This is a genomic window from Paenibacillus agricola (assembly GCF_011440305.1).
Classification (GTDB): Bacteria; Bacillota; Bacilli; order Paenibacillales; family NBRC-103111; genus Paenibacillus_S; species Paenibacillus_S agricola.
Genome location: NZ_JAAOIW010000018.1, coordinates 1 through 57,671, shown reverse-complemented (window position 1 = coordinate 57,671; position 57,671 = coordinate 1). Strand labels below are relative to the sequence as shown.

General features: G+C 40.1%; 56 protein-coding genes, 8 pseudogenes and 1 riboswitch (1 of these 65 running past the window's edge). Of the genes and pseudogenes, 5 read left to right on the top strand and 59 right to left on the bottom strand.

Features of this window, described 5'->3' with window-relative positions; translation table 11 throughout:
- The 11 genes and pseudogenes from G9U52_RS31715 to G9U52_RS31670 all read right to left on the bottom strand — a co-directional run.
- A protein-coding gene (locus tag G9U52_RS31715) for a hypothetical protein (RefSeq protein WP_166155224.1) crosses the window boundary here: on the bottom strand, positions 1-608 show its 5' portion. It extends 577 nt beyond the left edge of the window; the window shows 608 of its 1,185 coding nt (coding positions 1-608); its start codon is at positions 606-608; its stop codon lies beyond the left edge, outside the window.
- Between the two features lie 6 nt (positions 609-614).
- Positions 615-1,076: an SMI1/KNR4 family protein gene (locus G9U52_RS31710; RefSeq protein WP_207953340.1), complete on the bottom strand. Its 462-nt coding sequence runs from the start codon at positions 1,074-1,076 to the stop codon at positions 615-617.
- 35 nt (positions 1,077-1,111) lie between these two features.
- Positions 1,112-1,684 (bottom strand): HNH endonuclease, encoded by a 573-nt coding sequence (locus G9U52_RS31705; protein ID WP_166155220.1) that lies wholly within the window; start codon positions 1,682-1,684, stop codon positions 1,112-1,114.
- Positions 1,668-4,922 (bottom strand): ATP-binding protein, encoded by a 3,255-nt coding sequence (locus tag G9U52_RS31700; RefSeq protein ID WP_166155218.1) that lies wholly within the window; start codon positions 4,920-4,922, stop codon positions 1,668-1,670. The genes G9U52_RS31705 and G9U52_RS31700 overlap by 17 nt, the downstream gene beginning before the upstream one ends.
- Positions 4,923-5,011: 89 nt before the next feature.
- Entirely contained in the window at positions 5,012-5,188 is a 177-nt protein-coding gene (locus G9U52_RS31695) for a hypothetical protein (RefSeq protein WP_166155216.1), read from the bottom strand.
- 197 nt (positions 5,189-5,385) lie between these two features.
- The gene (locus G9U52_RS31690; protein WP_166155214.1) at positions 5,386-5,574 is read right to left on the bottom strand and encodes a hypothetical protein; all 189 of its coding nucleotides are present in this window, start codon (positions 5,572-5,574) and stop codon (positions 5,386-5,388) included.
- 17 nt (positions 5,575-5,591) lie between these two features.
- The gene (locus G9U52_RS41920) at positions 5,592-5,717 is read right to left on the bottom strand and encodes a hypothetical protein (protein ID WP_375790302.1); all 126 of its coding nucleotides are present in this window, start codon (positions 5,715-5,717) and stop codon (positions 5,592-5,594) included.
- A gap of 73 nt (positions 5,718-5,790) precedes the next feature.
- Entirely contained in the window at positions 5,791-6,099 is a 309-nt protein-coding gene (locus tag G9U52_RS41915) for a transposase (protein ID WP_166155212.1), read from the bottom strand.
- Between the two features lie 889 nt (positions 6,100-6,988).
- Positions 6,989-7,317: pseudogene (locus G9U52_RS41910) on the bottom strand (DUF6884 domain-containing protein).
- 75 nt (positions 7,318-7,392) lie between these two features.
- On the bottom strand, positions 7,393-8,010 hold the full coding sequence (locus G9U52_RS31675) for a hypothetical protein (RefSeq protein WP_166155210.1): 618 nt from the start codon (positions 8,008-8,010) through the stop codon (positions 7,393-7,395).
- The gene (locus tag G9U52_RS31670) at positions 8,007-8,453 is read right to left on the bottom strand and encodes a GIY-YIG nuclease family protein (protein ID WP_207953338.1); all 447 of its coding nucleotides are present in this window, start codon (positions 8,451-8,453) and stop codon (positions 8,007-8,009) included. The genes G9U52_RS31675 and G9U52_RS31670 overlap by 4 nt, the downstream gene beginning before the upstream one ends.
- A 327-nt stretch (positions 8,454-8,780) precedes the next feature.
- Between G9U52_RS31670 and G9U52_RS31665 the strand changes: the two are divergent.
- Positions 8,781-9,002 (top strand): annotated as a pseudogene (locus tag G9U52_RS31665) (transposase); the annotation flags it as partial.
- A 403-nt stretch (positions 9,003-9,405) separates the two neighbouring features.
- Here G9U52_RS31665 and G9U52_RS31660 read toward each other — a convergent pair.
- The 22 genes and pseudogenes from G9U52_RS31660 to G9U52_RS31555 all read right to left on the bottom strand — a co-directional run bounded on the left by G9U52_RS31660 (position 9,406) and on the right by G9U52_RS31555 (position 28,893).
- Positions 9,406-9,636 carry a hypothetical protein gene (locus G9U52_RS31660; protein WP_166155204.1) on the bottom strand — a complete coding sequence of 77 codons (231 nt, stop codon included), beginning with the start codon at positions 9,634-9,636 and terminating at the stop codon, positions 9,406-9,408.
- 701 nt (positions 9,637-10,337) lie between these two features.
- Positions 10,338-11,377, bottom strand: a pseudogene (locus G9U52_RS31655) (IS630 family transposase).
- A 163-nt stretch (positions 11,378-11,540) separates the two neighbouring features.
- On the bottom strand, positions 11,541-12,146 hold the full coding sequence (locus tag G9U52_RS31650) for a hypothetical protein (RefSeq protein WP_207953337.1): 606 nt from the start codon (positions 12,144-12,146) through the stop codon (positions 11,541-11,543).
- A gap of 24 nt (positions 12,147-12,170) precedes the next feature.
- On the bottom strand, positions 12,171-12,857 hold the full coding sequence (locus G9U52_RS40385) for a recombinase family protein (protein ID WP_311764950.1): 687 nt from the start codon (positions 12,855-12,857) through the stop codon (positions 12,171-12,173).
- A gap of 549 nt (positions 12,858-13,406) precedes the next feature.
- Entirely contained in the window at positions 13,407-15,812 is a 2,406-nt protein-coding gene (locus G9U52_RS31640; protein ID WP_207953336.1) for a choice-of-anchor L domain-containing protein, read from the bottom strand.
- Positions 15,813-16,133: 321 nt separating this feature from the next.
- Complete coding sequence (locus G9U52_RS31635) at positions 16,134-18,512, bottom strand: S-layer homology domain-containing protein (protein ID WP_166155198.1); 2,379 nt, start codon at positions 18,510-18,512, stop codon at positions 16,134-16,136.
- A gap of 226 nt (positions 18,513-18,738) precedes the next feature.
- On the bottom strand, positions 18,739-18,921 hold the full coding sequence (locus G9U52_RS31630; RefSeq protein ID WP_166155196.1) for a hypothetical protein: 183 nt from the start codon (positions 18,919-18,921) through the stop codon (positions 18,739-18,741).
- Positions 18,922-18,923: 2 nt separating this feature from the next.
- Positions 18,924-19,727 carry a hypothetical protein gene (locus G9U52_RS31625; RefSeq protein WP_166155194.1) on the bottom strand — a complete coding sequence of 268 codons (804 nt, stop codon included), beginning with the start codon at positions 19,725-19,727 and terminating at the stop codon, positions 18,924-18,926.
- Positions 19,728-19,840: 113 nt separating this feature from the next.
- Positions 19,841-20,545, bottom strand: a complete 705-nt coding sequence (locus G9U52_RS31620; RefSeq protein ID WP_166155192.1) for a hypothetical protein — start codon at positions 20,543-20,545, stop codon at positions 19,841-19,843.
- Between the two features lie 15 nt (positions 20,546-20,560).
- A complete protein-coding gene (locus G9U52_RS31615; protein WP_166155190.1) occupies positions 20,561-21,088 on the bottom strand; it encodes an ABC transporter permease in 528 nt (175 codons plus the stop codon).
- Positions 21,089-21,096: 8 nt separating this feature from the next.
- A complete protein-coding gene (locus tag G9U52_RS31610) occupies positions 21,097-21,732 on the bottom strand; it encodes an ABC transporter permease (RefSeq protein WP_166155188.1) in 636 nt (211 codons plus the stop codon).
- 50 nt (positions 21,733-21,782) lie between these two features.
- Positions 21,783-22,481, bottom strand: coding sequence for an ABC transporter ATP-binding protein (locus G9U52_RS31605; RefSeq protein WP_166155186.1), 699 nt, complete (start codon positions 22,479-22,481; stop codon positions 21,783-21,785).
- Between the two features lie 178 nt (positions 22,482-22,659).
- A complete protein-coding gene (locus G9U52_RS31600; RefSeq protein ID WP_207953335.1) occupies positions 22,660-23,082 on the bottom strand; it encodes an EAL domain-containing protein in 423 nt (140 codons plus the stop codon).
- Positions 23,083-23,208: 126 nt separating this feature from the next.
- Positions 23,209-23,523 (bottom strand): hypothetical protein, encoded by a 315-nt coding sequence (locus tag G9U52_RS31595; protein WP_166155182.1) that lies wholly within the window; start codon positions 23,521-23,523, stop codon positions 23,209-23,211.
- A 4-nt stretch (positions 23,524-23,527) separates the two neighbouring features.
- A pseudogene (locus G9U52_RS31590) lies at positions 23,528-24,190 on the bottom strand (dTDP-glucose 4,6-dehydratase); the annotation flags it as partial.
- A 13-nt stretch (positions 24,191-24,203) separates the two neighbouring features.
- A pseudogene (locus tag G9U52_RS31585) lies at positions 24,204-24,335 on the bottom strand (dTDP-4-dehydrorhamnose 3,5-epimerase family protein); the annotation flags it as partial.
- 3 nt (positions 24,336-24,338) lie between these two features.
- Positions 24,339-24,785: a hypothetical protein gene (locus G9U52_RS31580; RefSeq protein WP_166155178.1), complete on the bottom strand. Its 447-nt coding sequence runs from the start codon at positions 24,783-24,785 to the stop codon at positions 24,339-24,341.
- Positions 24,786-25,106: 321 nt separating this feature from the next.
- Positions 25,107-25,577 carry an O-antigen ligase family protein gene (locus tag G9U52_RS31575; RefSeq protein WP_311764952.1) on the bottom strand — a complete coding sequence of 157 codons (471 nt, stop codon included), beginning with the start codon at positions 25,575-25,577 and terminating at the stop codon, positions 25,107-25,109.
- Between the two features lie 460 nt (positions 25,578-26,037).
- Positions 26,038-26,352 carry a hypothetical protein gene (locus tag G9U52_RS31570; RefSeq protein ID WP_166155174.1) on the bottom strand — a complete coding sequence of 105 codons (315 nt, stop codon included), beginning with the start codon at positions 26,350-26,352 and terminating at the stop codon, positions 26,038-26,040.
- Positions 26,353-26,622: 270 nt separating this feature from the next.
- On the bottom strand, positions 26,623-26,796 hold the full coding sequence (locus G9U52_RS31565; RefSeq protein ID WP_166155172.1) for a hypothetical protein: 174 nt from the start codon (positions 26,794-26,796) through the stop codon (positions 26,623-26,625).
- A gap of 342 nt (positions 26,797-27,138) precedes the next feature.
- Positions 27,139-27,315, bottom strand: a complete 177-nt coding sequence (locus G9U52_RS41905) for a VanZ family protein (protein ID WP_166155326.1) — start codon at positions 27,313-27,315, stop codon at positions 27,139-27,141.
- A gap of 434 nt (positions 27,316-27,749) precedes the next feature.
- Positions 27,750-28,893, bottom strand: a protein-coding gene (locus G9U52_RS31555) for an IS3 family transposase (protein WP_166155170.1) whose coding sequence is annotated in 2 segments (ribosomal slippage) — positions 27,750-28,619 and positions 28,621-28,893 — 1,143 coding nt in all. Because the reading frame shifts where the segments join, the coding sequence is not laid out codon by codon here.
- Between the two features lie 514 nt (positions 28,894-29,407).
- Between G9U52_RS31555 and G9U52_RS31550 the strand changes: the two genes are divergently transcribed.
- Positions 29,408-29,596 (top strand): hypothetical protein, encoded by a 189-nt coding sequence (locus G9U52_RS31550; RefSeq protein ID WP_166155168.1) that lies wholly within the window; start codon positions 29,408-29,410, stop codon positions 29,594-29,596.
- 239 nt (positions 29,597-29,835) lie between these two features.
- Here the strand turns inward: G9U52_RS31550 and G9U52_RS31545 are convergent, their stop codons facing one another.
- The 18 genes and pseudogenes from G9U52_RS31545 to G9U52_RS31460 form a co-directional block, all read right to left on the bottom strand.
- Entirely contained in the window at positions 29,836-30,462 is a 627-nt protein-coding gene (locus G9U52_RS31545; RefSeq protein WP_166155167.1) for a glycosyltransferase family 2 protein, read from the bottom strand.
- Positions 30,463-30,716: 254 nt separating this feature from the next.
- A pseudogene (galE, locus tag G9U52_RS31540) lies at positions 30,717-31,490 on the bottom strand (UDP-glucose 4-epimerase GalE); the annotation flags it as partial.
- Positions 31,491-31,660: 170 nt separating this feature from the next.
- Positions 31,661-32,929, bottom strand: coding sequence for a lipopolysaccharide biosynthesis protein (locus G9U52_RS31535; RefSeq protein ID WP_166155164.1), 1,269 nt, complete (start codon positions 32,927-32,929; stop codon positions 31,661-31,663).
- A 47-nt stretch (positions 32,930-32,976) separates the two neighbouring features.
- The gene (locus tag G9U52_RS31530) at positions 32,977-34,146 is read right to left on the bottom strand and encodes an O-antigen ligase family protein (RefSeq protein ID WP_166155163.1); all 1,170 of its coding nucleotides are present in this window, start codon (positions 34,144-34,146) and stop codon (positions 32,977-32,979) included.
- 1 nt (position 34,147) lies between these two features.
- Complete coding sequence (locus G9U52_RS31525) at positions 34,148-35,062, bottom strand: glycosyltransferase family 2 protein (protein ID WP_166155161.1); 915 nt, start codon at positions 35,060-35,062, stop codon at positions 34,148-34,150.
- Positions 35,063-35,380: 318 nt separating this feature from the next.
- Entirely contained in the window at positions 35,381-36,478 is a 1,098-nt protein-coding gene (locus G9U52_RS31520; RefSeq protein ID WP_166155324.1) for a glycosyltransferase family 1 protein, read from the bottom strand.
- A gap of 73 nt (positions 36,479-36,551) precedes the next feature.
- Positions 36,552-37,544 carry an SDR family oxidoreductase gene (locus tag G9U52_RS31515; protein WP_166155159.1) on the bottom strand — a complete coding sequence of 331 codons (993 nt, stop codon included), beginning with the start codon at positions 37,542-37,544 and terminating at the stop codon, positions 36,552-36,554.
- Positions 37,545-37,667: 123 nt separating this feature from the next.
- A complete protein-coding gene (locus G9U52_RS31510; protein WP_166155157.1) occupies positions 37,668-39,050 on the bottom strand; it encodes a nucleotide sugar dehydrogenase in 1,383 nt (460 codons plus the stop codon).
- Positions 39,051-39,064: 14 nt separating this feature from the next.
- Positions 39,065-40,174 (bottom strand): glycosyltransferase family 4 protein, encoded by a 1,110-nt coding sequence (locus G9U52_RS31505; RefSeq protein ID WP_166155155.1) that lies wholly within the window; start codon positions 40,172-40,174, stop codon positions 39,065-39,067.
- Between the two features lie 23 nt (positions 40,175-40,197).
- Positions 40,198-41,097, bottom strand: a complete 900-nt coding sequence (locus G9U52_RS31500) for an SDR family oxidoreductase (RefSeq protein WP_166155153.1) — start codon at positions 41,095-41,097, stop codon at positions 40,198-40,200.
- 41 nt (positions 41,098-41,138) lie between these two features.
- Positions 41,139-41,738 carry a sugar transferase gene (locus tag G9U52_RS31495; RefSeq protein ID WP_166155151.1) on the bottom strand — a complete coding sequence of 200 codons (600 nt, stop codon included), beginning with the start codon at positions 41,736-41,738 and terminating at the stop codon, positions 41,139-41,141.
- 342 nt (positions 41,739-42,080) lie between these two features.
- Positions 42,081-42,251 carry a hypothetical protein gene (locus G9U52_RS31490; RefSeq protein ID WP_166155149.1) on the bottom strand — a complete coding sequence of 57 codons (171 nt, stop codon included), beginning with the start codon at positions 42,249-42,251 and terminating at the stop codon, positions 42,081-42,083.
- 755 nt (positions 42,252-43,006) lie between these two features.
- Positions 43,007-44,839: a polysaccharide biosynthesis protein gene (locus tag G9U52_RS31485; RefSeq protein WP_166155147.1), complete on the bottom strand. Its 1,833-nt coding sequence runs from the start codon at positions 44,837-44,839 to the stop codon at positions 43,007-43,009.
- A gap of 263 nt (positions 44,840-45,102) precedes the next feature.
- Positions 45,103-45,789: a CpsD/CapB family tyrosine-protein kinase gene (locus G9U52_RS31480; RefSeq protein WP_166155145.1), complete on the bottom strand. Its 687-nt coding sequence runs from the start codon at positions 45,787-45,789 to the stop codon at positions 45,103-45,105.
- Positions 45,782-46,531, bottom strand: coding sequence for a YveK family protein (locus tag G9U52_RS31475; protein WP_166155143.1), 750 nt, complete (start codon positions 46,529-46,531; stop codon positions 45,782-45,784). The genes G9U52_RS31480 and G9U52_RS31475 overlap by 8 nt, the downstream gene beginning before the upstream one ends.
- Before the next feature lie 180 nt (positions 46,532-46,711).
- Positions 46,712-47,473 (bottom strand): tyrosine-protein phosphatase, encoded by a 762-nt coding sequence (locus G9U52_RS31470; protein ID WP_166155141.1) that lies wholly within the window; start codon positions 47,471-47,473, stop codon positions 46,712-46,714.
- Positions 47,474-47,684: 211 nt separating this feature from the next.
- The gene (locus tag G9U52_RS31465) at positions 47,685-48,452 is read right to left on the bottom strand and encodes a LytR/AlgR family response regulator transcription factor (RefSeq protein WP_166155139.1); all 768 of its coding nucleotides are present in this window, start codon (positions 48,450-48,452) and stop codon (positions 47,685-47,687) included.
- 23 nt (positions 48,453-48,475) lie between these two features.
- On the bottom strand, positions 48,476-48,709 hold the full coding sequence (locus G9U52_RS31460; protein ID WP_166155137.1) for a hypothetical protein: 234 nt from the start codon (positions 48,707-48,709) through the stop codon (positions 48,476-48,478).
- A gap of 382 nt (positions 48,710-49,091) precedes the next feature.
- A riboswitch (cyclic di-GMP riboswitch) is annotated at positions 49,092-49,177 on the top strand.
- Positions 49,178-49,221: 44 nt separating this feature from the next.
- Here G9U52_RS31460 and G9U52_RS31455 point away from each other — a divergent pair.
- Positions 49,222-49,602, top strand: coding sequence for a hypothetical protein (locus tag G9U52_RS31455; RefSeq protein ID WP_166155135.1), 381 nt, complete (start codon positions 49,222-49,224; stop codon positions 49,600-49,602).
- A gap of 89 nt (positions 49,603-49,691) precedes the next feature.
- Here G9U52_RS31455 and G9U52_RS31450 read toward each other — a convergent pair whose 3' ends face one another.
- The 7 genes from G9U52_RS31450 to G9U52_RS31420 form a co-directional block, all read right to left on the bottom strand.
- The gene (locus G9U52_RS31450; protein WP_166155133.1) at positions 49,692-50,429 is read right to left on the bottom strand and encodes a vWA domain-containing protein; all 738 of its coding nucleotides are present in this window, start codon (positions 50,427-50,429) and stop codon (positions 49,692-49,694) included.
- A 100-nt stretch (positions 50,430-50,529) separates the two neighbouring features.
- Positions 50,530-50,940: a hypothetical protein gene (locus G9U52_RS31445; protein WP_166155131.1), complete on the bottom strand. Its 411-nt coding sequence runs from the start codon at positions 50,938-50,940 to the stop codon at positions 50,530-50,532.
- On the bottom strand, positions 50,924-51,676 hold the full coding sequence (locus G9U52_RS31440) for a M20/M25/M40 family metallo-hydrolase (RefSeq protein WP_166155129.1): 753 nt from the start codon (positions 51,674-51,676) through the stop codon (positions 50,924-50,926). Before G9U52_RS31440 ends, G9U52_RS31445 begins: the two co-directional genes overlap by 17 nt.
- A gap of 104 nt (positions 51,677-51,780) precedes the next feature.
- On the bottom strand, positions 51,781-52,791 hold the full coding sequence (locus G9U52_RS31435; protein WP_166155127.1) for a tetratricopeptide repeat protein: 1,011 nt from the start codon (positions 52,789-52,791) through the stop codon (positions 51,781-51,783).
- A 345-nt stretch (positions 52,792-53,136) separates the two neighbouring features.
- On the bottom strand, positions 53,137-53,472 hold the full coding sequence (locus tag G9U52_RS31430) for a DUF6884 domain-containing protein (protein WP_243767675.1): 336 nt from the start codon (positions 53,470-53,472) through the stop codon (positions 53,137-53,139).
- 94 nt (positions 53,473-53,566) lie between these two features.
- Complete coding sequence (locus G9U52_RS31425; RefSeq protein ID WP_166155125.1) at positions 53,567-54,184, bottom strand: hypothetical protein; 618 nt, start codon at positions 54,182-54,184, stop codon at positions 53,567-53,569.
- Positions 54,181-54,660: a GIY-YIG nuclease family protein gene (locus G9U52_RS31420; RefSeq protein ID WP_166155123.1), complete on the bottom strand. Its 480-nt coding sequence runs from the start codon at positions 54,658-54,660 to the stop codon at positions 54,181-54,183. The genes G9U52_RS31425 and G9U52_RS31420 overlap by 4 nt, the downstream gene beginning before the upstream one ends.
- Positions 54,661-56,100: 1,440 nt before the next feature.
- On the opposite strand from G9U52_RS31420, the pseudogene G9U52_RS31415 reads away from it, so the two are divergent.
- Positions 56,101-56,322 (top strand): annotated as a pseudogene (locus tag G9U52_RS31415) (transposase); the annotation flags it as partial.
- Between the two features lie 11 nt (positions 56,323-56,333).
- Positions 56,334-56,888 (top strand): IS3 family transposase, encoded by a 555-nt coding sequence (locus G9U52_RS31410; RefSeq protein WP_311764951.1) that lies wholly within the window; start codon positions 56,334-56,336, stop codon positions 56,886-56,888.
- On the opposite strand, the pseudogene G9U52_RS31405 reads toward G9U52_RS31410, so the two are convergent.
- Positions 56,864-57,407 (bottom strand): annotated as a pseudogene (locus tag G9U52_RS31405) (transposase); the annotation flags it as partial. The gene G9U52_RS31410 and the pseudogene G9U52_RS31405 sit on opposite strands and share 25 nt — an antisense overlap.
- Positions 57,408-57,671 lie beyond the last annotated feature (264 nt).

Below are 57,671 nucleotides of genomic sequence, written 5' to 3'. Positions count from 1 at the left end.
AACCGTTCCAACTTTTCCTGAATATCCGCTTGATTAGCCTTCAGTTCAACTGTCAGCCCGGGCGGTTCGTGCCGACTTAATAGGTCGGCACGTTTTTTTATTACGGCTTCCAATTCTTCATCCATGGCTGCCATAGCTTGCCGGCATCCGGAATCCCATGGCTTCAGGAGGCTCTCTGGCGTCTTCGACTTGGCAACCGCCTTAAGTATGTCAGTAAGCTCCGTCCCGATGCCTTCTTCCCGCACAAATTCCTCTTGCTGAAGCAAATGGAACATCGCCGAGGCCGCATTTGCAAGTTCATCCCGTCGCTCCAGCATCGGATCAAAGGGGCCGTGGATCAGCTTGATTATGATCTCGGGGTAATGATTACCCGTTTCGTTTACCGCATCCGCAAGCATTCGATAGTGCGTAGGCGAACCAAAAAACGCGATATCTATGACATGTTCATTCCACTCCCGAATAAGCAATGGAACCAACTCACCGACCCAGCGATCCATTGGCTCCTTATTGTATTTCGCCAATTTGTTGTTAGCCTTCAAACATTCACCATTTACTTTGAAATAGGTATGCTGTCCAATAGGATGATAATTAATAATAACATTCAACAAGGGTGGTCATCCTTCCTTTCCAGCTATGCGGTTCATCAACTCAGAGAATGTGCTGGCTACCAGAATGACGGCGTGATCTGGGGCCATAGCCGCCTTGTCATGGTCCCAAAACAACACCTTCGGTTCTTCACTAGCGCCATCCCGAAAATCGAAACAAAGATAATTGCCGAAAGCGTCATCTGCAAAAGGTACAAGTCCGGGAGCCAGCCGATCACTGATCCATCCCCATACCTCTATTACATTCCCTTTCACATAGGGTTCCAGCGGAAGCAAGCTGCGAACAGCTTTTTCCTCACCATTTTCTGTCCTAAATTCATTAGGTTCAGGACGAGCCCCATGAAATAGAAGGACACAATCTTTGTAAGATTGCGGAAATGAAACACCCAGTTGCATTTCAACCCGCTGGATTACCGTCTCATTTATCGCTTGCTTAATATATTTCCACTTCAGCCCGTCGTCCATAGCCATCACCTTTGCCTTATTATTTATTGTTCGGTGCGTTTTCAGCGGTTGTCCGATCCACCGCCCCATAGAAAACGTCCGCCGGTATGACGGGTTTTCGCATGAGTTTCGGTATCTACCAACTGCATCAAGCCGGGTGTTTCGTTATGGTGCCAAGTATATCCGTCTGGTGTGTCGCCGTTACGTATTTGCTCCAACTGCTCCGTCGTAAATTGCTCAGCAAACTTCGGATCTCCATCAATCCGCTCACACAGGATCTTATTGCATATGCCCTCCTGCGCGCTATCCGAAATCAAGTATTCACGTTCGTCGAGCTGAATGTCTGCGGTACTGTCAAACTCCGGAAAAACGCCGATCACTTTCTCGCCGTCCGGCAGTTCCACAACATGTTCCTTATAAGGAACGCCGGTTTCATCATGAATGGTGCCCGCCAGTTGCTCATTAATCGTTTTAACACGGCGGATTGGCTCTAGCGGTTCATCGGCTTGTTCCAATGATGTGACATATTTGGCTTCATATTGTTTGGCAAACTCCGGGATTTCGGAATGCTCATTGTGATTACCCTCGATATTTTCCATTAAATTTGATTGCAGAAATTTATTGATTGCTTCCATATTCTTCTCTCCCCAATGCCAAACGTGTTTGCTCCGTCCATGCCTGGTACAGCTTTTCATAGATCGGATTTTCAGTGCATCGGCTACGAATTAGACACTGAATCGTTGCCAGTTCATAGTGTATACTGCCCAGCTGGTCAGCCGTCAGCCGCAACTCGCGCAAGGCCTTATCCGTCCATGAAGCATAATCCTCATACTCTCCCAGAAACGACAATAACCGCCCTCCGTTCAGTAATTCATCGACGAGTGATGACAGCTCTGGATAACGACCTGGTTCCCACAAGGATAAACGGCTGGTACTAGCGTAATCCACAAGTGCATCCCTGACCGCCTTTTGCAAATCCTCACTCAAATCGATTCGACTTAGAAGCCACTTATCCAATTGCTCCGTCCCATTAATCGAAAGTTTCTCTCCATGAACTCGACCATGTATAAGTAGGCGTATGAGTAAGGACAACATTTTTCGGTCTTCATCCAATGGTTGCATTACTGACAATTCCTGTCGGTACTCAGTTCCAGAATCGCTACTGTACTCATGCACCCTGCATAGAACGGGCTCAAGCCAATCGTTTTGGAAAACGACGGCGATGCCAGTGGGCAACTTGGCTATTTCAGCAGTCTGCTCCGGTGACAGGCTCGCTGCGCCTCCTAATTCTTCCCGGTCTCCGCTGGCCGGTAAACGCATAATGATCTTTGTGTTCGTGTTCCTGATGACGGACTCGTCTAGCAGAAGCGGTGCCTGGTCAACAATGATGAAGCCTTCACCATAGGTTCGCATTTCAGCAATGGCATTGGATAGCATCTCCACTGCCTTTCCCTGAATACCAACGCCTTCCTGTTGGGAAGCTGTCCTTCTTAGCAGGTGATGCGCTTCCTCCAGAACGGTAACGTGAATAAGCTCGCGGTTTGCTGTATTTCCCGAGCACATCCGGTATTCATGAAGCCGCAAAAATAAGATTCCAGATACCAGCGCCCTCGTTTCTGATGAACCGATCCGGCTGAGATCTACAATGCAGTTCTGTTCGAACAGTTCCGTATCCGGTGTTTCCGCGCCCGAGAAAATCATTCCAGTCAATCCGGTGGCTAGCGAGCGAACTCGCGTAAGGAGAGCACCCGCATAATTGCTTTTGACTTCCTCCGAATAAGCGGATCTTCCAATGACCTCCGGCAACACTTGGAGAATATCCTTGAAGGCTGGAAATACTGGAATGTCCAAGCGACTTCTGGATTGCTGAAGATCCCAGCCAGCCCGCTCATACGCGTATTCTATTGCTTCTCGCAATACCGCCGGCATAGCTGCATACATGGGCCAGCAAGCGTTGAAGACCTCGATGAGGCGATCAATGTGTTCCAATACATGGATTGCCTCATGGAACGAAAAGGGGTTCAACTTCAATAACGGCGTATGACGGACGTTAGTGCCGAATACGTTAGCGTCATTTCCAAAAACTTGCTTGTATTCCCCTTTGGCTGGTTCGATGACCAGGAACGGAATTCCCATCTTTTGTAGCCCGGAAATCATCGTATATACTGTATTCGATTTACCTGACCCGGTAGCACCTGTTACAAAAGTATGCATTCGCAAGCTAGGTAGATCCAACTTCACCTCTGTCTCATCCGTCCGATCCATGTGGACGATCCGCCCGAGGCTAAGGCTTGCATTTCCCGTCTTGCCCGTGCTGTGACGATTCACGCTGCGTCCGAAGGCAACCGCGTGGGTAACCGGCAGCCCCTGTAGCGATTTCCGCGGCAAATTAAACGGAATGGCCAACTCGCGCCCACTGATGAGCGACCCCGGTGTCACGAGTGTGGCGGGTGAATCGGAACCTCCCGGAAGGACGAACAATGGATGAGACAACCTGTTTAAGTAGGGGATCAATTTCCCCCTCTCTTCATGGTCCGCACCCCATATGTTAATATACGACGATTCTATAGAAGAGCGCTCACCGCGAATCATGGCTTGAAGGGTACCTGCACATAGGGAAGCCGTCTGCACGTCGGATGATAGGACATAAGCGGACCAGTTCCACATCCCATAATCCTCGGAGCACTTGAGTCGATCCAATTGGCAATCGATGTTTTCCATAATATTCAGAACCGTTTTGTTTTGAAAGGTAAGCTGCAGTGTGTTGGAGGTTCCATTACTCTGGCCCCTCTGTTTCGACTCAGTCAATGTTTCCGTGTTGCTGGTTCCAATTGTTTCAGTGGCACCTTCAGTTTTATTTTCGTTCATCGAGACAGTGCTGGAGGTTGATGAGCCTTTGGTTTGGCTCCCCGCCAAAGATGTGATGGTTCCTCCAATAGCACCTCCTATCGAGCTCCCGATTAGAGTACCCACCACCGGAACCACGGATCCAAGGGCAGCTCCAATTCCTGCGCCCAACACGGGGGCTACACCAGCCCAACTTCTTGTTGTAGATTTGTTCTGCGATACGCTCTCTGAATCAGAATGGCCATAAGAGTAGCTCTGCGTGCTGGAAATGCTTTCGTTCACACCCTGCGTAAATCCTGTGCTTAAGCCTTCTGTGACGGAATGGCTTTCATTAGCCGAAAAACTGAATTGGCTTTGGGAAAGGGGGCTTAATTGACTGTAGAGCGTTTCATAACCGAATTTGACCTGCTGAATGGCTTCATGATCTACAGGGTCGGCAATCATGACGACGGTGTAAGATTCGCCATGCATGGTCTCTATCAAATTTTCCAACCCACGTACCAGGGCTTTGGCATCATTTCGCTTTTCGGCTGGAACGCCTGATACTACTGAAATCGTCTTGGGCACACCACGATATTCCTGTTTGAACATGCCAGCGAGTAATTCTTTTATATGATCCGCATACTGCAACTTCAGTCTAGTTCCGGGGAAATTCCCCTCCAAATTTTTTTTTAATGCTTCGTTCACCTGGGAACGGCTGCTTTCGGGGGACATCTTGGTTCCAAGATACAACTCGGTTTTCCTGCCGTCGCTAATGATCAGCGTCACAATACCGCATCCTAGACTGCCAAGAGACTGGTACACGTTCATCAATTTATCCGATGTACTCTCACTGGGGTCGAAAACCAGCTTTTCTATCTTGTACAGACGAAAATGCTCGGCATTCAAACGTTCATATTCCGCTGGAATCGGCAGGACAGATAACCTTGCAAGGTCATGTAGATAGGCTTTGTCAATAAATTGACGAATACGTATAACATTATCATTCAACTCTTGTTCGGGACTTGGTGCAGGATGATAAGTCATAGGATCGTTTTCATTCCTCTCTGTTCAACTGAAGCCGTGGAAGACTCTCACGGAATTTAAAAAAAAGCCGAGATTCAGCCTGTTAACGTTTATTCTGCAAGCTCAAGTTTCGCGCGGATCATGAGAATGGATCGCTTCATTTCCACACTCAATTGCTCTCCTTGGATCATCCGTTTAGCCATCTCGCTCATGCTAATAACCGTCCGAATCTTGGCATACTTCTCTTCCAAAAACAATAAATCGAACAGTATGGATGAAGCAAGCATTTCCTATATCGTTGATTTGGCTGTATCTCTGCGGTCGCCGATTCCAGACAGTGCATAGATTGCGTTCCGTGCTGCATCAATATGATTTTCGTTCAGGTAGTTTATGTAATATATAAGATCAAGGTAGATGGAAAATTAATTTCGTTTGCTTCGTCTTCCTGCCGATGAGCGAATGGCTTGTAATGTATGCGCGTTACCTATTCCTGTTCGGATTTCCAGAGCAACACTTTAAGCCAATGACATAGATCCAACAGGCTATGTTTCGTACCTGTCTCTATCTTCATTAATACGATCTGACAAAAGGCGATCAGTGCCATCCATACTTGGTTCATTACCGCCCGTTCGCTCGTTCCGTAAAAGGTCTTGATCCGAACATGCTGCTTCATCCACTTAAAAAAAGTCTCTATTGCCTTCGTTCACGGTAAATCTGCCCGATTTCATCCGCACTAAAATCGAATCGATTCGTTAGAATAGCCATGGGATTCCCTTCGGAATCTACGCTGTGGACCAGGCGCAATACGTTCTCCATTCGCTTCTGTGGCGTTCAGACAACGACCATTTCGTCTGTGAGTACACCGCTATCCGCGGGTAGCGCGAAGGATTCAAGCGGGCGGGCGGACCACCGCGTTTTTCTTCGTTCGAGTGACAAAGAAAATGCCGCTGTCACAGTAGTCGTCGAACCTGGCATAATCGAGGTAACCACGGTCGAAAACATACGTGAGGCCAACTTCATCGACCAAGGCATCCAACTGGCTCCGATCATTTTTCATAGCTGGTGTGAGGATGACCTTCTCAGGAATACCAGCCTCATCGTCGATGTACGCGAGACGAAAGTGGAGTTTCACACCCGTTTTCGTTTTGCGAAACCCCGCCCATTTGTAGGTCTGCAAACAGAGCCCAATTTGAGCCATATTTCCTATATTGTTTATTATATAGGGCTGTTGCGACAAGATGCTGACATGGAACATACATTCTGATAAAAAGCTTTTACCGTTACAATACAAAACGGGTTGTGGGCATAATTGAGTCCCTACTACTTTGTGGTTGATTATACCCTCGATGAATATTTCACCTCAGGATTTTTTATTTGAGTCCACATTCAATCAATAACAGTCATTACACGAAAGACCTATAGAGTAAATATTTCACCCTCTGGGTTACTTGAAAACTTATATAACAAGGTATTTATGCTTAAATAATTCGACACAAATTCTGTAAATCCTCCCCAATTTGACATCATACTTATACGAACAGAGATCTCCATTATATATGTACAGAAATACGAGAAAATTTATTAGTAGATTATTCCAACATTTAATTAGTCCAACACAAGGAACCATTAAATGAACAAGGTCAAATGTAACATTTGATTTTTAATGCAGCATTTAATCAGATTTAACAGCGATAAAAAAGAATCCCTTCTCTTATTTGTGGCATCTTGATAAGTAAGTGATACTATGCAAATTGCGAAATCTCAAAATCTTCAATATCACTACTAATCCCTGATTAAAGAATATCAGATTCTCCCTTTTCAAGGCGTCTATACTGTTGTGTTTTTGGATGCGGACCAGATCAAGGACCTGAATGCCGATTCTGAGGGACCTACCCTCATCTCTTGCAAAGCATGCAAAGCCGTGTTTCCTCCTTTCATTACTGCCTTTCTTCAGGACACCCTAAGCGTAAAATAGCCCCCACGCTATTGTATAATTTACTTAAATTAATATATCAATATTTAATTTATCCAGCTTAAATAGCTTGAACAGCCTAAACCTAATTGAACTTTCTATTATAAAACTGCAACTACTGCCCTATGCCCTTACCCATTAACGGTACACTCCATTTAATACCCTGCGCATCCAGCAATGGCAGTAGAAACTTCCGATAGTTCATTCCTGCGTATGCGTATACGTCCACACTGTTTAAATTCAAGCTTAATATCTGATCCGCGACTTTCCTAGACCACTCTTTTTTTCAGGTGCTTTCATATTGTTAAGCGTTACGTCATACGGTTCAATAACTTCATCCTTACTTAACAGCCCATACTTGGCAGAAAGAATAAACCAATCGTTATACCCTTGCTGCTCGATATATTTAACCGCTTTGCTGAACAATGCCGACTTCACATACATTTCTCTAGCTGAGCAACTGTATTCCTGTTTCAACTTGGTACAGCTAATTAAAGCGTACATCATAGTCACCTGCCTTTATATACCGTCTACGTTTAGTAATGTATCAGCAAATTGAACTGATGCTATAGCAATCATTTCTTTTTCAACCGCAGGCAATGAACAGGACAAACCAGACAAGCCTTTGTCACCAGTAAACCAAGGTGCAATGAAAAAGAATATTGGCTCCTTTAGCATAGGTGGATCATTAGTTTCAAAGAGGGCTTTTGCCCAAGTCATGTATTTCTTACTTGGTTTCTTATAGGCTTGAAACCCATACATCGCATGACTTAAATCGCCAATATGATAAGCAATGCCGTCACCCCATCTTGCGAATTTATGCTGGTTCTTACGGATATTCTTTATATTTTCACTGATAGGATTGGTTACGCCCTTTTTTTCAGCTTTGCCTATGTACATCGGTTGGAAGGATGCAGCTAGTCCTTTACCCATCACGTAAATCAAGCCTTCCCAGGCATCGTTACTTATATTATTTTCAATCGTACTAATAACTGCATTTTCCATATCAGCTGAGCGCATTAATAATGTACGATCATTCTTTGTTTTGACATTAACTAATAAGCCATCATTAGTACTAAACAAAGGAACAAAGTAATGATTGGATAACTGCATTAACCATTCATTAAAGTCTATCATCTGCGGTTCCCCTCTTTGTTTAGGAGCGTGTCTGGATAAGCATCAGAAGCCAAGCTAACAAGTTGATATTCAATTGATCCAATGGTTTTTGGAAACCCTTTAATTGGCGGCTCTGATATAGCTACCTCAGGAATAACCATCAAAATGCAATCGTAGTTTGCTCGATTATTATCTAACAGATAAATCTTCCACTTGCTATAAGAGCTTTTTCCTATATTCAAGTTTTTTATATGACTGTTCCAACGTGTTACTGGTGTTTTACTCTTGCCTATATATATGGGGATATAATTGCGTTCGTCCTTTACACAAAGTAAATAGATGCACTCCGAATCCTCTTTGCCCTTCAATAGTTTAGTAATGCTGTTTTGAATAGCGATGCTATCTACAGACTCACCTTTCATGCAAAAGTAACAAGAGTAATCATCCATATAAGGATTATCCATTGGCTAAGTAAAATCTTTTTTTCAAATGACATTTAATGCCCTCTCCGAATTTAATAAGTGTGATTATACCATTATATGACAAAGTATATTAAGTTTTCTCTCAATAAAAATTCTGATCGAAAGCACCATGGCAACTGTTCCATCAGTGACAAACTCACGTTCTATATCATTGTGCAGCGGACAAAGGCTAGAATTACAGGAGGAGATAGACTAAATTTCGAGGTAGATTTGATGTTAGACTAGAAACTGGACACCAAGAAAGAGAAAGCGACAATAAACTCAACAATTCAAAAGAGAAACGGTTAAAATGATTCAGAACAGGGGAAACCGGTGGCTCATGTAGCTAGGGAGCTGGGGTTGTCCGACAATACCTTGTACCGCTGGATGAGCGAAATCAAGCAGGATTCCGGTAACGCTTTTCGTGGCAGTGGCAACTTAAAGGTCGAAGACAAGAACCAAGCTGACCTGCAGAAGCGGATCCGGCAGCTTGAAATGGAGAATGACATCTTTAAAAAAGCCATGTACATCTTTGCAAAAGACCAGAAATAGTCTACTTGTTTATTCACAACCACCGCTCGGTCTATCCGGTTTTGGAGATGTGCAGAGTCTTAGAAGTATCCCGGAGTGGTTATCTTTTTAGCCACCCTTGATATGCAAATACAGGAAAATCTTCGGCTATTCCCAAAATGCCAGTAAATTATTGAAAAATAACAAAAAAATAGAGTAAAAAACGTTGCCACTGTGGATCGATTTCTTTTCGGCTTTATTCACAGGGTATAATACGTAGAGCGCTCGACTTCCAGCACACGAAGCACGAAGGCAATACCGTGCCCTTGGCCGATGTACTTCTGGGCAATCTCTATTTTATCCGCAAGTTGGGGTTCGTTTTTTTAGTAGGTCTTTGAGAATTTCCCTTTCCAGGGCTTGTTCCGCCAATAGCTTTTTCATTTTTTCATTCATGCTCCATCTGTTTGAAATCTTCAGCCGTAGGGATAAAAGCCGCTTGCCGCTTGCTGGCTCCGTCCAACTGATCCACATCTTTACTGTTCAATTCTTTGGCCCACCGCAAGACCATCTCGGGATCCAGTTCATGCTGCCGGGCTACGGCTGTAAAGTTGCCACTCTCTTTCCCTTTTCGAATGATTTCCATCTTGAAATTAAGGTTATACTGCACACGTTTCATAACGTTCCCCTCCGTCTACTTTTATTGTATTTGATTAAGGGGTATGCTGTCTAAGTCTTCTAGGGGGCTAAAAAAACATCATAAAGCATGACATTCTAAAGCAAGTTGTATTATCCAACCTGAAAGGCCTGATTAATGAGGGATAAAGAAGAACACCTCTGTTAAGAACTTGAAAAGGTTCAACGTGAAATCAGTAAATTGGATAGGGAACTAGTTCAGCTTACGAGGAAATGGACGAGCGGGGACATTGATAAGGATGTGTTCAGCGCCTGTTGTAATGCGGTCAAGAACGAACGGCAACTATTAGAAGAAAGAACAAAACGACTTCAAACGGATATTGCCCACGAACATGATACAGAGTCACAAGTTTTAGCGTTTAAGACCGAGTTAACGAAGTTCACCACGTTAGACGTAAGCAACGAGGAAATTTTGCGAGATATGATACACAAGATGATTAACCATGTTGACGTACACGAAGACGGTTCAATAGAAATCAGTTACAACTTTCAAAATCCACTTAAAAAGGGGGCGTAGCCTATTAGGGCTCGCCCCTCCATTCCATCAATAATACGCATTCCACATGTGTGGAGACGGTGAAACGGATATAAAATCAATCATAAAAACTTCACGTTAACCTAAAATCAAAATCATCTGGTCTAAGTTTATTTTTAGCTATATAAGTTGAACTAAAGAAATTCCAGTTAGTATCGGACACAAAGGCGGTCAATAATAGCCAAAGGTACTTTTATGACTTCGTCCATGAACTGTTGTACGTTTGTGCGAATTTCGGCTACCGTGTGGTAGAAGACGTTGTTGATCACATCGGATTTAAGCCATTTCCACAAACCCTCGACCGCATTGAGCTGCGGGCTATAGGGCGGCAGAAAAACGAGCTCAAGCTTATCCTTCATCTCGTCCAAGAAAGGGATCAGCAGCTTGGCATGGTGAATTCGCGCATTGTCCAAGATCATCACGATCTTGCCTACGGGATATTCATCGACTACTTTTTTTAAGAAACCTAGAAAGGTTTCGGCTGTATATTGCACATCTTCCTACCACACCAGTTTGCCTGTTCCGTAGTCAACCGTGCCTAACAACTTGACTCCACGATGCTTGCCCGTGGTTTTGATGATGCGTTGCTTTCCGCGCAGGAACCACGTTTTTTGAATCGCTTGGTAATCACGGATCATGGATTCATCTTCAAATAGCAGATGGGCGATCTCGTCATTCATGACTCTTTTTTTAAACCAGGAAATGTCGTTTGTACAAACGTTTTTTGTTTGTCTGGATCGGCCGCAGCTAAGGTATAGGTGGGTTTGGTATAGCTAAGGCCTTGGCGGTGCATCATTTTGGAAATGCCGCGTAGGGAGTACGTGGGGCCAAACTCCCGCTTGATCCAATCCGCGATGATTTCCAGCGTCCAGTTATGCCGAGCTGTAAAACCGACCTCATGAGGCACAAACTCGACAATTGTACGCTTCAATTGCTCCTGCTGTTCGGTAGTCAATCGTACAGGCGCACCTGGAGAATGATTCATTTGCAGACCTTCAAGCCCCCCAGTTTCATAAGCTTTGATATAGCCCTTTACTGTTTTGACACTTCGGTTTAGCGTGTGGGCGATCTGTTCGGTTTGGGTGCCTTGAAAATGCAAATACAAGGCCTGGTATCGTTCATACATCCGTCGATCTTTTGCCTTTTTCATGGCCTGCTCGATCTCTTGGAAAGCTTCTGTTTTTTTCATTGAGAATCCTGCCTGTCTACAGTCTTTACTTATTATTTCGACAGGTAGCCATTCATTCTTTAGCACAATTTTCTAATCTTTAGTTCAACTTATATAGTTGATAAAAATGATTCATTCTTATAGCAGCACATTTTATTAGAGCTTCTTTGTTTTGCTTACCATCTCAAACATTTTTCCCGAGTTTAAAGAATCCGTATGCAACTCTTGCAGTAATCAATATTCCAGTTGGATCTGGAATTAGTGCATCTATCACAGTATCTACCGCAAAGTCTGACAATATATCTAGCCCTAGACCTAATGCTGAAAAAGCTAGAAATTCTGCGATTGCTACCACCATCTTTGATTGAAACTCTTTTTTTGACATTTCTTGAGACTTCCCTTTTCTTACTTCCCAAATATATCGCAACAAACTTCCTGTTACTACAATCATAAAAAAGGCTCCATTAATAGCCATCATATCTGTGAAAAAGTGCTCTAGCATACTTGGTGTGAAATTGGCAAATATACCATCGATTGAAATATGTGCTATATATCCAATAGAAGATAAAGCACCACCGAAAAGAGCAGTTGCCATTCCTGTTTTAACTATCTGCAACAGTTTTCTACTCCAAGGTCGCGGATCATTCCTTAACCGATAACATTCAATAACTGTACTAATAGATGCGTATAAAGCCATTGAACTTCCAACTGCTGCCTCGCCTTTATCAACTAAGTCTAAAGTTATTAATTCTTTATTATAATTGACGGTCATCTCAAATTTTTCATCCATCGTAATTGAATAATCAAAGTATTCTTATGCTGTAGGATTTTGTGTATTTCCTCCGTGTAGAAAATCTCTATGACCTTGTTTTGTAGCCATGAGTATATTGTCAGGGTCAGCTGCTAGATTTATATTATCAGGGTTATCTTTCACAAGCTCCATATGATGACCTTCAATACCTTGAATCGGAGCTTTTTCTCCCTTTTGCCATTCTGAAATTAAATTCCTCTCCTTTTGTGAGAACGGAACCACATTACCTTGATCATTAACATAGAGAAACACATCATTCGGGGCATTTATTTTATCATTTGCAAAAAAATTATTTACTTCCCACTCACGTTGAACTCGCTTTTCTTGACCCTTGTTCTTTACTCGCTTATGGCTTAGAAATTCAACGATGACGGTCTTTTGCTGGAGTAAGGCTCCGTAATATTTTCCATTGGTCAGAATAATCGTAATTGAGGAGTCCCACCATCTTTCGCCGCCAGTGACCGTTTTGATTTTATCCTTCATCAATCCTGTAGCAATCGCCTGATAGCTTTTACCCTCCAGATACTCCTCATAAATCCGGCGTACTAATTCTGCTTCCTTTTCATTGATGACCAGTTCGCCTTCCTTATCCTTATCGTAGCTGGTGGATGTACATATCCTTCCAACGCCTGTATTTATCGATCTAACTGAGCTTCGTAAATATCCTCCCGATATATCCTTACCACGCACTCCACATGTGTGGAGACGGTAAAAGGAATATAAATTTAGACAATATTTTTTTCAATGAAACTTCAACATCCGACAGTTCATTTCAGTTCAATTCTTTATTTCTTCAACAAAAAGATTCAGGTTTTTTCCGAATTTCCTGCGCTAAATACTCTTATGCTGCCGTCAATTTATAGATCGAACCCTCTTGGCATCTAAATTACGAGGCTATAAAAAACCTTCTTTCATTCAACGATTATCCTTTTCACGATTGAAGCGATGCGGCGGAGAAGATAAGTCGTTTGCATACGGCACTTCGGCCGTTTCCATCTTGATTTATCTGTGTCTCTCCGATCAACAGCTCCCCAAAAGTGGAATAATCTCTATTTCCGGTTTTTCTCTGTTTGTAATTGAACTGACGAACCCATTATTTTTTTTACTATTTTGAGTGGGGATGAACACTTAGATCGGCGCGAATAAAAACCCGACCAGTTCAACGCTCAACGTGGCCGGGTTTTTATCAAATTTGTGTCCATTGAGAGGGTTCACAAAATCTTATCACAATCTAATGGTCTATAATTTCTTCGCAAGTTGGATCAATATTTGAGCTTGTTCATTTGTTATAGATTTACCTATTTTCGCCTCAATTTGGTTGATAAAGGCTCCTACCTGGCCTGACTTTGCATTTGTATTGCCTTTACTAATCGATGCTTGAATAGCGTTTAGTTTACTTATCAAGGATTCTAAAAAAGATGCATCTTTGAAATATTGTCGAGTCAGCTTTCCAAGGCTATCCGTGTTAACAGAAAGTGTAAAGCTGATTGTAGATGTACTGACATTACCTACATTATCGGTTGCCGTAAATGTATATGAATTGTTTCCTAATGTAAATCCACTTGCCGGACCAACAATGTCGTGACAGTTGGTTGTAAGCAAACCAGAAAGTACATCAACTACAGAACAGCTTATGTTTATATTCTGATCAACCGTATAGGCATTCAAATTACCTGTAAAAGAAATAACAGGAGCCACTTTATCGATATTATCAATCGTTACCGTTTGAGTCGAAGTGTTTCCTGCTGCGTCAATCGCAGTGAAGCTAAAGCTGCCATTTTCACTAAACGTATGGCTTGCTGCATTCAATGTTCCTTCGTTTGTCGTCGCTGTAACAATCACATCTTGATTGGTTGGCGTAGTCGTGTAAGGCGCTACTGTAATGGTTGGTGCTAATTTATCGATATTATCGATCGTTACTGTTTGGGTCGAGATGTTTCCTGCTGCGTCAATCGCAGTGAAGCTAAAGCTGCCATTTTTACTAAACGTATGGCTTGCTGCATTCAATGTTCCTTCGTTTGTCGTCGCTGTAACAATCACATCTTGATTGGTTGGCGTAGTCGTGTAAGGCGCTACTGTAATGGTTGGCGCCACTTTATCGTTGTTAGCCACCGTTGCTATAACTGAGCCTTTGTTACCTGCGGCATCCACAAACTCAAACGTGAAGGAGCCGTTCTCATTAAACGTATATGCGCTTGCTCCGCTATTGTTCGTTACGGTGACATCCTCGCTCGGAGTGATGGTTGCAATTACTTCCTGGTTCGTAGGAGTCGTCTTGCTGTAGCTAACAGAAGCAGTCGGTGCAATTTTATCGATGTTAATGGTCATGCTCTTGATGTTTTCCTCGTTGCCCGCGGCATCGAAGCTTTGGTATTCAAGGAAATTGCTTCCTTCGGAAGAAAGTTTGAGTAATCCCGTGTAATTCTTCCATTCTCCTCCATTAATACGGTATTGCGTTTTGCTCAAGCCTGACAGGTTATCAACCGCGCTTAGAGTTACATTCACATCCGCGTTATACCATCCGCTTGCGCCGGGTACAGGTGTTTCTGCAGTCGTCTGCGGAGCAGTTTTATCAAGGTTTATCTTTATGCTCGTTGTTCCCTTTTGACCCGCAGTGTCCGTTGCTGTCCCTATAATCTCTTGATCTACTCCCTCAGTGGAAATGACCACCGGAGGGTCAATGGAAACTACTCCCATGTCATCTGTAGCGGTAAATGTCACGTTAACATCGTTATGATACCAATCATTGGTGTCCGGTTGACGGTCGGCTGTCGCTTTAACTACTGGAGGGTTATCAATTGGTTTGTCGGTAAAGCTGCCTGCCTTAATAAATACATTCGTATCGTATTCGGAATCATAAACATCGGCTATCGCCATTTTAATATGATTTACTTGCCCCTTGTTCACATTAACTTGAACGGGCAGCACCTTAGTAAGACCATCCATTTGTGTATTCAGCTTCGCTCCACTTGCTCGATCGTTATTTATGTAATATTCAGGGTGCTTTGCATTTGTACCCAATGGGTTTCCGCCATTTATACTATTTACAGATACAAGAGTTGTCGTATTCGGGATCAATGCCGCGTTCTTACCGTTCACAAAGAAACCAAATACATCATTGTAGTTTAAATTGACATATTCATTATATTCTTCCGAAGCAAGAACATATTGAAAAGAAAGAATATCGTGTTCCGGAACAAAGTCAAATTCTAATATGACTGCATCCCTAGTTGCATTGCTATTAATCAATGCATTAAGATCGTTATCCCCAGCTGTGTTGTTTATTCTACTTGCATCCTCAACTGTATTGGGATCCACTACGTTGCTAATCGCTCCGGTACTTAGAATAATGCCGTCATTAAATCCAATGATCCCATTTCCGCCAGTAAATTTCCCAGCTGCAAGCTTACTGCCTGTCATTTTTATGTTACTTACCGTGACTCCACCGCTTCCCAAAAGCGTGTTTACCAAAGCATAAGCATTTGCCGTGACGGAGTTTGAATCTATAACAGACAATGCACTTCCTGTTACCGCCATTAATGATTTTGTTTGCATCATAGGTTGTGCACTTGGGTCTGTTCCAGAGCGAACCGGAAGATTCTCCTCTGCAAATGCAATTGATCCAAAAAGTAAACTTGTTGCCATTACCAAACCTAAAATTTCCCCTTTCATTTTGCCCTCCAATAAATTTACTTAAGCCACATTTACCAACAATAATAATGAAACAGAGAATCTTATGTTACTGAAGCAGAATATACGCTAATAAATAAAAGCATGGGTTTCTCTTTGCTTCGCAAAAAAAATACAGCGAATAACAAATATTTTGTTTACTCTCAAGTTTTTGAAGGTATGCTAGGGGGGGTTCTAAATCTTTTCCGAAGCATACTTTCGTTTAGTTAGTTGTTTCGGTTTTTCTTCTGTTGTTTGTAATCTTCAAAATTTTTAATTTCATGATAAAATCATCCCCTAGTTAATAAACTGCACGAACTTCAGGAGACGTTTCAACATGACTGCCGCTTGAGCACGCGTTGCATTATCGGCCGGTACGAAGGTATTGGCACTCATTCCTTCAATAATCTTAACTTCTACGGCTTGTGCAACAGAAGCTTTAGCCCAGGAGTTGATTGATTCGTTATCACTGAAACCTTTCAATAGCTGTTCTTGCTTCGTAGAGACATCCACCGTTTTACCTGCTACTTTCAGTGCTCTTGTAACCATAACAGCCATTTGTTCACGGGTGATGTTTGCATTGGCTCTGAATGTACCGTCTTCAAAACCGTCCACGATACTGTATTTAACAGCGGATCCCACGGCTCCAGCGAACCAATCCGCAGACTTCACATCAGAGAATTTAGAACTTCCTTTTTCTTCCACCAGACCAAGTGAACGAACTACCAGTGCCGCAAATTGGGCGCGGGTGATATTCTCGTCAGGACCGAAAGTCGAATCGGTCAGACCATTAATGATGAGCTTGGAAGCAAGCAGATTCACATCAGTTTTGGCCCAGTGAGACGACACATCGCTAAACGATTTGATCGACTTCACGATAGCATAGGTACTGTTACTATTTCGCTTAACCGTAACCTGAGTCTTACCGTCTGCTGCGATAAAGACAGCAGGCACGAAATGCATCTCGCTGCTTTCATCTACATAAACGGCAGAAGCTTCGCTCGAATCAACCGTTTGTGCTACAACAATGGTTCTGGAAACATAGTTAGAGCCAAAGCTGCTGATGGTTACAGATTTACCATTGGCTTCAACCGTTATGCTAAAATCAATTGGATCTGATAATAAAGTAACATTGTTTAGTCTAGCTTTTTCTGCAATCTTATTGGCGGTTTCTTTGGAAGCTTTCTCCATCTTTACCACGATCTTAGCTTGGCTTGCGTCTGCTCCAAGTTCTCTCAAAACTGATGCCATATCTAGAGCTTTAATCGGCAGATCATATGTCACATCCTTACCCTTAATAGAAACAATGGCATCCGATAAGGAATTTGTTGCTTCAACAATGGCGCTTGCTGGGATCGATACAATCGCATTGTCTGATTTACCAGCGTCAATGGTAACAACTTGTGCAGACGCAGGATTGTTCTTCAGACTGTCAAATGCTTGTTTCAGGATTGTTTCCGGAACGGTAACGGTAGTAACCGTTGTTCCGTCTGGTCTGGTTTCGTTCTTCACATCATTATTACCAAAATTAACTTGTTGTCCACTTATGCTGATGCCTGTGTTACTGTCTGTGTTACTATCTGTGTTACTGCCGGTGCTGCCACCGCCGCCTCCTCCGCCGCCGCCATTACCGCCACCACCGCTACTCGCAATATTAATCCATACGGTTAAAGAAGCAGCTTCACTTACATTACCCGCTGAGTCGGTTGCGGTTACTGTCAGATTATGATTACCAAAGGAGAGGGCACTCAAAGTAATGGTTATAGACCCGCTTGCGGCAACTACACCCGATCCAAGGAGTGTTGTACCTTCATATATTTTTATGGTGCTGTTTGCTTCTGCTGTTACGGTAATGTCCGGTGTAGTATCCGTAGTGAAAAGGTTATTTCCGCCTACGATAGCCGGTGCAACCGGTGTAGTACCACGATTTAAATAAATGACAAACTTGCTCTTGACCAAACTTTCAGAAGCTTTAAATTCGGCTCCCGCATGACCATCCAAATATTCAATCGACTTTGTAATTGCATTGTTTAGCTCGGTTGCAGTAATTCCGTATTTTACCAAGGAGGATCCGCTCGGAACATTAGAAATTGCATCATTGACTTGCCCAATCATACCAGCTTCTGTAAGATTGCTTGCATCTAGACCATCAAAAACAGCTGCTGCAAAGTTCACCAGGTCAATGGGATCCACACCATAGTCACTTAAATTTTGCAATTTGCCCGCGAGACTTTGTACCGCTGTAGCCAAGCCATCAACGGAAAACATGACGGTCGTCAGATCGATTAAAGTATTGATGATATTCGTCTTGTTAGTCATTAATTTTTGTTTGAGCACCGGATCGCTTACATCCGTTAAATCAATATATTTCAAGAAAATATTTTGAACTTCAGCTCTGTATGTAGCATTAAATACGATCTGCATGTTCCTGATTTGATCTTTTTGAGTCACGGTTAAACCGGCATCATTTTTCAAGTAATTAGCAAGACCAATCACTTTCGTGAAGAAGGGAAGACTGGTCGGATCCGATAAACCGGAAGAAACGTCCGTGCTCAAAGCCACCGTCACCGATCCGCTTGGATTTCCTGCGGTCGAACCATAAGCGGGTGAGATTGCAGATATAAAAAGTAAGGACAAACTGATAGCACTTAGCAAAAATTTCTTCTTTTGTCTCATAGCACCCTCCGAATAATAAAAACTATAATAACGTCCATGGCAGTTCCCCTAAGCTGAAATATGCCCCATTTTACCAAGTGATTATAACAAACATGGAATGAAATCAAGCTCTTTGTGTACATGAATGTCTTCTTTCGATGAGCAAATGGACATTTTGGGTGTCCAAAAATAAAAAGCTGGCTCATCCTCATCATCCGTTTAGCTTTTCAACAACAAGTTCATTACATCACTTTCCGTAAATTCGCAGTTTCCTTGTTTGTTCTAAATTTCGTTTGGCCATACAATGCTGCAGTATCTTCTGCAGCATCTGTAGCTGCTCATTGCTTGCGACCTTCAGAAGATACCGCAAGGCTCTGCGCATCTGTAAAGAGAATACATTGGACTTGTTCATCAACTTTGACCTTTCCATTTTTATTTTCCCACAGTTTGCTCTTTCATCGATTCCTGATAATTTTTGCCCTGACTTAAACCGTACTTTGCTACAATCGAAACCAAGTGATTATACTCGTCTTCAGAAAGCTTCTGTAGAAGTAGCTTCTTGGCTTCTTTCTTCTCAGTCACGGACATCCCATCGCTGGCCATCTTCATAAACATCTGAATATCCGATGAACTGAGCGTCTTCAACAGCAGCGAAGTAATATCTGCCTTTTCTTTCATCGTAATGCTATGTTCAACGGCTTTGGCTTTATCCGGTGAAATCTGTGCTTCATATTTAAATGGATCTGTAGATTCAGTATTTGGTTTTTTTTCTGCAGCATCCGTTTGGATTTGAACCAGTGCGGCCGGAGCTGAACCTGTTGAGCTTGTGGCAACAGAGGTTTGCCCATTTGAATGGTTAACTTGTACCGTCTTTTGGGGTTCAGGAATCCCTGGAGTATTTTCCTTTGGGGATGCGGAAGGTATGCCCGAATTCCCTTCGTTAACAGGGGGCTGTGCTTTTAGGTTTGTTTCCTGCTTCACCCCCCTAGGGTTAGAAACATCTGGATCAGACACTTTTCCAGAAGAGAACGCATGGAGTACATAAGAAACCGCAACATTCATCCCTATATACCCGAAAAAAAGCAGCAATAGAAGAGTGCCGCCGATCGTAAGAAGCCACTTTTTTTTCAAATCACTCACTCTCTTTCTGACTACTGATAGATGGCCGGCTTTATAACAGATATTACAAACACTTACCATTATATCGCGGTTTTTCTCTGGGATGTTTCGATTCACATGAAGAGCTTCTATACAAGTCCGAATGGAGGGAAAATGGGATCTAAAAATCAAAAAACTCCGATCCCTATGGAGAGGAATCAGAGTCTTGCCATGATACCCGCGTATACGGGTTACTTTGCTAAATCGCTTTTGGCTTTCCCAGTGATGTCCGCTTCAGCTTTATTGATTTCTGCATAGTAGGCTGCCCTCAGTTCATTCACGCTATCCGAGGGGAGCTGCTGCACGGCAAGCTTGTTTTTCATTTGCGCTAGTAGTTGATTCACGTCCGCTTGAGATTCTTCCTGTAAAGCCATAGCCTGATGAGAAAAGGCTTTGTAAACCTCATTATTCGATTTACCGCTTTTCTTGGTTGACATGGCCTCTTGATATACACCTTGCAGCTTACCTAAATAAACATCCTTCAATTGTAGGAGTTGATCCCTATATTCCTTCTTTAGGCTCAATGCCTTTGTTTCGTCGTTTCCAGCGGCGTTATTAACGACACTATCCTTTGCTGCCGGGGGAGTGACCTGCTCTTCAACCTGATTCAGGGAAGGCCCCCTCATCCCTTCTGACTTTCCATACGGATCGGTTCCTTTAGGTGATGGTAAGGCATCATCTGGGGATTCCCCATTTCCACTGATTGAGGGGGTTGTTGAGGTTACATCCTTGATTGATTTAGAAGCCGGTGGTTGTGACGCTGGTGTTGAAGGGATAACAGACGCCGCTTCCACGCTAACAGGGGGAACAGATTTTTCGGTTTTCCCGGTCCAAGAACAACCTGTAACCAGTACGAAACTTAACATAATCGAGACGCTAGCTCCCCAATTGTTCATGATGTCGCCTCCATTTCATTCGTAACGTAAAGCATCAATCGGCTTAATTTGCAAAGCCTTGACCGCAGGAACAATCCCGAACACCACGCCTAAAATAACCGAGAATAATAAGCACCCTGTCGCAATCTGTAGAGGGAACTCAGCGGACAATACAGGAAAATAATGATGAAGCAAGAGAAGTAATCCATAGGAGCCGGCCAACCCAAGAAGGCATCCCAAGACGGTAGTATAAATGGCTTCGATGAGAAATTGCAGCAGAATATCCCACCACTGGGCACCGACCGCTTTCCGGATTCCAATTTCCCTGGTTCTCTCCTTCACCGTTAGCATCATGACATTCATAATGCCCAATCCGCCTACCAGAAAAGAAATCCCGGTAATCCCTACCGCTATGGCTGTGACCAAAGTGGTAATCGTATCAATAATATTAATTGCACCTTCCGGTGCCATCAAGCCAAAATCCTGCACGCCCCCATGATTCTTTGCAATGACCTGGGCTACTTTTTGCCTAATGGACTCTAAGCCTTCAGTTGACTGAGCCATGAAGAAAATCATCGAAGCATTCTGAAGATTAGCCGTATTCGCAGCCAAGGGATACCCTGTGTCCTTTCATCAAAATTAAATCCGATCAGATGCTTCTCTTTTAATACACCAATAACTGTAAAATCTAACCCCTTGATCTTCACCTTGTTTCCAACGGCGCTTTCATCACCAAATAAGAGCTGTTTAACAGACTGTCCCAAGACAATGACGTGTGTTTCTTGCTGCTCCTCTTCCTTCGTAAAAAATCGGCCTTCTTCCAATACCATTGAAAACAGATCCATGTAATCCGGCGTCGTCCCGGTATACATGATTTCTGCGCCTTTCTTTCCAGCCGCCACATGCGTGATCGTTTCTAATTGCGGAGCTGCCTTCACAATCTCAGGGATCTGTTGTTGTACATCTACAGCATCCTTATAGGTAAGTGTACTGGCTAGAGAGGTATAAGACAGGAGACTCGATAATCCCACCTGACTTATATTCTTACCACTGTTCAGAAGCTTTCCCGGAACAACCGCAATTTGCTGAGCTCCCACACTCTGCACTTGACTTACAAGACTGATTTTAAAATTATAAAGGACGGATAAAAGGAACACGACCAATAGCGTACTAATCGTAATACCCAATACCGCTAACCAGGTTCTCACCGGATAACTCCACATACCGCGAAAGGCAATGACAAATGATTGAACCATCCTCATAGCATAGCACCAACCTTAGAACTACTTGGGTCTGTCTTCGCCCATACACCATCTTTTAAAGTCAGGATGCGCTTGCCGATTTGCCCCACTTCCTGATCATGGGTAACCAATACAATCGTCTTCCCCCTACCGTTTAACGATTGAAAGATTTGTAAAATCTCCCCTTTTGACTCCGAATCCAAGTTCCCGGTAGGCTCGTCAGCCAGCAGCAATTCCGGTTCATTAATAATGGCGCGTGCTATGGCAATCTTCTGTTTTTGCCCCCCTGACAAGTTAACAATCAGGTCCTTTGCCTTATGGGTCATGCCTACTTGTTCCAAGACCATCTCAATCCGCTTTCTTCTTTCGGCTTGACTCCATTTCGAGTATAGGAGAGGAACCTCCACATTCTCTTCTACACTTAGCCGTGGAATCAACATGAAGGACTGAAAAATAAAACCGATCTTCCGGTTTCGGAAATCGGCTAATCGACGGCTATTAAGTGAAATGATGTTGGTTCCTTCAAATATATATTCTCCAGATGAAGGCACATCCAGGATTCCTAAAATATTCATCAGGGTAGACTTGCCGGACGCCGACGGTCCCATAATCGATAGAAACTCCCCTTTCGTTATACATAAATCAATGTTACTCAGAATGGGTGCATTTACGTCAGCTTTGACCACTTTTTTAGATATATTTTTAAGTTCTATCAATTTAACTCATCCTTTCATATTCCTTTAGTGGAGGAATCCAAATGTACGACGACAATACCCAAAATCAATAGGAGGTTGGGTTAGCGCATATAACGACATTAATGATTACATTGGATGCGGATGCCCCGATGCGATCTGCAAAAGGATATCAAGCTCACTTGGCGATTTCTGAAGAACTCTATTGTCGGGTGTACTTTATCAATCCGGCCGCAACCTCATTATCTATCAGTAAGCTTTTCATTTCTTTCTCCGGTACCGGTTTGCTGAATAAATATCCTTGGGCTTCGTTGCAATTTCGCTTCTGCAGGAAGCGAAGCTGTTCTTTCGTCTCTACCCCCTCCGCAATGACTTTGAGCTTCATGCTTTGGGCCATAGCAATAATCGTCGATGTAATTTCCTCATCATCCGAAGCGGTCTTGATTTCCGATAAGAAGAGTTTATCGATCTTCAAGGTGTTAATGGGCAGCTTCTTGATATAGCTTAAGGAAGAATAGCCGGTTCCAAAGTCGTCAATCGCAATTTGAATGCCGATGCTTCGCAAGGCCTTCAGCTTGGTAATAACATAGCCCTCATTATGCATGGCAATGCTCTCTGTCAGCATTTATATCCATTTTGAGTATGTTCCACATGCTGGATATTAAATAAAATCCAGTCCAGCGGATTCTTTACCTCAAGCTGTATGCCATCTTTTGTTATAACAGGCTTTGGCCGCGAGACAAGCTTGATCTCATTTTCGTTTATTCCATAAGCAATCAATAAGAGGCACGATCTGATTGAAATGAATGGGGGGATCTAGTAATAAATCTATATCATTCGTGAATTGAATTGCATTAACAGTGGTTACTCTCTCTTCCATAGCCTCTCTCAATCCTTCAAGCTCAAAAAGCGAGAACGGGACATTCGTTTTTTTAAGGTAATTATGGCCTTGAACTAGATTTTCGTTAAAGTTATCTCCTACATGGTTGATATCCACTGTAATTCCGAGCCTGCTCAATCTTTCTTCAGTTACCTTCATTGCAAATTGGCTTTGATCGCTAGCCATCCACGTGATCTTCTACGTGTAGCCAGTCCCTTACATTTAATCCGTCACCATAAACAGGCAAAGGCTTATCATTTAGAGCATTAATAATCATCAAAGGTATTAACTTTTCTGGAAATTGATATGGACCGTAATTGTTTGAACATCTTGTGATATTAATAGGTAAATCGAAGGTTTCATGGTATGCACGAACCATTAAGTCAGCACTAGCTTTACTGGCACTATAAGGACTATTGGGTGCCAGTGAAGTCGTTTTGCAAAAAAGTCCTTCAGAGCCTATTGTACCGTATACCTCATCTGTTGAAACCTGTAAGAATTTTTTAATACCAAAAGCCTTAGCAGTTTCTAATAATGCATGTGTTCCTTGTATATTTGTTTTTACAAAAATACCAGGATCAGGAATGCTGCGATCAACATGAGATTCTGCAGCAAAATTTATCACAACATCAATACCTTGTTCAAATAATGTTTCCAGCAGTATACGATTAGTAATATCACCTATTATAAACTGATAATTCCTTGCTTTCTCAACACTTCTAAGGTTTTCCAAGTTACCTGCGTATGTCAGTACATCAAGATTTAATATATTGTATTCTGGATAATGATTAACCATGTAATTCACAAAATTGCTACCAATAAAACCTGCTCCGCCTGTAACCAGTATTTTCATGCATTTTTTCTCCCTAAAAGTTAATTTCTTCCCCTTTGAATATAGGATGAACTTTATCTTTTTCTGATAATATGGGATTCGATGTTGGCCATCTAATACCCAGATCTGGGTCATTCCATAAAATACCTCTATCGTGCTCAGGAGAATTTCATCGTATTACATACCAAGGTATATCTTCGATCCCGTACGGATGTCCTACATCGGAATATAGTTTGCCCCCCCTATTTCGGAACCACGGAGTTATTCCAATCCCATATGGGTGACCAATATCAGGATACACCTTGCCACGTCTTATAGAGTACCAAGGTATAGTTCCAATGCCTTCTGGATGTCCAAAGTCGGGAAAAATTTTTCCATTTCGCACCCTAAACCATGGTTTAGGGTCGATGTAAGATATATAACCAAAATCACCAAAATCAGGATAAAGCCTCAATATGATTTGCTTATTCATTGTATCTTGTTTGGGTGCTTCTTCGACTTCTGTTTTATCAAATGCTACCTGTGATTCTTTACTAATGGTGTCCATGTCCTTATTCTTTTGAATTTCAATAAGTATATCCATACCTTCTTTATCAAATTGTTCTTCTTTTTTCAATTCCTAACTTCCTCCTTATGAAATCTGAATTTGATTTACTTGCAAAATATTACAAATTTTAAACAAAAAAGAGAAGCAGGATTTCTCCCGCTCCAATTCAAAGCATATGTAATGGATCGACGTTGATTGTGAAAATCAGTTACTGTTTTCACTTTAGATACTTATTCCCATTTATTACCTAGCATGCATAATTTGGAAATGACCTTAATTGTTCATTCAATGCAGCTTCATTAAATTTGATGATTACAAACATGATCTATCATTTTATATCCTCTTTTCTTATCTTGATCTATTTTCACTATATCAATTATAGCGCGTTATTCATATTTTTAATGCTCCTGTAACTTCATCACCTTTAGTCCGATTCGCAAGGAGACCAAGAAAAATCCAGAAATAAGGGCCGACAGATACAACACTAATATTGAATAAAGCCTGCACCATATAACCGATAACAGCGGCTAATAAACAATACTTCAGGATTTGTGCTTCTCCATTCATTTCTTGTGCCTGTTTAATTCCCCTATAAATAATCATCCATTGAAAAATGAAATAGATAAGTAGTGCAGGAACTCCCATCGTTAAAGCAACCTGTAAATACTCATTATTTGCATCATAAATGATGCTCTTCCCAATGTACTTGTTGTAATCAGGTATATTTAAAGGTTTAAATACTTCCCGGAAGGTATTCGGACCGGTACCTAACCAGAAGTGCTCATCTATAAGCGGCAAGGATTCCTGCCAAATAAACCAACGGCCTGCTCCTGCCCCACCGCTATCTTGATTAACTACGATCTTCGCCCCACCTTCTCCATAAATATCTCCTTATCCGTACTATAAATATAGTGAGGATGAACATACCCAGAACTGTTCCCAACCAGGCACTCCGTGTTTCGGATTCAAGCAAGGAAATATATAGAATACAAAGGATAAGCAATAGAAAGGCTGATTCCTTTGTTCTCTTTCGCTGTAATAAGGAGCATGAGCACTAAATAAGACCCGAAATAATCCGGGTTGTCAAAGAAGGAAAAACTTCTTGAACCAAAATCCATAATATGATCTTGGGGTAAAAAGCCCCAATGGAAATACTGCAGAATACCATAAAGTGACGCAAAGAAGGCAGCTGCTGCAATGCAATAAAAGATTTTTCTTTGTTCTATGAATAGATTTGTCAGAAGTTACCCGCGCCAACAAACGTTGATGGTTAGGCCTCCGCTTTATTGATGCAGGGGTTCTCCGAAGTGGATGAACTTCGCTAGTTTAAATAATCTTTGTTAATTTTAATAACGTACCTTTTCACTTTTTCGTACTCTTCTATTGACAAAGCATCTTGTAAAATGCCCTTAATCTGAACTTTCTCCGATTCAGAAAGGCTTCCACTTTTATACATTTGGTAAAATTTCATCAGTTCATTAAAGGGTACTTTTGCAATAATAATCCTTTTCACATCATTTTCTTCATTGAACAACTTATTATTATCTGTATTTTTCTGTAATCCAAAAACTATACATAAAACGATTAGCCCTATATGTCCAATGATAAAAAATGTGATTATTAACTTAATTATCATCTGCACATCCCCTTTTTATCACTGTACACATAAAAAGAGGATTTCAATCAAAATTGAGACTTCATTACAAAGTATCAATTTCTAAATTGTGATCAGTATTTCGACTGAATATAAACAAAATTGCTCCAGCGAAAAAAATACCCGAAGAGTCTATTACCCTATCAACTATTCGACCATCACGCGAAAAGTAAATACTTCATCATCCGATCGCGGAGTAGAGTACTCGACAAATCTAAACTACTTAAATCAACTTTATTAAAATTATGATATTTAAAAAAACAATCGCCCTGTTATTTGCTTTATATCTTTATCCAGGTTTTCGATACAGGGCATTAAATTGGCGTTGTGCAACATCAGTTTTTCGAGATTATCCCGGACACTTTTTAAAATAATTAATTCCTTTAATAACTCCTCAGCAGTCATGGTTATTATATCTGAAGACATAGGTCTTCCTCCTTAATAAGTAGTCATCAAGAACTATATCGTCATGTTATGGAAATATTTATTACTATCGCACCTCGCAGATGTTTCATTTAAGGCTATTGAACTTTGTTAGTTAAAAATAAAAAAGCACCTCACAGGGTGCGTAACATCATTTCGTGATATGCGACTTTTTTTTGTAGTTCCATACTCAGTTTCTCATCCAAACAACTTTCTAGCAACGCCCGATGGTAGTTCCGCCATAACCTGTGCCATTGGCGTTTTACATTCGATATTATCACCTTGAAAACGACCACCTCCATAATGTTAGAGTTCATTATAAAGAATGGAAGTTACGATGTATGTCTAACTGCCTATGATTTTTATTGTTTTCTTTGTCGAATATCGGACTTCGATTGTTAAACATGAAAAAAGACGCATATCTGACACCAAAGGTGTGCGTCCGGGTTCATACAACTGATGTATCTCATCTGTAGCCCCATATAAGGTCGTTTGTTTGAGACTTGATGATTGAACTTGTATTTCTGCTAGTAGCTGCTGGGGAAGACGTAACTGTAAAAATCATGGCGCACCACGAAATCACTAAAAGCCAATAGACTAAACGTTTACGCATAACTCACCTCGAACAAAATTCTAACCTATGTGCAATTCGTTGTAAAATTTGAACTTCATTACTTAAAGATCATTTATTTATCAAGTAAACAGCACCTATGACAGCATAAAGAGATACTGTGTACTTGAGTGCCCATAACTGGGTATGGTGCTACACGATGTCAAGACAGTTATTTTGATATAGTTAAGGTGTGAAAGGATTCACATGCTCTTGTGGATCTAAGATTTTTATATGATTTATGTTTAATTTCATTTGGAATAAATATTAAATATTCCCAGTTATCTTTACCCGTGTTGGCGTAGCCCAAGCGAAGGCGCGGGAGAATGGACCTTCTCCTGGTTATTCACTTGTGGATAAGGACGGCTTCCTTGTTATACACAGCCGAAGGTGTATGGTTTTGAAGCGATTGATGGGGCAAGTAATGGTTGTGAAGATGGATATAGCCCTTCACACCCTGCCGCGTCTCTCGCGGACTGTTATAGTCATGGAGATAGATTTCATTGTATTTCAAGCTGCGCCAGAATCGCTCAATCACGATGTTATCCTTGGCACGCCCTTTGCCGTCCATGCTAATGCGCACTTCCTGTCCTTTCAAGAGGTCGATATATTTAGGGCTCGTGAAATGGCTGCCTTGGTCGCTGTTCACAATGGCTGGCTTCTGTCTGGCGAAGGCTCGTTTCATCGTTTCGAGGACGAATCCGATCTCAAGACTTTGATCCAGCTGCCAGTCAATGATGTAACGCGAATACCAATCCATGACGGCGTACAAGTACATCCACCCCTGTTTCATCCGTATGTACGTGATGTCAACACTCCAGACCTGGTTAGGGTGTAGGATCTGCAGCCCTCTGAGCAGATAGGGATAGGTTCGGTGTTGCAGGTCACGCTTGCTTAAGTTGGGACCGGGATAGACAGCCATCAGGCCCATTTCCCGCATGTAAAGCCTCACCGTATTTTTATGGATGCCATCCCCCTCACGGTTCATAATGGTAGAGATCGTCCGGTACCCCATAAAGGGATGCTGGGTATACAGTTCATCTATCCGGTGCTTGAGGTGGATTTCCTCCGGAGAGGGAGGGTCCGGCTTGTAGTAAAGGCTGGAGCGATTGAGGGTCAATAGGTCGAAATGCACAAGAATAGCATGCTCAGGGCAGTCCCATTCGAGGAGGTCGATTCGCTCCTCGCGAGTCAGGTTAGAGACCAGATTTTTTTTTGAGCCACGACAATTGAGTTGTCAGCTTGCCAACTTCGCCGTAGAGCTCATCGATCGTCTGTTCATAGTCGGCCTTCATCTTGGAGATCCCTTTGCGGTCATCTATGAATAATTGGGATAAGTTCTTCACAGCTTCTGCTTTCCAACGGTTGAGGACATTAGTGTGGATCCCGTGTTCGGTAGCAAGCTGGGATACTGATTTTTCTTCCTTCAAAATTTCCAGTACGATGCGTGCCTTTTCTTCAGGCGTAAACTTCCTTCTTGGACCTGTCATACAACTAAGAAACTCCTTTTTTACTGTCTAGTTTATATGTAGCATTATAGGGCATGCCCCATCAGCAAAAGCTTGTTACGATTATTTGGAGCATCGAATCCCATAAGCATCGCAAGACTATATAAACCTTCGAATGTTACTTTGAACAGAAACAAGAGTAGCACCGAAATAATAACCATCCGTACCACGCGCAAAGACACCACCACCTAAAAGCTGATGACTAAATATATGCACACGATTTGCCGGAAATTTCCGAACTTCGTTAGCTAAATTTTGTTAACTTAACCATTATTATTCGACGAAAAAATGCAGCTAATTCCCAAGAATTACTCGTCTCTCGTATACAAGCCCAAGCTATGATGCAAAGAACTACAGGTTTGGGATGTGAAAGAGGTCCAGCATTTCCTAAAGCATGCAGTAAAAGAACCGCACTACTACATTGCTTTTCATCTTGCACTCTTAACGGGAATGAGGCTAGGGGAAATTCTCTGACTCCGATGGATCGACATTGATTGTGAAAATCAATTTTTATATGTATGACAAACACTTAGCCATGATGGCATCAGGAGTCCGTTCAATCGCGTTAGACCAAGACACCGTTGATATTTTAAAAGAACACCATCAACGAACTCAAGCAGATAAAGAAAAACATCAGGCATATAGAGATAGCGGTCTAGCTGTGCGTACACCCCAAGAATGTTAATGAGAGTTTGGTATAGTTTAATTATGAATTAAACTTAGAAAGATAACGTTTCATGACCTTAGGCACACACATGCATCTTTGCTGCTAAGAAATAATGTTCACCCCAAGATCGTTTCCAAACATGCAGAAAGATGCCGCGGGGGAGTTAGGTAGAACTTTACTTGCAAATCTCAAAAAGGTTGATTCTCATTGAGGGAATCAGCTTTTTTAATGCTTCTAGCTTTTCCTAATTTCAAATATTATTTCACTCCAATGAAGGACCACAAAGCAAATTTTAAGGATTTCTTCAAGATATTATAATTGGAATGTACGGAATATCCAGCAATCCTGTCATGAACCGTTATTGGTACTTCGATAATTCGTGCACCGATTCGCTTAGCTTTTATAATGAACATTCCACCGTAAGCAAGGTCATCTTCAAACAGGTGTACTAATTCCTTTTTCATTGCGCGAAACCCGGTGGTTGCGTCCGTTACCCCTGAAAAGACGGCAATAATTCGCTCTCCTAGTCTTGGCAAGCTTCCCCGGACACCTAGTACAACGTCAGCTTTATTTTGTAAAATAGGATCCACAATCTGCTGTAATGATTCGACCGGATGCTGTCCGTCCGCATCGAAGGACACAACAACGTCGTAGGATGCAGCTTTGATCCCGGTTCCAATGGCCTTAATACAGCCTTGATTGTGTCTGTGCTGCAATAGTCGTACGTTTGGAAATGACCTTACTATTTCGACTGTATTATCCGTACTGCAATCGTCCACTACAATAATTTCAACTTTGTTTGTTGTCAGATGAGTCAACATGTCTAAAACTTTAGAGATCGATTTGGATTCGTTATACGCTGGGATAATAATTGAAAAAGACAAGGTATTTCCTCCAAATACGGATTTCAGATTTTTCCATCTATGCTATATTTCAATATCAAGAACGATACTATCTAATCCGGCCTGCTACATGGATAAAAGCTGCTACGGCTCGATGCTTCGGATGAGGCCCATACGCTTCAAGTGCCGCCCGATTGGTTGCAAACTTCAATGTTCATTCAATGCACGTGGAAGCATACAACCTGGGAACTGGTAAAGGAAATAGCGTACTGGAGATGATCCGTGCGTTTGAACATGTATCGGGTAGACCCAGTAGAAAACATTACTTTCTCAATAGCCTTTAGATGCCCCAAGGCAAGATCCACTACATGTATATAATCTCTTATCCCTGTTCCATCTGGAGTTGGATAGTCATCGCCGAAAACCCGTAGATTCTCCAACTTTCCTACTGCCACTTGTGTAATATATGGGGTTAAATTATTCGGAATGCCGTTAGGATCCTCACCAATTCGACCGCTTGAATGGGCGCCTACCGGGTTGAAATAACGTAAGAGTGATATACTCCAACTATTATCCGAAATATAGAGATCCCTTAGGATATCTTCAATCATTAATTTTGTACGTCCATAAGGATTAGTTGCTCCTAGGGGGAAATCCTCGGAAATAGCCCCAGGTTTGGTCGGTGAGTATACTGTAGCCGAAGAACTAAATACCATCCGCTTTATATTGAATTTTTGCATTACTTGGCAAAGAATAAGTGTCCCAGTGATGTTATTATGATAATAATTAAGGGGAATCTGCACTGATTCACCGACTGCTTTGTAGCCGGCAAAATGGATAACAGCATCAATCTTGTTATCTAAAAAAATAGTCTCTAGACTATCCTTATCCAATAAAACTACGCTATAAAATTTGATAATCTTACCTGACAGTTCTTGCACTCGATGTAAGGATATAATATTACTATTTGACAAATTATCTACAACGATTATTTCATAGCCTTCGTTTAATAACTCCACACAGGTATGGCTACCTATATAGCCGGTCCCCCCAGTTACTAGTATCACCATCTGATGATTCCTCTTTTCAAAGAAACTTTATTTTGTATGTATAGCTAATGGATACATTTCGTTAAGTTTCCGATGTCCGTACCCCCTGTAACATTGAGGCTACGAAATAGTGGCCTAAGCGCTTTTGAACAGATTTTCTAGGATTTTCCTGATGAGCCTAGAATAAAAATTTATTGATTTTTTAATTTACTAATTCTAATAATAACAAAAAGTATTATTATATAATTTATTGAAAACGTTATAGTTGTTAATAATAAATAAGTTTCAATTGAGTAATTAAACATTTTTGTCAATAAAAATATTGCACATGATAATATAATAAATACACTTTGCATAACTAACTCGAGATTTTGTTTTCCTCCAACTATTAACGAAGACATAACAGGAACGATAATAAACCTAAACGCGAACATTGGCGACATAATTTGAACATATTTTCCAGCAACTTCCCACGAAGGACCAAATACAAGTAAAAATAATTTGTCAGCAAACAAGTATAAAACTAAGAAAATAGGAAGGGATAGTAAACTTAACGTTGGAATAGTTTTTATTAAAACTGGAAAGAAATTACCCTTTTCCTTTTTTGTCTCACTAGCTTTTCTAAAAAAAACACGGGCAACATTCATACATATTAATGTTATAGGTAAACCTAAGATTCGTTGACAGAGCGAATAATATCCTACTTCATTTAAACCATATAAACTAGTAATAAAGAAGTATGTTAAAGAGAAGGATAATGCGTTCATTACATTTGCCGGAAGAGAATATATGGGCTGTTTTTTATATTTTATAAATACTTTAATAACTTCTTCTTTTTTAATAGATAGTAATGATTTATAATCTTTTATAAAATACTCTGATTGTTTCTTTATCCCTAATAACGAAGATAAAAGTTGAGAAACATATAATCCTGATGCACCTAATCCAATTAAACCAAATAACACTTGTCCAATCGCCTGAGCAATAGATCGCGTAACTGAAACAGAACTTATTAACTTGTATTGTTTGTATTTATTATTAAAACTTATTAAAATATTTGTTAAACCTGTAATTAATAAAATCGGAATTAAAATAAATATCCACAATCCTATATCCTTAAATATTTTTTGGTCAAAAAAATATATAATCGTTAAGAAAACACCAATTATTATAGTCATAACAAAACAAACAAAAATGCTAGTTACAGTTAATGCATCTGCTTCTGTTTTATCTTGAGAACTTACAATTGCATAATCGTAACGTCCATTAATATTGGGACCTATTACAAAGATAACTGTCATTAAAAGTGTATATGCGCCTAGTTCTGCAGGGGTATATATCCGTGTAATAATTGGGGACACAATTATCATTATTAGTTGTGCAAGAATAGACCCTATAGATAACGCTATTATATCCTTTAGGTATTCCCCCGAACTAATTTTTTTTAATATTGTTGACATTATAAGCTCCTCTATAATCTACAAATATAACTAAATACACTATAATCCTATTTCTCGGTCGTTAATCGCCTTCCAGAACTTAATAAAATTGTAACCATTAAGAATATCCAGAACGATTGTTCTTTCCAATATATTGATGATACCATAACCTTTGGAATCGCTAAACAAAATACAAAACATAAAAACAGTTTGTGTCCTTTATCTATCTTTTTACTTAGAAACATCAAGAAGGTTCCATAGATGACACATATAGTTACTGGAATAGTCAACAATATCCCACCCTCATCTAACATTTCTAAAAAAACATTATGCACATATATATCATTTAAATATTGAAAAAATCCTATTCCATTTCCATACATCCAACTTTTACTAAAACTATAAAACGCTATTTCATACAATTCGTATCGACCATTATCTACGTTATCATTTTGTATTTTAATAATTGATTTATCAATAAAGTTACTGTCAATATTTAATGAATATAGAATTTCTTTTAAGTTAAGTAAAATTTCCATCATGTTTAAGTATACAACCACAGATATTGAGATTAACACCAGAAGAGTGATAAACTTTTTATAATTTAAATTACTTTTTAAATATAATAATATAAAAACATATAACACGATTGAAAAATAGGCGCCCCTTGTACCGGCTAAGACCATAAAATAACCATACCAAATAAATATAAAGAGGTAGAATAATTTTATAAATGGTTTTAATTTAGGCTTGAATAAACCATACATAGAACCCAGTATAGCTGGAAGTATTAAGTAACCGAACCCTAGTTTGTTTCCAGCTGGCATATTTTGAATATCCATTTCCAAAAGTACAAGTGACAAAAATCCATATATTACCATTGTATAATGTAATACTTTTTCATGATCAAATGGCTGTGCAACAACAAAAAAAGAAATAACACCAAAAATAAGAAACGATTGAAAATATTCAATTAGATAAATGTTTACACCAACTTGTAAATATGAGAAGAAAAAAAACAAAAGAAAGAAAACACTTAATAAGATTATTATAATAGCGTTCTTCCCTTTATTTAACAAAATCGAAATGAGTAAACAAAAAATAAAAGGAATAATAATTAAGTTTTTATCTAATCCAGTAAGAATACTTAGGGAAATTGTTACTAAATTCGCTGCTATAATAATTGCAACAAGAATACTATTAATCTTTATAATTCGACCTGATAGAATATTGTGCATATTATTTTCCTAACTTTATTCGTTGTTGTCTGATATAAAAGGAAATAGTATCTAAAAAGACTTTAAACAGACCAATTATAGGTTTACCAGAGATATTAATGTATTCCAAAAATTTTCTTGCTTTTTTTTCCTTTAAATATTGCTTTGCGATATCTATGTAATTCACAAAGTAAACATAGCGTTTATCTTCAGGAGTTAAGTTATCGATAAATGACTTAAACGTTTCAAGGAAATACTTTTTACGAAACTCAAATTGTTCTGCATTCTTTGACCTATTTGAAGATGGATGCATATAAATCTTAACAAGTGATTCCTTAACACAAGTAATTTTATAAAATTGAGCAACTCGCAGGACAAACTCTATATCTTGGTGCCTAGCAAAACTTTCATCAAAAAAACCAATATTGTTTATAATTTCTTGTTTAATCATTAATGTACTTCCAGCACAAAGGTCTACTTTGCATCCAAGTATGTTAAAAACTAAATTCCCCTCTATATTGGCAGTATATTCTAAATGTGCACCGGTAGGATAAACCCGTGTATGCCCTGTATAACACGCTCCCCAATCATTATTCAGACTTTCTAACAATTCAACTTGTTTACTGATTTTAAACTGCTCGAATTCATCATCATCATCAAGGAAGCATATATATTCACCTTTTGCTTCTCTTATCCCAGTATTTCTAGCACTAGAACCATTAAGATTTGTTTTATGAGTAATATATTTAAAACTATTAAGAGCTTGATATTTTTCTATTATTTTAAATGTTTCAATTTGGTCTGTTGTTCCTATTCCGTTATCATCCACTACAATAATCTGAATATTTTCGTAATTTTGATTCAATACACTATCAATAGCTCTTTGTAAAAATAACGGTCGCCTGAAAGTAGGTATTATAACTGAAACCATTTTCATTAATTAATACCCTCCCATCTTTATTTACTTTCTCTATCTTATTACTAATCGTTGTTTGACACTTCGAATGTTCATATTAAATTACCATTTTCAAAATTTGTATAAACAACCGAATTTTAAAATTTTATGTTTTATCATAAAGTACAGTTGTATCGTGTTGATAAATAAACATCATGTCCTGTTAATAATAACAAAGATTGATTGTTACCTTCATCTATTAACTTTGTCAAGAGTTTAATAATCCTTAGCATGTTCCATATTATATTTCATAACAGCCACAGCAACTATTTCAACCCTTAGCAAATCATGAAAATAAAATTAATTTATAAAACTAGTAGACTGTTTAGAAAAGTTTGAATAGAACTTTTCCAACCAGTTGGTAGTTGTGACTATATCATAACCATTAAGTTTTAAAAGTGTATGGGAATTAATATATTTATCATTCTCTTTTAATAATAACTCAACCCAACTAAACAATGTTTCTTTCAGACTTATAAAATCTACAAGTCCAACTCCTAAGTCTATTTCACGTGTGATATTTTCAGATACAACGCATCTAATGCCTGTAGCCTGTGCCTCTACTAATGTTACTGGTAACCCCTCATAAAGGGAAGGCATAACAAAAACATCAAAAGCCTGCATAATCTTATGAACATCATCACGAATTCCTAAGAATTTAACCTTACTTGTAAGGTTTAAGTTCTTTACTTTTTGTTCAATTGAAGTCCTTAGCTCCCCATCTCCAACAAAAACTAAAAGAGCATTTGGCTTTTTTTCAATTAATTTTGAAAAAACATCTATCAAATAAGTATGGTTCTTCATTTCTTGAAACCGTCCAACATGCCCTATTATTATTGTCTTATCATTGCCTTCTAGTTCTTTACGAATTTCGTCTCTTGTCTCATTATTAAAAATAAATTTATTTAAATCTACTCCATTTTTAATTATTGTAGTATTCCTTTTTGCTAGCCTTTTACCAAAAAGACTTTCACCAGCAATTTTTGAGCATGCAAAAAAATGAGTTGCCGCGGAAGATATAAGTAAAGATACACATTTTTTGTAAATTTTTTCAAAAAATGATGTTCCGTGCTTTGAACTATGACTATGAGCTATACGGACATTAATACCTTTTTTTTTCGCGGAGCGTAATATCAATCCACTTATAGAGTTCATATGGGAATGGACTATGTTATATTCTTGGTGAGTTTTGAAAAAATTATTTAATGCTTTTATATAACCGAAATGTCCTATTTTAGTAATATAAGGAATATAATGTATCTTCCCCCCAAGCCTTATTATCTCGTCATCAAAGGCTCCCTTGAATTCTTGATGAACTAGGAAATCAAATTGAAAGTGACTGCGATCTATATTTCTATATATATTCATTATTAAAGTTTCAAGTCCACCACGGTTCATTATTCCAACCGCATGTAAAATACGTATTGGTTCCAAGAGACAACTACCTCCGAATTGCTTTAAATTAAGACCATCATTCATCTCTATTGCTCAAATATGTACTATACCAACTAACAGCCTCTTTAAAACCACTTTTGAAGTCCCATGAAGGTTGATAATTAAGCAATCTGCGTGCTTTGGATATGTCAGCCAGGCTGTGCCGTATGTCTCCTGCACGTTCAGGACCAAATATAGCTTCGGTGCTTACACCTAACTCATTACATAACCCAACATACATTTGATTCACCGTAAATTTTTCCCCATAAGCAATATTAAACGCTTCACCGCAGGCATTTTCTGGCGCAATACATGATTTAAGGTTAGCCTCTATAACGTTTTCTATATAGGTAAAATCCCTACTCTGCTCACCATCTCCATTGATGATAGGTGCTTGCCCATTCATAAGAATCTTAACGAATTTTGGAATTACAGCCGCGTATTGTGAATCAGGATCTTGACGACGACCAAAGACATTGAAGTAACGTAAACCTATGCATGGTAATCCGTACAGTCGAGTATATAGGGAACCATAATTTTCATTAACCGCTTTAGTAACAGCATAAGGTGATAAAACGAAACCTTCGTCTCCTTCTAACTTGGGTAAACTGACGGAATCACCGTAGACAGATGATGATGACGCATAAACAAATCTCTTTACTGTACCAGTAAGCCGTGCAGCCTCCATCATATTAAGTGTTCCTTTAATATTAAATTCTTCGTATAAGATAGGCAACTTAATTGAGCGGGGTACAGACCCTAGTGCTGCCTGATGTAATACATAATCAACATCTACGCAAGCCTTTTGACAGGTCTCGAAATTACAAATATCTCCCTCAATAAATTCAAAATTAATATTAGACCTGAATAGATCAATATTTTCCTTTTTCCCAGTTGCAAAGTTATCGAGAGCTCGAACTCGCATACCCTTATTTAATAGAGCTTCAACTAAATTAGAACCAATAAAACCAGCAGCCCCTGTAACAAGGAATAACCTATTCTCTGAGAAATTCATATTTTCGTAGCCCATATACTATAGCCTCCAGTATTTAAATCCAAAACCTTCAACATCCTATTTATTGTATACACCCTTTAGATCAACCAATACATGAATTTAGTTTCCTCTGGAAACTTGATATTTTCATAACCCATTTTATAGCCTCCAATATATAAATCCTTTATTTTCTGCTTCTAATCGATTAAACATACCCTTTATATCAATTAAAACACAGTCATTTTGTTTAATACCTAAGTCCACCTCTGATGTTGCCGCTATTTCCCTAATAACTTCTGAATTGATGTATTCTAGTGTTCCATACATCTTTTTCACATCTTCTAAATTAATAGTTTTAAACTCTTCATGTGGAACAGCAAAGATAACTGCGTCCATCTCTTTTATTTCATCAATACTACATGGATTTATTCTGTATTCATGCCATAAATCTTCTCTATCTGCTACAGGATCGACAACTTTTACCTGTACTCCGTACTCTTCTAGCTCTTTAATCACATCTACTACTTTGGTATTTCTTACATCGGGGCAGTTCTCTTTAAATGTAACTCCGAAGATAGCTACTTTTGCTCCCTTTATTTGTTTATTTGCCTTTATCATTTTCTTAACAGTACTTTCAGCTACATACTTACCCATATCATCATTTATTTTTCTTCCTGAAAGAATAATCTGAGAATAATAACCCATCTGCTCTGCTTTATATGTTAAATAATAAGGATCAACTCCTATACAATGACCACCTACAAGTCCAGGGAAGAATTTAAGGAAATTCCATTTTGTACCGGCCACTTCAAGTACAGCTTTTGTATCAATGTCCATCTTATTAAAGATAATTGATAGCTCATTCATAAAGGCAATATTAATATCACGCTGAGCATTCTCGATCACCTTAGCAGCCTCAGCCACTTTAATACTGCCAGCTTTATATACTCCAGCATCAACAACTAATTCGTAAACCTGTGCTACTATACCCAACGTCTCTTCATCCATGCCAGAAACTACTTTTATGATAGTTTCTAATCTATGCTCATGATCTCCAGGATTAATTCTTTCCGGAGAATAACCAACTTTAAAATCTACCCCACACTTTAACCCAGATTCTTTTTCTAATATAGGAACACAAATATCTTCTGTTACTCCTGGATAAACAGTAGATTCAAAGACCACAATCGAACCTTTGGTTAAGTTTCTACCAAGTGTCCGACTTGCAGATTCTAACGGTGTTAAATCCGGTGTGCGATCTACCTTTACAGGTGTAGGTACTGCAACAATATGGAATTTTGCTTCTCTAAGTCTTATTTCATCGGAAGTAAAGTCTACAGTTGTGTTTTTTATCACTTCATTTCCAACTTCTTTTGTAGGATCAATACCTTTTTTATAAAGCTGGATCTTTTCTTTATTAACATCAAAGCCAATCACATCAACTTTATTAGCAAAAGAAACAGCAATTGGCATACCAACATAACCTAGTCCAATTAATGAAATTTTTTCTTCTCTTTTAACAATCTTTTCAAATAAGTTCATCACAATTCCCCCATCTAAATTATTCCCATAATTCGCATAATGTTTTTATTGACTATTTTTACGTCATATTTTTCTCTAGCAATATTTGCACTTTCAGCACCCATGGTTCGACTTGCATCAGGATTTGATACAAAGTATTCCATTTTGATAGCCAACTCTTGAATGTCTTTTACTTTAACCAAAAAACCATTCAAGCCATCTTTAACAGTCTCTCTACAACCAGGCGCATCACTCGTAATGATAGATCTTCCCATTGCCATGGCCTCTAGAATTGTCTTAGGTGTACCCTCATGATAAGAAGGTAATACATAAGTACTACATAGAGCGATAAATGGCCTTATGTCACTTTGTTCCCCAAAATATTCAATTATTCCGCTTTCTATATAGGGCCTAAGTTCTTCTTTTTTTAAGGCGGTAGGATTACTATCATATGGGCCGACAAGCAAACAACGAACATTTGGATGTTTTCCTTTAACCTCTTTACATGCTTCCAAATATTCGATTATGCCTTTATCTTTGATAAGTCTTCCAATAAAAAGAAATACCGTTTCTTGTGGCAAAGGAACTGGTTTGAATATCTCAAGATTAACTCCTGAACCGTTGATAATAATGGTCTTATCTTCTTTTATCAAACCTTTTTGTATAAACTCATTTTTATCGTCGTGATTCTGAAAGAATACTTTTTTGCTAAATTTACAAGCAGCCCGGTATTCAATTTTCATTATTGCTTTTATTATTTTATTTTTAAAGCCTGCTCCCCTAAATATTGAACCCAGTCCAGCTATCAAAGGATAGACTTCAGAAATACCATTTATCTTAGCTGCTATACTCCCATAGACAACAGTTTTGGCTTGATATGTAAATATTTTGTCAGGATTTTCCTTTTTCATAAAATTATGAAGAGCACTAATAGTTCTTAAATCCTTTAGTGGATTTATTCCATTTCTATCAACACATAACTGCCTGTAATCGATATTATACTCATTGAATTTTCTCTTCCAGTCAACTTCAGGCTCTGGGCCTAAAGCAATAACTGTATGACCTTGTTTTATAAAGTCTTTCATCATATCCATTCGGAACCAAAACAATGAGGTTGTATGGCTTGAAAGTACAGCTATCTTCATTTCATTACACCTACTCTTTTTTACTAATTTCTATTTTTCTTTAGGTACTCTTGCACCTCTATTTTAATACCTTTTTCAAAAGACATTGGATTATAACCAAAATCGATAGTTGCATTATTATGGGAATAACTTCTGTCTTCTCCCATTCTCTGAACCCTTTCTATACTATCGATTTTCCCCAGCGTTAGGATTTTGAGGATTCTTGCCAATGATACTCCTATGCTTAATGGTACGCTGATATAGATTGTTTTTAAGTTTAGCTCTTTGGTTATGATCTTGAATACATCGATCATTTTGATTGGCTTCTCACCTGAAAGGTCATAAACCTTACCTGTAGTCTCTTTTTGAGACATCAGAACTGTAAATAATGCCACTCCCAAGTCCCTAGCATTGACCGGTTGAATTAAACTGCGTCCTCCATTGATTACAGGCATAATTCTGAGCTTATCCACCATTTTTATAAACTTGCTCATATTCCTATCACAGAGATCACCGTATATCATTGTAGGTCTGAGTATAGTTATACTTGTTGGACATTTTGGATTTTTAATTAATTCTGAGATTTTCCCCTCTATTATCTTATATCCTTCAGAAGCATATTTGAATTTCGAATAAATTCCAGTTGTATGTACTAAGATTGCTCTATTTATCTTATTCTCTATGGCCGCTTGCACTATCATAGGAGAATGGTGGATATTATAAATATGCATTACCGTATGAACACCAACCATTATTCTGTTGATGAACTCTGGATCGTCTAAATCTCCCACTACTTTCTCTATATTTAACCTGCTGTTATCGATTGATGAAGTGTTTGAAGTATTTCTAACAATACAACGAATAGCTCCTTCATATTTATTATTTATAAGCTCTTTCAGGAAATATCCGCCAGTATGACCCGTGATTCCTGTGATTAATAACATACATCACCACTCCAATTTTTTTACAAGCCAGTTGAAACAATCTATGCAACTTCCTTTTTATTTCCACCTTCAACTACACCATCACTCTTAACTACACTTGAAATTGTTCCAAAAAAGCATTTAACGTCCATCCAAAAACTTAATATTTCAACATACTCACCATCTAACTTTGCCTTTACTTCAATAGTAAGTTCATCCCTACCATTAATCTGCGCCCATCCAGTTAACCCAGGTAGTATATCATTGGCGTGGTATTTGTCTCTTTCTTCTATAAGATCATATTGATTCCAAAGTGCTGGCCTAGGACCAATAATACTCATCTGCCCAACAAAGATATTCCAAATCTGAGGCAATTCGTCTAAACTAGATTTTCTCAAGAACTTCCCCATTTTTGTGATATATTGATCCGGATTCTCCAGCAGATGCGTTGGTGTGTCTTTTGGTGTATCCACTCTCATTGTTCTGAATTTTAAAATATTAAAATGAGTCTTATTAATACCTACACGTTTTTGTTTGAATAACACTGGCCCTCTTGATTCAAGTTTGATGGCTAAAATAATAATTAATAAAACTGGAAATAGTACGATTATTCCTACTAAAGAAAGAACGATATCTATCAATCTTTTAATTCCCATATACATTACAGTTACACTCCTTGGTTCTTAAGTCGCTTAATACATAATTGGATTTCTAAACTTTCCACGTCCAATCAACTACTAATCTACCAAAAACAAAAAGTCTAGAGTAGATTATACACCGGATTCGCCTCTGTTAGAGAGTCATCAACAATCCATAATAAATTGAGTGTCTTTTCAAAGACCTATTGTTGTTCACTATGTTACACTACTCCCTCAGTATAGTGATGTTTGATTAATTATGACCATAAATGAGCAGTGTGGGTGGGTGCAGAAAAGAAATCCATCAAACAATCTAGTAGCGAAGGATCAACAATATAAATCCTTTGTTTGAGTTACTAGCTGATTTTACTTTTTATTGTCGTTTCCCACTTTTTTCATCAATAATTCTTGCTTCCTTTTACCAATCATGAGAAGCAGTAATGGCTCCATACTGTTTAACTGTTCCATCGTCGCCTCTTGCTTGATGTAACGCACCGCTTTTTTGACGGATTTAGGTAAATCATCGAATCTTTTCATAGACTCTAGCCCCTGTACTCTCGAAATGTTTCAGTATGCGAACAATAATACGATCTTATTTAAGCGTATAGAAAAAATATTTCCTCTTTCCAATTCATTCTAGTTCTTCTGCGAAAACTCAAGAGTGATGAGCTTATTGTATTCATTCACTTCTATTTTATGGTCATATTTTAATGAAGTTAGTAAATCATCCACAGGGATATAGTATTGTTTTGCTATACTTTACTGCATTCGTACCGCCCTCATCTGTCAGACCAACAACAAAAGAGTTGTTAGATTTTGCGAATGCGCCTTTAATTGTGTATATTGAAACAAACTGCCCGGTGGTATCTATCCTTTTCTTGAGGAAGCTATTATTGGCTACCTCTCATGGCGTCAAGCCTTCCCTCTGTTTCATTGATTAAGTAACTATTGGATGCTATTGAAACCAGATAGTTAATTTTGGCATCTTCGAGCTTCATATATAACTTATTATCATCTTTACTTGAGATCCATGTAGGTGGATAACCCATTTGATATAAACTGTCATTAACCTTCGATAACTCGCAAGATTCAATACGTATTGCTTGACTGCATCAGCTAATGTTGGCGAAGCTAACGTTAAAAAGGGAGCCATCACTATCGCTCCCCCGAGTAGGATTTTTTCATTTTGTTTTTGTCTCCTTCTCGATGGTTTGAGTTTTGTATGCAAAGTCTGTATATTGATGTGTACGTGTTCTACATCCTCATATTAGTGGCAACCAAATATCTTAACTTTATTGCACAACGGCCATTTCATTTCTTGTTTCTTGCCTAAGCCTATTGTGTGCAATGTCCATGATCTCTTGATGCAGCTGAAGAAGTGATAACTCTTTAAACTCATCTATAAGTTTATCAATAACAATAGTAGGGTTTAACGTTGCCTTTCCTACATAAATCTTAGAATAGATCTGTTCAGCAATTTCATTCTCATTCAGCAGTTCTTCAAACAGCTTCTCCCCAGGTCTTATCCCGGTAAACTCAATGCCAATTTCTTCTTCAGTAAAACCGGATAATCGGATTAAGTTCTTGGCTAGATCTACAATCTTCACCGGCTCACCCATATCCAGCACGAAGATTTCTCCACCCTTCGCCAGTGCTCCGGCCTGGAGTACAAGTCTTGATGCTTCAGGGATGGTCATGAAATATCTCACCATATCCGGATGGGTAACCGTTATGGGCCCGCCCTTCTGAAGCTGAGCCTTGAATAGTGGAATCACACTGCCTCGACTGCCGAGCACATTCCCGAATCGAACCGCTGCAAATGTAGTTTTGCTCTCCCTACTAATATCTTGAACGATCATCTCCGCGATTCGCTTGCTGGCTCCCATTACGCTTGTCGGATTAACAGCTTTGTCCGAAGAAATCATAATGAAGGTGTCTACCCCATGCTTGTCCGCAGCTTCCGCTACATTCTTCGTACCAATCACATTATTCTTGATGGCTTCCTCTGGGTTGCGCTCCATCAAAGGTACATGTTTATGGGCCGCTGCATGAAAGACTACGTTTGGTTTATGTTTCTCTATTAACTTAAATATCTTCTCACGATCTTGTACATCGGCAATTTCCGTTATGTATTCGATATGATGAAGGTTGCTGGACTTCAGTTCCATCTCAATGTTGTAGATGCTGTTCTCTCCGTGCCCGAGCAGGATCATTCTCGCCGGATTAAAGTTGGTCACCTGACGGCAAATTTCGGAACCGATCGAGCCTCCTGCCCCCGTAACCAATATTGTATTCCCCTTAAGATAAAGTGAAATCGCTTCAGAGTCTAACTCCACCGGTTCTCTTCCGAGTAAATCTTCGACCTGGATATTTCGAAACTCGCTGACAGATACTTTACCCGATAGCAGATCTTCCAGCATAGGAACGATCTGGGTCTTGGCCGTCGTTTTGCTGCATTCTTTCATGATCTCCGTCAGCTCCCGCTTATTTAAGGAAGGGATAGCAATGATAATATTGCTGATATTTAGCTCTCGAACAACCTCTTCAATTCGCTCTCTTCCTCCTAATACCGGAAGCTGCATCACTTCTAATTTGTTCTTCAACGGGTCATCATCCACAAAGGCCACCGGGTGCAGCTCTGCTTTCGGATTATGTTTCAATTGCCTGGCGACCATCGCACCTGCAGCACCCCCGCCTATAATTAAAGTGCGCTTCTTAGTACTATAATCCACCATAGCCATCGTTTGATCCTGATATACTCTCCATGAGAAACGTAAACCGCCAAGCAAGATAATATGCATCATCCAGGTAATCACCATGGCTCTATAATAGACATCATGATTAATCGCATACTGCACCAATGCTGTAATGAGAATGGACATCGTAACAGCCTTCAAGATTGAAATCAGCTCTCCTACACTGCTGTATCGCCAAACCCTCTTATACAACTTATAAACATGAGCCAATAAATGATGACTCAATAGCAAAGTGAGTGAACTAATCATGATCATTGGTGAAAATACGGATTCATTGGGCATCAGAATGAATCTGCAAATGTAAATCGAAGTAAGTACGATGATCGAATCCAGCATCATTAACGAAGCCAATCGCTTGCTGTATAACAAAGAAAATCAGCTCCTCTTCTTTCAAAAGTAATATATTCGACAAATTTCTCAGTTGCGTTGTACAGCACATAAACTCGCTTATTGATTGGACCTTCCTAATAAATGAGCCAACTTATGTACATTGATGGAGGCATTCAACCTCACCTCACCTCACACCCTTGACGACTAGCGTCTAAGGTTAGGTTTCCCGAACCCACAGCATGACCGAGTGCCTACCATGATAACGGAACTGTAGGCAAATCCGAATTCCTAAGCCCTATCCTTTATTCTCGATTACCGTAATAGTAGTAATAACTATTGGTATTTTTCTTGCTCATCTTATTCAAAACAACACCCAGGATCTTCGCATTGACAAGTTCCAGTTTTTGTTTAGCCATTAGGGCCACTTCTCTTTTCACGGTCCCGGAATCTAACACCAGAAGTACGCCGTCACACTTGGTTGCAACGATTTGGGAATCCGTAACCGCCATGATGGGCGGAGTATCCACGATGATCATATCGTACTGCTCACGCAATTCATTAAGCAGTCCGGTCATTCGCTTGGAAGCCAGAAGCTCGGAAGGATTGGGAGGAACAGGACCGCTAAGGACCACACTTAAATTAGGTATCGAAGTGGAAACCATGATTTCGGACAAATCGGCTTGATGCGATAAATAACTCGTTAAACCGACCTGATTCGAGATGTTGAAGATATGATGCTGGGTAGGTCTTCGTAAATCACAGTCCAGAAGCAGCACCTTACGGTTGGTTTGTGCGAAGGCCACAGCCACATTGGCCGCCGTAGTACTCTTGCCTTCACCCTGCTGCGAAGAGGTGAACATAATACACTTTAACTCTCGATCTACATTGGAGAACTCAATGTTCGTCCTTAACGCTTTATAGGCCTCGGAAATCGGCGACTTTGAATTCATGTTCGTAATCAGAGGATATTTTACTGTCATCTTAGGCATTCAACACACCTCCAGGCACATTATTTGTAGTGGTTATACCGGTTTGCTTCTGGAGATCTTCTGACTTGATTAAAGGAATCACGGAGAATGTCGGCAAATCCAGCAATGCCGCTACATCCTGCTCATTCTTAACCGTATCGTCCAAATATTCTAATAGGAATGCTAATCCGATGCCGATCATCAATGAAACGACAAAGCTAATGGCAATATTTAATTTCACGTTGGGAGATATAGGACTGATGTTTTTCCCAGGCTTCGCTTCATTCAAGATGGACACGTTGTCTACCTTCATTAGCCCGCTGATCTCTCTCTGAAATATTGTGGAAACGGCATTCACTATAGCGGCCGCTTGCTCATACGAACGCTGCTGTACGGTTAAGGTCATTACTTGCGTTTCATTCACCGCATTCACGCTGATTTCTTTAATCAATTCGTCTGCCGTTTTGTTTATATCCGGATATTCCTTGACTACCAGATCCATAATTCTGGGCGTCTTGATAATTTCTTTATAAGTCTTGATTAATTGAATATTGGAGTTAATGGTACCAAGGTCGATTTTGTCGTTAATGGACTGAGCCTCGCTTGATTTAGTCACGATCAGCTTCGTGGAAGCCTCATATTGAGGATCTATAAAATAATGGGTATAAACGAACGTAACCACGACACTAATTGCTACGATGGCAACGATCAGCCAAATTCTCTTCTGTACTATTCTCAAGTACTGCTTTAATTCTAATTCCAACGGATAGTCCTCCAAACCTAAGTTTGTTTTGTCATTCTTCGATGTTTTGTGACATTGCAATTATACCTGCTTCTATCTGTTTCATGTTTGTTGTTGCGTCAATAGCATCATATCCTTCATGTTGAGCGCTTTTGAATGCTTCTCCTGTTTCCTCCCCAGTGTGTAGCCTCATGTTCTAATTTATCGAAAAGGAAGATACCATCTGCGTTTCAGTTCAGGCTCCCGTTTGATCACCGGCCCATGGTTAAGGACGAATTCAGCATTCTGCAAGAGCATCTTCGTGAAATCCGGTCCGACCTTTCCCGAAATCAAATGAAGTGCTTGCTGTATGAATGGCGGTCTGTAGCGAAGATCATGAGCATCTGTCGCAATTAAATGAATCAGGTTGCTCTTGCAAAGGTAAAGAGCCGTCTCCTTTGCCTTCTTGCCGTAATGCCCAGATAAAGATTGCGTTGTGACCTGCCCGATTGCGCCTAATTCGATCAATTCAGAGAATTTAGCAGGACTTTTGATGATCTCCAAATTTCGTTCGGGATGAGCAATAATGGGCTCCAGATGGAGCAGCCTTAATTCATGGATCATTTCATGGGTATAAGAAGGGATAGAATCATGGGGCAACTCCAGAAGAATATAGTTGCCTTCATTGAGCATAACCAAGTTCCCTGATTTCAAATCCGTTAGCAGATCCCGGTTCATCCGGATTTCTTGGCCGGGTACTACCTGGATGTCCAGATTTAACCGGCTGAGGTGGTTATTGATTTCAGCAACGGCAAAACAAATTTTTTCTCTTTCATTAATGTGCTTCCCATCCGCATGATGCGGTGTCGCAATGATGCTTCGAATGCCTTCCTTCCAGGCGGCTTCCGCCATTTGTACTGCTTCCTGGATCGTCATGGGCCCATCATCCATATATGGAAGTATATGAGAGTGTGTATCAATCATCAGGAAAACCCCTTCCATCCTACCTAAACGACAAAATCTTACAAATCTGATTATAAGTGCTTCCTTCGTTCATAAGCGCTCTTTTACACGAATAGCTTCTTTTGATGTACGAATGGACGAAATGGCTGTACTAAAATAAAAATCCCTCGTTCCTTCTTAATAAAGAAGGTATCGAGGGCAACAATATGTATTCATTCTTTCTTGAATGAATCTAAACTATCTCACTAAGGGTATTAATTTCCACAAACTGATCCATGACTTGAGGGAGCTTGTTCTTGGAGATATAAGCATGCTTATTATATTTGTCGAAGTAAACCAGATACGTATCTCCGTTATGAACAATATTGGAAATATGGTGATAATTTACGACATAAGAGCGATGTGTGGGGACGAAAGGAAAGTTAAGCTGATTGGCTATGGAGCTTAATGTTTCCGTAACCTCAATGATCTTGGTAGTGGTATGGATTAAAGATTTTCGGTCGACCTTTTCGATAAAAATGATTTCCTGTAGTGGGATAAAATGAATCGTGCTTTCCGTGCGGATGATAAACTTCTTGGAAGTATCCCCAGTGATCTGGCTGAGCATTGAGCTCGGAATTCTGACCGTCATGGCTTTGATTGCTTTCTCCAAAGAAGCCCGAAGCCTGGAGGAGTGAAAAGGCTTAACGATATAATCCATCGCGGATAGATCAAAGGCTTCCACGGCATAACGGGCATCATTTGCAAGCAAAATGATCTTCACATCCGGACTGATAGCAATACATACTTTGACGGCTTCCATTCCATCGAACTGAGGGTCGCCGACATCCATAAGAATAATGTGGGGCTCTTTTGAATGCATGTGATCGACAAGTTCTTCAATCGTGAGGGCTTCACCGATCACCGCTATCTTCGAATGAAACTGAAGCATGTCCCTCAGCGGCCTTTGTGTTGTCTCTATATCTCCAGCAATAATAACATTGAACGTGTCCATTTTCATGACTTTCTCCCCCACTCGCTTCCTTAAAAACTGCTGCTACTGTATCTTTCTGCAGCATCCTGTACGCTTAGCCTCTCCTTCTTGTCCTTCGACTGATAAGCAAGGCTACTCTCAGATCTAAAATTGTGTTCCATCTTGTTATTGGAAGTCATAGATAAGGAGTTATGTAACGCCTGCGGTCCATCCATTAATCTAATGAAAAGTAAAATCTCCTGCGGTGTTCCATCCATTTCTATTCCTTTATAAATCGCTTTCATATGTCCTCCCGGTCAGGATTACGCCACTGTATGTTGTATCGCACACGGTAACATACTCATATATTCATTTTGAATATTTATTAACGAATTCAAGAAAAATTTAGCATTGGAATAAATGTAAATTTATTCATAACACATACTAAGAGTCCTTTCTTCATTTTACCAGCGTGGCTCCCTGAAGAATGATCAGATATAGAAACTTGTTTTTAGTATATATCCGGTGAATGTCCATGTGTGGAAAGATGCACGAATGGCGGAAAATCAGGTGTAAACAACCTCTTTCCTGGAGGGAATGAGGGCATAAATTGAAAGTGATTCCAATTTTGTAATGGAATTTCCATTGTCTGTTTTTATTGTATGATGTATAATATTCACATAAGTCGTACGATAATGGCAAAGCTGATGAAAGTCAGTGACGCAAAGCTACAGGGACTAAATGGAGTCTTCATAAGTCAGCCAGCTACCGAATACGGGTCCCGTTCGATTTATATAGAGGAACCGGGGGTTAATTAATGGTACATATCGTTGAAGAACATGTTCATCAATTGATTGATGGGCTTCAACTGCAAGAAAGCGAAATTTTGAAAAAGTTTACTTTCACGCTGGATGGGGAAAAGCTATCCGAGTCCGAGTCTTTACGCTTTATCAACTATCTGAAGTACGAATTTCGCTTAAGCACGGTAAGCGAAATGCACGCTGTGGTGGATTTGAAGAAGGAGGTCATCGGCCTCTTGGTCACTTTAAATCAGCCCGTCAGTAATATGGACCGTGAAGCAACGTCCATCGCCATTTATGACAACCTGAATGAAAAGCACTCTCTTTCGGTTCAAGTTGTAGAAGTTATGAACCTGCTTAATCCTTCGCGATACCTGCAAACTTTATGCGCACACTAATAAATACTACTAAGATGGACACTTAGGTGTCCGTCTTTTATTCCGGCGAAAATATCAGCAGTAACGAATAATAATCTCAAGCAGAGTGGCTATTGTCCAATATGTTGCACTGCCACTTTTTTTTCTGAAGGCTTTATCGTCAGCCGCACATTCTGGGCAACTACAGTTAATAAACCGTCTAATTCCTTGACGAAGATGTCAGGTATGCTTTCCGACTTCTCAATGAAGTAAAAATTACCTCCCCCATCATCAGCAATACCCTCCATCAATTCCTCATCGAATCCATCCCCAACACCCATGGTTGTAATGCTCATCCCCATGCCTTGAAACTCTCTAGCGATGGACTGCAGCTTGGCACGATCCGTAATCCCTTCATTGGCATGGCCATCAGATAAAAGGATCACACGGTTAATGCTCCCATCCTTTTTACCTTGCACAACGTATTGAATTCCTTGAAGCAGCCCTCCACTCAAATTCGTAGAGCCGCCGGATCGAATGGTTTCAATTTGCTGTTTCATTATATCTTTGTGAGACACACTTTGCGGAGCGAAAACAATCCTAACCTCATCATCGAAAGCAACCAAGCTTAGTTGATCTTGCTGTCCCATTTGTTCGGTGACAAATTGACAGGCTTTTTTACTGTAAGCAAGCGGTGCTCCGCTCATGGAGCCGCTGCGGTCGAGTACCAATGATACGTTCATCGGGGCTCTTTCCATATTCGTAGCAGCGTTACCTTTCAATTCTAGAAGCAGATACGCCCGTTCTACTCCTCCGGTTGGCCAGTACTGTTTGTTCCAGGCAAAAGTTGTTTGAATGGGTGAAATCATATGCAGCATCCTTTCTGGTAAAGCGTCTGATAAGAATGTACCATAGGGTTTGGGCAGTAGGATGTCAGGGAATGGGCGTTCGTATCTGTGAACCCGATCCTCATCCCGTAACCTTCTCCTTCATCCACATTTTCAACACCTCATAATCCCGTGATAAAAGCACGGCTTGTTCCTTCATGCTTCGATGTTTAAAACACTTCCGTTTGTAATTGCTCAGCTCCTCTGCATGCATGTCCAGATAAGTACCAATCCTCATTGCATCCTCCTGAACGAGTTTCAGGTTCCATCTCTCCGGGGAGGTTCTCTTTGCCGTCAAGATATGCTCACTTGTCCCCTTTTCCTTAACCACCCAGCGATAATGAAGCTTCAATTCCCCCAGCACCTTACAGCTCACAATCTCAAACCAAGCCGCATTCCAAGCGCCCGCAAACCAAATCTTCGGTGCATTTCGGCCATGCCCGTCGCAACTCATTTCTGTAAGAATACCCGCTTTGCTAAGCATTTTGACCATTGTATCCATGCCTCCGCTTCACGAAGGTTTTCCAGGATCTCATATGCGTCGGACACCGGGATTCCTGATTATAGGCTTTGTACAACGAAACAAGCTCCGCCAAATCCTCGGTAAAATGAATTTTTTCCAATATGACCATACCCTCTCTGTACGAGGCTTCGATTTGAAGTGCATTAAGCAACCCCTTTATAAGGTATAGCTCCCCCTTTCCTGACCCTGGCTGCAAGATCAACTGATTTCCCAGGTACCGGAAGGAAAACCCTCTGCGTCTAAGTGCCTCTGCCAAAAGCTCCATGTTTCTCATCTGTTCTACTGCAATTTCATTCGAGCCGATGCGCCCTCTCTCTTCATCCCGAGTAAAAGCAATTTTGAGCGTACCGTTAAAGGAGAGACGGTCCATCCTCTCTATCACCTCAAGAAGTATAGCAATCCCAGCCCGATCATCCGCCCCAAGGATACCTTCGGAGCTGCGCAGGATATCATTATCCTCCCACACAATTCGCCGTCCAGGCACAAAAGAAACTACCGTATCCATATGAGCGGATAGCAGCAGTACTGGCCCATGACTCGTGGCTCCAAAATGCTTCTGCGCTAAAACATTCCCAAAGTGGTCGTGTTCTATAGTAAAGTCACGCCCGGTTAAACGTTGAGTCACATAGGCAGCTACTTTGTCCTCTCGTCCGCTTACTCCTTGAATATTCAGCAATTCCAATAAAGTCTTTTTCAATTGTTTCATATGTAATTCCCCCTCGATTTAAGATACTTTTATTGTAGGACACGAGGGTTACAACACCTGTAAGGTAAAAAGAAAAGAAGCGCCGCTACCGGCGCTTCTAAACATTACATCATATATTTGGGGTCATTTTCATTACAGATTAGAATCGGGTTCGGATGATTGATACGGTACCCATTATCCGCGACAATACTCTGCTCGTCCAAGCCATATAGGGATAGAAGGCTCTTTAATTCATTCATGTACCGGCTAACTTGACTGATGTTCAGCTTATCGGTGATTTCTCTTTGAGGCACAGGTTTATGTCTTACGAAAAGAATCTCCAAAATCTGCATCCTTCGGGGAGAGAAATTTTTCAGCTTCCCTTTGATAAAAACCCGCTGCACATCATGGTCGGTACAATCGAAAATAAAGGCTGTTTTATCCTCCTTCAATTCCCGGTATTCCTGTTCACTAATAGAGGATCTGCCTGTCGGCGTCAAGCACATATAAGGCTTAGACTCCTGCTTAAGAATTTCTTGCTCCAGCTTCATCACATAATCGATATCATAATCGTCGGGATTGCCAAGCTCCTCGTACATACGTATTGCCTTTCTAGCCAGCTCCGCACTATATGCTGCATACGCTAAAGCCGTTTGGGCCTGTGCCTTCATGCTTTGGGATTCATCCAACTTTTCCTTAGGATGCGGTAGCCGTCCGAGAATGCGCGGGTCGTGCTTAATCAAAGCTTTCTCAAAGCTCCGAATGGCCGAATGATATTTTTTATTATAAAAATGAATAAACCCCAAGCGATAATGAGCTATCGGTATGGTACGGGGTCTAGCTAATTGAATCAAATCCTCAAAAAATAACTGTGCTTGCTCATAATTAACCTTGCGGCGTTTGATATCCCAGCCAATATCTAGAACTAACTTTGTGATCGAATCCTTGTAGGAATCCTTATGCGGCTCCAGTTCCCCTAATCGTAAATACAAATAAAACAGCCTTTCCTTGAGCTCGTAAGAAACCCGCTCGCCGTTTTCGTACTCGTCCTGTAAGCAATGCTTCAGTTCTTCAAGGTGAGCAATGTCGTGTATTTCTTTAAAAGGGCTGTTTCTGGCTGCTCGAAATTCAAACATAGGTGTGGTTCTTCCCTTCTGGTGGTTTTAACCTGGTTTCAGAATGTTCATACTCAGCCCTACTCTTACGAGTATGGGTGTCAAGTTAGACGTGAAAGCCTAATGCTTACCACACCAAGCTGAGCTTATCACTTGTTTTTTTGTCTCATTTTACAAATTTGTCTATAGACTGCATATTCTTTGGTTTTTCCATTCATACGTTTTCCACGCTCTAAAGGAGCCCATGTCTCAGTTGACATATTGAGGAAAATGCAAAGCCGTGTTTCCTCCTTTCATTACTGCCTTTCTTCAGGACACCCTAAGCGTAAAATAGCCCCCATGCTTTTACTCTTGAACAGCCTAAACCTAATTGAACTTTCTATTATAAAACTGCAACTGCTGCCCTATGCCCTTACCCATTAACGGTATACTCCATTTAATTCCCTGCGCATCCAGCAATGGCAGTAGAAACTTCCGATAGTTCATTCCTGCGTAAACGTCCACACTGTTTAAATTCAAGCTTAATATCTGATCCGCGACTTTCCTAGACCACTCTTTTTTTTCAGGTGCTTTCATATTGTTAAGCGTTACGTCATACGGATCAGTAACTTCAACCTTACTTAACAGCCCATACTTGGCAGAAAGAATAAACCAATCGTTGTACCCTTGCTGCTCGATATATTTAACCGCTTTGCTGAACAATGCCGACTTTTACATACATTTCTCTAGCTGAGCAACTGTATTCCTGTTTCAACTTGGTACAGCTAATTAAAGCGTACATCATAGTCACCTGCCTTTATATACCGTCTACGTTTAGTAATGTATCAGCAAATTGAACTGATGCTATAGCAATCATTTCTTTTTCAACCGCAGGCAATGAACAGGACAAACCAGACAAACCTTTGTCACCAGTAAACCAAGGTGCAATAAAAAAGAATATTGGCTCCTTTAGCATAGGTAGATCATTAGTTTCAAAGAGGGCTTTTGCCCAAGTCATGTATTTCTTACTTGGTTTCTTATAGGCTTCAAACCTATACATCGCATGACTTAAATCCCCAATATGATAAGCAATGCCGTCACCCCATCTTGCGAATTTATGCTGGTTCTTACGGATATTCTTAATATTTTCACTGATAGGATTGGTTACGCCCTTTTTTTCAGCTTTGCCTATGTACATCAGTTGGAATGATGCAGCTAGTCCTTTACCCATCACGTAAATCAAGCCTTCCCAGGCATCGTTACTTATATTATTTTCAATCGTACTAATAACTGCATTTTCCATATCAGCTGAGCGCATTAATAATGTACGATCATTCTTTGTTTTGACATTAACTAATAAGCCATCATTAGTACTAAACAAAGGAACAAAGTAATGATTGGATAACTGCATTAACCATTCATTAAAGTCTATCATCTGCGGTTCCCCTCTTTGTTCAGGGGCGTGTCTGGAAAAGCATCAGAAGCCAAGCTAACAAGTTGATATTCAATTGATCCAATGGTTTTTGGAAACCCTTTAATTGGCGGCTCTGATATAGCTACCTCAGGAATAACCACCAAAATGCAATCGTAGTTTGCTCGATTATTATCTAACAGATAAATCTTCCACTTGCTATAAGAGCTTTTTCCTATATACAAGTTTTTTATATGACTGTTCCAACGTGTTACTGGTGTTTTACTCTTGCCTATATATATGGGTATACAATTGTGTTCGTCCTTTACACAAAGTAAATAGATGCACTCCGAATCCTCTTTGCCCTTCAATAGTTTAGTAATGCTGTTTTGAATAGCGATGCTATCTACGGACTCACCTTTCATGCAAAAGGAACAAGAATAATCATCCATATAAGGATTAATCCATTGGCTAAATAAAATCTTTTTTTCAAATGACATTTAATGCCCTCTCCGTATTCAATAAGTATGATTATACTATTATATGACAAAGTATATTAAGTTTTCTCTCAATAAAAATTCTGATCGAAAGCACCATGGCAACTATTCCATCAGTGACAAACTCACGTTCTATATCACTGTGCAGCGGACAAAGGCTCTATTATAATAGGTATATCAATTGATGAATTAAACGGGAAGGGGAATGACAATGGACAACTTCATGTCTGGAGAAATGACTACGGCAGGTACTTGTTGAATTACATGTTGTGAATAATTGATAGATGATTACCAACCATATTCGTCGGGAATATTAGTTTAATTTCTACATGCAATTATATATGTACTTATAATTGTGTATTCACATGTTAAATTACATGTAAAAATTGGTGTTTGATTGCCACCATATTTGCCAAGGCGCCTCTATCAGTTACATCACTACATTCATTTAATACATCTACTTATACAAATGTATTTACTTATAAAATTACATGTATTTCATTGACGCTTGTTCACAAACCATATACGATCATAAGTTACGGTTCGCAGGCGCCAGCCCTGTAGGTCGTTCGTTAGTTATTCAGGATCAGCCAGATTAGGTTTTCGACTATGTCAGCGGGCCGGCTTATGGGATAAAACAACCTCTCCCTCTTTGCAGTTCATTTATGCAATTATATACACATGTAAAAATGCATATTTAATTACTTGCAGAATTACATGTTGTGAATAATTAATAGATGATTACCAACCATATTCGCCGAGAACATCAGTTGAATTGCAACATGCAATTATATATATGTACTTATAATTGTATATTCACATGTTAAATTACATGTAAAAATTGGTGTTTGATTGCCAACATATTTGCCAAGGCGCCTCTATCAGTTACATTACTACATTCATTTAATACATCTACTTATACAAATGTATTTACTTATAAAATTACATGTTTTCATTGACGCTTGTTCACAAACCATGTGCGATCATAAGTTACGGTTCGCAGGCGCCAGCCCTGTAGGTCGTTCGTTAGTTATTCAGGATCAGCCAGATTAGGTTTTCGACTATGTCAGCGGACCGGCTTATGGGATAAAACAACCTCTCCCTCTTTGCAGTTCATTTATGCAATTATATACACATGTAAAAATGCATATTTAATTACTTGCAGAATTACATGTTGTGAATAATTGATAGATGATTACCAACCATATTCGCCGAGAACATCAGTTGAATTGCAACATGCGATTATATAACAATCCCAACTGAAATAATAGATAAGAGGAGATAGACTAAATTTCGAGGTAGATTTGATGTTAGACTAGAAACTGGCCCCAAGAAAAGAGAATGCGACAATAAACTCAACACAGTCGAGGTGTCCAAGATGAGTAAGAAATATGATAAAGAATTCAAAAGAGAAACGGTTAAAATGATTCAGAACAGGGGAAACCGGTGGCTCAGGTAGCTAGGGAGCTGGGGTTGTCCGACAATACCTTGTACCGCAGGATGAGCGAATTCAAGCAGGATTCCGGTAACGCTTTTTGTGGCAGTGGCAACTTAAAGGTCGAAGACAAGAACCAGGCTGACCTGCAAAAGCGGATCCGGCAGCTTGAAATGGAGAATGACATCTTAAAAAAAACCATCTACTTCTTCGCAAAAGACCGTCGGTAAGATACACGTTTATCTATGAACACCGCTCCGAGTATCGACTGGAGAAGATGTGCCGCATTATGGAAGTTTCTCGTAGCGGCTATTACAAGTGGTTAAGGTGTCCTGAGAGTAATCGTGAGCGCCCGCACAAAGAATGGACGGGGCAAGTCAAGGAAGTGTATGACCGATCCAGGCAGATTTACGGAAGCCCCAAAGTGACTCTACAATTAAATAAGAATGGCGTATCGATCTCTGAGCGTACGGTTACTCGGATTATGAAAGCGAATGGGATCCGCTCTAAAACGGTGAGGAAATACAAAGCGACAACCAACTCCAAACACTCCCTGCCGGTTCAAGAGAATGTATTAAACCGTGAGTTTACAGCAAGCAAGCCCAATGAGAAGTGGGTGACAGACACTACCTACGTGCCAACAAGTGAAGGTTGGCTCTATTTGGCGAGCGTTATGGACCTGTTCTCGCGTAAGATCGTAGGCTGGCACATGAGTGAACGAATGACAAAGGAACTGGTTCTACAGGCATTAAAACAAGCCTATGGACGTCACATGTTGATGCCCAATACGCTGTAAGCAGCCTTGTTAATAATGCGGTTTTCCTGACGTACTTTAAAGTGAATCGCATCCAAGAATACGATCATTCTGTAACCAGTGGCATGATCTTATCCGTCACCTTGCTTACCATCGTAGGTGATACGTCAATACCATACAGATCACGCATATGATCCTCAATGTCCTGGGTAGACATGCCTTTCGCGTAGAGACCAATAATCTGCTCCTCTAACCATTGAGACTCGTTTCATGCTTCTTGATCACTTGAGGCTCAAACTCACTGTTTCGATCACGGGGTATCTGCAGTTCGGTGTTCCCAAACTTGGTTTTGATGGTCTTTTTACTGTAGCCGTTCCGACTGTTGCCTGTTAGATCGCCTTCAGAGCTGTGCTTGCTGTAGCCTAAATGATCGTCTATTTCCGCTTCAAATAACTGCTGTAGGGTGTCACGAAACAAATTCTTTAGCATCTCATGAACATATTCAACCGTCCGGCAGTCTTTTGATAATTCCTTCAATGTCTTGTCTTTAATATCTTGCATAAATGATCATCTCCCTTAATGGAGAGTTTAACCATTTACACAAAATTTAGTACGTTCTCCATTTTTGAATCCATTGAGGTATTCTACAACAATCAACGTATCCACATTCTTCGATTGGGTACAACACGCCCTCTGAGTATGAACGTTTGTACCATGGTCTGGCTGTGTGAGCATAAAATCTGTGTCTACTATCTTGACAGAAGTCCAATAGGCAGGTGGACCCACTTCTCCCCCAAATCCTAAATAGTTACCTTCTCACTTTTC

What these genes read in the sequence shown, in the direction of transcription:
- G9U52_RS31710 (WP_207953340.1), bottom strand. Translation starts at nt 1,076, where the DNA reads ATGGCTATGGACGACGGGCTGAAGTGGAAATATATTAAGCAAGCGATA.
- G9U52_RS31705 (WP_166155220.1), bottom strand. Translation starts at nt 1,684, where the DNA reads ATGGAAGCAATCAATAAATTTCTGCAATCAAATTTAATGGAAAATATC.
- G9U52_RS31700 (WP_166155218.1), bottom strand. Translation starts at nt 4,922, where the DNA reads ATGACTTATCATCCTGCACCAAGTCCCGAACAAGAGTTGAATGATAAT.
- G9U52_RS31695 (WP_166155216.1), bottom strand. Translation starts at nt 5,188, where the DNA reads ATGCTTGCTTCATCCATACTGTTCGATTTATTGTTTTTGGAAGAGAAG.
- G9U52_RS31690 (WP_166155214.1), bottom strand. Translation starts at nt 5,574, where the DNA reads ATGAAGCAGCATGTTCGGATCAAGACCTTTTACGGAACGAGCGAACGG.
- G9U52_RS41920 (WP_375790302.1), bottom strand. Translation starts at nt 5,717, where the DNA reads ATGGAGAACGTATTGCGCCTGGTCCACAGCGTAGATTCCGAAGGGAAT.
- G9U52_RS41915 (WP_166155212.1), bottom strand. Translation starts at nt 6,099, where the DNA reads ATGGCTCAAATTGGGCTCTGTTTGCAGACCTACAAATGGGCGGGGTTT.
- G9U52_RS31675 (WP_166155210.1), bottom strand. Translation starts at nt 8,010, where the DNA reads ATGATAGACTTTAATGAATGGTTAATGCAGTTATCCAATCATTACTTT.
- G9U52_RS31670 (WP_207953338.1), bottom strand. Translation starts at nt 8,453, where the DNA reads ATGGATAATCCTTATATGGATGATTACTCTTGTTACTTTTGCATGAAA.
- G9U52_RS31660 (WP_166155204.1), bottom strand. Translation starts at nt 9,636, where the DNA reads ATGAAACGTGTGCAGTATAACCTTAATTTCAAGATGGAAATCATTCGA.
- G9U52_RS31650 (WP_207953337.1), bottom strand. Translation starts at nt 12,146, where the DNA reads ATGGATGAAAAATTTGAGATGACCGTCAATTATAATAAAGAATTAATA.
- G9U52_RS31640 (WP_207953336.1), bottom strand. Translation starts at nt 15,812, where the DNA reads ATGGCAACAAGTTTACTTTTTGGATCAATTGCATTTGCAGAGGAGAAT.
- G9U52_RS31635 (WP_166155198.1), bottom strand. Translation starts at nt 18,512, where the DNA reads ATGAGACAAAAGAAGAAATTTTTGCTAAGTGCTATCAGTTTGTCCTTA.
- G9U52_RS31630 (WP_166155196.1), bottom strand. Translation starts at nt 18,921, where the DNA reads ATGGAAAGGTCAAAGTTGATGAACAAGTCCAATGTATTCTCTTTACAG.
- G9U52_RS31620 (WP_166155192.1), bottom strand. Translation starts at nt 20,545, where the DNA reads ATGAACAATTGGGGAGCTAGCGTCTCGATTATGTTAAGTTTCGTACTG.
- G9U52_RS31615 (WP_166155190.1), bottom strand. Translation starts at nt 21,088, where the DNA reads ATGGCTCAGTCAACTGAAGGCTTAGAGTCCATTAGGCAAAAAGTAGCC.
- G9U52_RS31600 (WP_207953335.1), bottom strand. Translation starts at nt 23,082, where the DNA reads ATGCTGACAGAGAGCATTGCCATGCATAATGAGGGCTATGTTATTACC.
- G9U52_RS31595 (WP_166155182.1), bottom strand. Translation starts at nt 23,523, where the DNA reads ATGGCTAGCGATCAAAGCCAATTTGCAATGAAGGTAACTGAAGAAAGA.
- G9U52_RS31570 (WP_166155174.1), bottom strand. Translation starts at nt 26,352, where the DNA reads ATGATAATTAAGTTAATAATCACATTTTTTATCATTGGACATATAGGG.
- G9U52_RS31565 (WP_166155172.1), bottom strand. Translation starts at nt 26,796, where the DNA reads ATGTCTTCAGATATAATAACCATGACTGCTGAGGAGTTATTAAAGGAA.
- G9U52_RS31535 (WP_166155164.1), bottom strand. Translation starts at nt 32,929, where the DNA reads ATGTCAACAATATTAAAAAAAATTAGTTCGGGGGAATACCTAAAGGAT.
- G9U52_RS31530 (WP_166155163.1), bottom strand. Translation starts at nt 34,146, where the DNA reads ATGCACAATATTCTATCAGGTCGAATTATAAAGATTAATAGTATTCTT.
- G9U52_RS31525 (WP_166155161.1), bottom strand. Translation starts at nt 35,062, where the DNA reads ATGAAAATGGTTTCAGTTATAATACCTACTTTCAGGCGACCGTTATTT.
- G9U52_RS31520 (WP_166155324.1), bottom strand. Translation starts at nt 36,478, where the DNA reads ATGAACCGTGGTGGACTTGAAACTTTAATAATGAATATATATAGAAAT.
- G9U52_RS31515 (WP_166155159.1), bottom strand. Translation starts at nt 37,544, where the DNA reads ATGGGCTACGAAAATATGAATTTCTCAGAGAATAGGTTATTCCTTGTT.
- G9U52_RS31510 (WP_166155157.1), bottom strand. Translation starts at nt 39,050, where the DNA reads ATGAACTTATTTGAAAAGATTGTTAAAAGAGAAGAAAAAATTTCATTA.
- G9U52_RS31505 (WP_166155155.1), bottom strand. Translation starts at nt 40,174, where the DNA reads ATGAAGATAGCTGTACTTTCAAGCCATACAACCTCATTGTTTTGGTTC.
- G9U52_RS31500 (WP_166155153.1), bottom strand. Translation starts at nt 41,097, where the DNA reads ATGTTATTAATCACAGGAATCACGGGTCATACTGGCGGATATTTCCTG.
- G9U52_RS31495 (WP_166155151.1), bottom strand. Translation starts at nt 41,738, where the DNA reads ATGTATATGGGAATTAAAAGATTGATAGATATCGTTCTTTCTTTAGTA.
- G9U52_RS31490 (WP_166155149.1), bottom strand. Translation starts at nt 42,251, where the DNA reads ATGAAAAGATTCGATGATTTACCTAAATCCGTCAAAAAAGCGGTGCGT.
- G9U52_RS31480 (WP_166155145.1), bottom strand. Translation starts at nt 45,789, where the DNA reads ATGCCTAAGATGACAGTAAAATATCCTCTGATTACGAACATGAATTCA.
- G9U52_RS31470 (WP_166155141.1), bottom strand. Translation starts at nt 47,473, where the DNA reads ATGATTGATACACACTCTCATATACTTCCATATATGGATGATGGGCCC.
- G9U52_RS31465 (WP_166155139.1), bottom strand. Translation starts at nt 48,452, where the DNA reads ATGAAAATGGACACGTTCAATGTTATTATTGCTGGAGATATAGAGACA.
- G9U52_RS31460 (WP_166155137.1), bottom strand. Translation starts at nt 48,709, where the DNA reads ATGAAAGCGATTTATAAAGGAATAGAAATGGATGGAACACCGCAGGAG.
- G9U52_RS31455 (WP_166155135.1), top strand. Translation starts at nt 49,222, where the DNA reads ATGGTACATATCGTTGAAGAACATGTTCATCAATTGATTGATGGGCTT.
- G9U52_RS31450 (WP_166155133.1), bottom strand. Translation starts at nt 50,429, where the DNA reads ATGATTTCACCCATTCAAACAACTTTTGCCTGGAACAAACAGTACTGG.
- G9U52_RS31445 (WP_166155131.1), bottom strand. Translation starts at nt 50,940, where the DNA reads ATGGTCAAAATGCTTAGCAAAGCGGGTATTCTTACAGAAATGAGTTGC.
- G9U52_RS31440 (WP_166155129.1), bottom strand. Translation starts at nt 51,676, where the DNA reads ATGAAACAATTGAAAAAGACTTTATTGGAATTGCTGAATATTCAAGGA.
- G9U52_RS31435 (WP_166155127.1), bottom strand. Translation starts at nt 52,791, where the DNA reads ATGTTTGAATTTCGAGCAGCCAGAAACAGCCCTTTTAAAGAAATACAC.
- G9U52_RS31425 (WP_166155125.1), bottom strand. Translation starts at nt 54,184, where the DNA reads ATGATAGACTTTAATGAATGGTTAATGCAGTTATCCAATCATTACTTT.
- G9U52_RS31420 (WP_166155123.1), bottom strand. Translation starts at nt 54,660, where the DNA reads ATGTCATTTGAAAAAAAGATTTTATTTAGCCAATGGATTAATCCTTAT.